The following is a 57,671-nucleotide window of genomic DNA, read 5'->3' on the forward strand; positions in this document are numbered from 1 at the left end:
GGGCAAGGGCCGTCGCGGATCTTGAGCTGGACTCTGCCGAGCACCTGCCAGGCAGCTTCGTGCGCGAACTGGACGACCTGGCCAACGGTTTCAATTCCATGGTCAGCGGCCTGACCGCTTTCAGCCGGTACGTCCCCAAAACACTGGTCAGGAAACTCCTGCGTGAAGGCCGGGCGTATGCGCCGCCGGAAGAACGAGAAGTCGCGGTTATGTTCACCGACATTGCCGGCTTCACCTCTGCTTCCGAAGGCATGACGGCAACCGAAACCGCTGCCTTCGTCAATCATCACCTGTCCCTGCTCGGCGCCGAGATCACAAAGGAAGGCGGCACCATCGACAAATACATCGGCGACAGTGTCATGGCATTCTGGGGCGCACCGGAGCGGCTGGAAAATCCGGCAGAACCTGCCGCCCGTGCGGCAATCGGCATGGCCCGTGCCATCCGGGAGGACAACATTGCACGCGTCGCCCGCGGTGAAGCGCCTGTTCGTATTCGCATCGGCCTTCACATGGGACCGCTTGTCGTCGGCGATATCGGCGCACCGGAGCGGGTCAACTACACGGTCATCGGCGACACGGTGAACGCCGCTTCCCGGCTGGAGAGCCTCGGCAAGGAGATCGACGGCAGCTCCGATGTGGTGATCCTCGTCTCCAGCGAGATCGCCAAGCGACTTGGCAACACCGTTGAGTACCGGTCCATCGGCCAGCATCAGGTAAAAGGCAGAGTTGAGCCCCTGGAGGTGGTGCGGCTGATCGATTGACGCTCGCCACTGGAGGAAGCGGCCAGCGCTACCCAGCACTGGCTGTTCGGTTCAGAGGATCCGGTAGAGTGTCCGGTCACGCCTCAGAACGTGGTGGAACAGTACCGCACCAATGTGAAGGGCAAACAGTGCCAGCAAAGCCCATGCGCTCCAGGAATGAATGGCCGACAGTGTCCCCGCAATGTCTGGTGACTTGCCGATCGGGCTCCAGACCGGAACCAGGCCGAACCAGCTCAGCGGAAATCCGTGGGCGTTTGTTGCCAGAAACCCGCTGACCGGCATGACGATCAGGAACAGATAGAGAAGCCCGTGAACGACGTTGGCCGCCAGTCGTTCCAGAGCCGGGCCCTCTTCCGCCGGCTTACGAGCAACAAGCTTGTTGCCGACACGAACCAGCATCAGCCAGAGCACCAGAAAGCCGAAACTTTCGTGCAGCAGGTAGAAATCCAGGGACACATCGCTTTTCACGAACTTGATCACGTAACCCAGTGGCCATGTCGCCAGAACCAAAGCGGCAATCATCCAGTGCAGGATCCTGGTGGTTCCGGCATGACGGCTTTCCGGTCCAAGGGGATGCGTATCGGTTCGCGAAGTCGTTTCCATGGAATTCAGCACTGTCATTGTCCTTTTTATGCCTCAACAGCCCGGGTTCGTTTTGCGCCCGGTTCTTTCACGGTCGGCTGCCCGTCAGGTTCGGGTAGATGGCAACCGTTGTCACCAGCGTTTGAACCTGACACGAGCCCTGTCACCGTCTCTTGTTAGCTCATCCCCTTCCCGGCCTCCTGTGACCAGCGACACTGCCCGAACAGCAGGCGCAAACGGTCTTGACATGAACCGGGGGAAACAAGGCAAGGCAGCCAGGGTCCGGCAAGATCAGCGACAACGGATCCAGTATAAATCTGTCAGGCATTCCGGATGGCAAGAGCTTCGCAGGTCAGCGAAGTCGGAAGAAGCAGAACCGCTCGACCAGCCGCAAAAGGTCTTTCTGCGAGCGGCAGTTGGCCTTGGCCATTGTATTCTTCAGGTGTTTTCTTGCGGTGTCGAGTGAGATGCCGCGCTCAACGCAATGTTGCGACAGATCCTGCCCGGACGCGATCGCGCCAACCACAAGCTCCTCGGAAGGTGTCAGGCGGAACAATCCGGCAAATTGCCTGATCTCCGATGGGTCCGGCCCATGCTGCATGTGGAGCGGAATACACAGGACAGCCAGCATCGAACCGCCACCACCGATCCCTCCGGGAACGGGCAGGAAGCGGACCCCGATCTGATGATCCGTTGTATCGGTGAGCGTAACGGTCTCGCTCGAAGGAACGCTCGAACGGAAGTGAAGGGCATCCAGGGCAAGCGCAAAACGCCGGTTCAAGGCCCTGTCCCGGAAGACAAGACCCCGGCTGCTCATTTTCAGAACCTGTTCTTGCTGCAAGGCTTCGGCCTGATCGTTCGCGAAGACGATCCTGCCCCCTGCGGTCACCAGAATTATCCCTTGCCCGCGTGCCGTCAGGAGATTGCCGAGCGTTTCCGTATTCGCTTTTGCTTCTGCCAGTGTCAGATGGATCCGCAAGGCCTGCCGTGTATGGCCGAGGATCAGCTGCTGAGCCTCGAGCTGATCTTTTTCCCAAGGCTCCTCTTCATAGAGAGAAAAGCCAAGCCAGCTCAAGCGATCGGGCATGGCGAGTTGGGCGCCAGTTACCTCGTAGAGTTCGAAAGGCAGCAAGTTCTCGTGATAGACGGGACTGGCCATCCGCTCTTCGTCGGTCCACAGGAGATCTCCGTGCAGAACTCTTCCGACCGGAGCATCCAGGATGCGCGGATACCTGACATCAAGCTCTGCGTAAGTGCCCATGTAATCCTTGTGAAAATCAGGATCCATGCGAACCGTGACGAAGAGGTCGTCCCCCGCATCTGTCAGGTTGTTGGAGAAGAAGTGACAACTCTTTGCCTGGAGGGCGTCAGTCACCTCTTCCATGGCCGGCTTCCAGAGCTCCGCCGTAACCGCGGCCTCATAAAGGCCCCGGATGGCAGCGTTCAGTCTTGCCTGATCGACTTTCAACTTGCCCTCGCCGAATGGTTGCACCCTATGACGTATATTCTGCCAAGATCTATTTCAAGAATGTTATGTAGATCACAAAGTTTTCGCGTTCGGCGACTTTCCGAATTTCAACAAACAACAAAAAAGCCGCCGGAGTTATCCAGCGGCTATTTTCACCAAAGGTTGCCCTTTTTCGCTATCGCACCAGAATGTTACGGAACTGCCAGGGATCCTTGGTGTCGATATCTTCCTTGTAGAAGCCAGGTCGCCCTTCCAGAGGTGTCCAGTCCGTATAATAGCCTTTGACCGGGCCAAGATACGGCAGCTGGATTTCGAGGCAGCGCTTGTAGTCCATCTCATCCGTCTCGACGATGCCCGCTTCCGGGTTCTCCAACGCCCAGACCATTCCGGCCAGAACGGCCGAAGTCACCTGCAGACCGGTCGCGTTCTGATACGGCGCAAGGTCCCGGGCCTCCTCGACAGACAGCTGGGAGCCATACCAATAGGCATTTTTCTTGTGACCGTAGAGCAAAACGCCGAGTTCATCGATGCCGTCCTGCAGTTCACTTTCGTCGAGAACGTGCAGCGTCTCCTGAACCTTTCCTGCGGAGCCGAACAGTTCATGCAGCGAGAGCACGGCCACGTTCGCCGGATGATAGGCATAGTGGCATGTCGGGCGGTAGCTGACCTTCTTGCCATCGCTCACGGAGAAGTAGTCGGCGATGGAGATCGCTTCATTGTGCGTGACGAGAAAGCCATATTGCGCGCCTGGCGTCGGGCACCAGGTCCGCACACGGGTGTTGGCGCCCGGCTGTTCCAGATAGATCGCCGCCTTGCAGCCTTTCTTGTGCTTCTTGGCGTTCGCAGGCTTCCAGGTTTCATGCGTACCCCAGCCGAGTTCCGCGGGCTGGAAACCTTCGGAAAGGAAACCTTCCACCGACCAGGTGTTCCAGAACTCGCCGAATGGTTTCGGTTCCTTGGCTCGCTGGGTGTCACGCTCGGCAATATGGATGCCCTTGACACCCACCTTTTTCATCAGCTTGGCCCAGCCCTTCTGGCTGGACGGTTCCTTGAACTTGACGCCGGAATCGGTGGCGATATCCACCAGCGCCTTCTTCACGAACCACGAGACCATGCCTGGATTGGCGCCGCAGCAGGAAACTGCCGTAGTGCCGCCAGGATGTTTCTTCTTTTCGCGTCGTACGGCCTCACGCAGTGCATAATTGGTCCGGTCGGCTGCCGTTGCGGTGTCATCGAAGTAGAACCCCGGCCAGGGTTCGACCACAGTGTCGATATAGAGCACGCCAAGCTTGCGGCAGAATTTCATCAGGTCCAGCGATGAAGTGTCGACAGACAGATTAACGACAAACCCCTGCCCCTCGCCCTCCGTGAGCAAGGGCGTCAGTATGTCCTTGTAGTTTTCAGGCGTCAGGGCGACTTTTTCGAACCGGTATCCCCGGTCGGTCACCAGCTTGGCATCACCATCAACCGGGTCGATGACGGTAAACCGGCTCTTGTCGAATTTGAAATGACGCTCGATCAGCGGCAGCGTTCCCTTGCCGATGGAACCGAGACCGATCATCACAAGAGGACCGGTGATCGTTCCGTGAACAGCGCCTGATGATGCAGTGGAACCTGCTTTCGGTTCAGCGGCCTTCGAAGCTGCTGCCTTCGGTGCAGAAGCTTTAGGAGCGGCTGTCTTCGCCTTGGAAGCATTCACTGCTTCCGGTTTCACCGGAGCCGCTTTTTTGGCAGCCGGCTTGGCCGCAGTCTTGGCCTCAGTCTTGGTCTGCGTTTTTGCAGCAGCAGGTTTCGGTGTCCTGCTTGTCGAAGGTTTTGTGGCCGCCACAGACTTTGCGGGCGCTTTCGCGTCAGCTGCCTTGGTGGCGGAGGCGGACGGCTTGTTGGTTGCGGGTTTCGCAGCAGCAGGCATTGCAGAGGCTGTTTTGGCCGGAGATTTTGCAGCAGCCGGTTTCGCACTCGCCGATTTCGCGACCGCCGGTTTCGCGGCAGCAGGTTTGGCGGGCGCAGCCTTGGCTGCAGCCGGCGTCGCAGACGGTGATTTGGCAGGTGTCGATTTGGAGCTTGCCGGCTTTGCCGATGCGGCTCTGGAAGCGGGCGTACGCGATGTGGTCTTCCGCCGTGTTGTTGGCTTTGCGGCAGCTTTTACCGCCGGCTTCTTCGGCGCACCGTCGTTGGTGTCGTCGGTCATATGCGTAACTCCAATCCTATCCGATATGCCGCCCACATCGCTTCCAGAGGGTCCGGCCCGTTGGGAAATCCTTCAAACAGCAAAGCGCACTTATTGCGCCTTTGTTAGGTGTGGCTGGTTTCTGCAGGAATTTCAAGTCTTCTCGGTGAAAGCCCGTTCAAGGAAAGACAAATGACCGTCTCAAACCCTGTAATTTTTAAACAAACAAGCCTGTGCTTAAAAAACAAGAGACGGCGGCGAAAAACTTCGCCGCCGTCTCCAAGTCTAAAGCTTCAAATTGCTTGCGAAACCGAGAAGACGTCTTCCCGGGCAGCCGGCACTGCCATCGGATCCATTACACCGGATGCCGAAAGCACACCCTCCAGGCCGTCAATGTGCCCTGGAGTGAACTCCAGTGCGAGGAAACGGTGATAGTCCACCGGTCCCGGCATCCCGACCTTGTCGAGAAGGCCCGCAGCAAAACCGAAGCGGGTATAATACGGCTGATCGCCGACCAGGATCACGGATCCATGGCCAAGCACGGCAGCCTGGTTGAGGGCGTGCCGCATCAGACGGTCTCCGACCTTCAACCCCCGGCAAGCCGGATCGACGGCAAGGGGTCCGAGCAACAGGCTTTGCGAGCCGTTGCGGTCCGCCACAGACCAGAGCCTTACCGTGCCAACGAGCTTGCCAGATTCGTCGATAGCAGAAAATGCGAAGACCGGAAGCCGGCCTTCACGCAGACGCTCGGAGGTTTTCCTGAAGCGGTCCTCGCCGAAACAAAGGTCAAGCAGACCCTCGCGGGCGCCGGTGTGATCCGGCGCCTCGTCCACAATATCAATCATGGCACTTGCCTCAGATGACGAAGGACGCCAGCGGCGCGAAGCCGTTGAATCCGACCGTGGAATAGGTCGTGGTGTAGGCACCACAGGCCTCGATCAGCACCTTGTCGCCAATGGACAGGCTCACCGGCAGTTCGTACGGCGTCTTTTCGTAAAGAACGTCGACGCTGTCGCAGGTCGGGCCGGCCAGCACGCAAGGTGCAGTGGTGTCGCCGTCGCGCGGGGTGCGGATCGGATAACGGATCGCCTCGTCCATGGTTTCGGCCAGGCCGTGGAACTTGCCGATATCGAGATAGACCCAGCGCACTTCGTCGTTTGCGGATTTGCGGGAAATCAGAACGACTTCAGCTTCGATCATGCCGGCATTGCCGACCATGCCGCGGCCCGGCTCGATGATGGTGGACGGCAGACGGTTGCCGAAGTGCTTGCACAGCGCCTGGAAGATCGCTTCGCCGTACGTCGAAACGCCCGGGACGTCCTTCAGGTAACGGGTCGGGAAGCCCCCACCCATGTTGACCATTTTCAGTTCGATGCCGCGGAGCGCCATTTCCTGGAAAACGCCTGCTGCCATGGCGAGAGCGAGATCCCACGCCGTGAGGTTGGCTTGCTGGGAGCCGACATGGAAGGAAACGCCATGGGCGACAAGGCCGAGCCGGTGCCCGTGTTCGAGGACGTCGGGCGCCATTTCGGGGTCGCAGCCGAATTTGCGGGAGAGCGGCCACTCGGCGCCGACACCGTCGCACAGGACGCGGCAGAAGATTTTGGAGCCAGGGGCAACGCGGGCGATTTTTTCAACTTCTTCGACGCAGTCGACGGCGAAGAGGCGGACGCCATACTGATAGGCACGCGCAATATCCTTCTCCTTCTTGATCGTGTTGCCGTAGGAAATGCGGTCGGCGGATGCGCCGGTTGCCAGCACCATTTCGATTTCGCCGACGGAGGCGCAATCGAAGGAGGAGCCGAGGCTTTCCAGGAGCGACAGGATTTCAGGTGCCGGGTTGGCTTTCACTGCGTAGTAGACGGAGGTGTCCGGCAGGGACTTGGCAAAAGCTTCAAAGTTGTCGCGCACGATGTCGAGATCGACAACAACGCACGGGCCATCTTCGTCACGTCGGCGGAGGAAATCGCGGATACGGTCGCTCATTGGGGGGCTCCCCTCTTTCTCAATCTCAGCCGCAGGCGCGCTAATCCTTGGCGTGCGCGCTGCGTTCACGTCGCAGGGTGCTGCAATGCGCACCGGGCCTCCCCCGGGATGGAACCGGAGGCCGGGTTGACTGCAGCGACGGTTGGGCTATGCGACTGCCAAGCAGCACAAAGCTTTCCCGCGTCGGGAAATGCCGTTGATTGGATCGGGAGAACCGAACCGCACGTCGGGCAATGATGTAACAAGTGCCTCTTCAGTGACGCCGGAGGTTGGAAACCCCGGCAGAGACCAAAAAAGCCCTCTTACGTCGTTGCTTTAAGCCGTCCGGATCTCAACTGCCCCGCCCCTTGGCGGATTGTCTGGCAGCGGCCCCTTAAGAGATGTCTTGTTGAACATCCCATGGACGACCACGGGCACGTGCGAATTTGGGCAAGGCGTATATGCGCCCGTTCGCCCCCCGATGCAATAGGAAATTTTCAGTTGCAGAAGGTTTTTTTCACGCTGAACCGGACGAGTGGTCTTCAGAGCCGAAAGCCTTGCCTGGCCTTAACTATTTGCTAAAAATTGTGACAGTCCCGGCAGGTGTTTCGCGGTGCCTTGCCCGGTTCCCTGGATGCCGACCGGCATTGACTTGCCAGCCCTCGAGGGTCAGACAGCAAATCACCACTTACCGGACCAAACGGACCGCTCTGGAAAGGCCAGCGCATGAAGATCGGAAAGCTAGACCACGTCAATCTTCGCACCACGCGGCTCGACGAACTGATCGCCTGGTATGGCGACATTCTCGGGATGGAACCCGGACCGCGTCCCGATTTTCCCTTTTCAGGTGCCTGGCTCTACGCGGGTAACGATGCAGCCATTCATCTGGTCGGTGTTGAGGGGCCGGAAGCGACCGGATCCGAAGCTAAGCTGAAACTGGAACATTTCGCTTTTACCGCTTCCGGTCTGGAGGCTTTCGAAGCAAGACTGAACGAACGCGGCGAACGTTATCGCCGCTCCGTTCAGCCCGGCACGGGGACAGTTGCCATCAACGTCTGGGACCCGGACGGCAACCATATCCATGTCGACTTCACCCCGGAAGATTAACGACCGGACTGATACGCCCGGATCGCCCTCAGAAGGCTTCGAAGTGGATCCGCTCCTGCGAAACACCGAGCTGTTCCAGCCCGGACTTCAGATCAGCCAGGAAGGCAGACGGACCGCACAGGAAGTATTGCGTCTGCAGTTTGGGTGACAAGTCCAGCAGCTCTTGTGCCGTTATCCGGCCGACCGAATTATAATCCTGACCTGAAACGTCCGAAGGCTGTGGGCGGCTATAACGGATCTCGTGCCGAATGTTCGGCCTCCCCGCCGTCAGGCTTTCGACTTCCTGCCGGAAGGGATGATGATCGCCATCCCTGACACTCTGGACAAACCACACGGGACGGCTCCCGTCCTCACCAGCCAGATGATGCAGCATGCTCAGGAGCGGCGTGATACCGATGCCCGCACTTGCCAGCACCACCGGGTCTTTCGTCTCCGGCAGCGCAAAATCACCAGCCGGCCTTCCAGCGTCTATGTATCCGCCAACCTGAAGCACGTCATGCAGGAGACGCGAGACAAGTCCGTTCGGCTCGCGCTTCACGGATATTCGATAGCGGCCTTCGGACGGATCGCCGGAAAGCGAATAGCTTCGCTGGATCTTGCCATGGCCGGCAGGAAGGCTGAGTTCGATCGGCAAATGCTGACCGGCATTGAACGAAGGCAAAGCTCCCTCGTCGCGAGCCTCGAACACAAAAGACGTCACATCGGAACTTTCCCGGATTTTCTCTGCAAGCCGCAACGACCGGATTGCCGATGCTTCTTTCTGCCAACGCAAATGCAAGACCGACGTCAGTTCAACGATTTCGTCGACCTCGAAGGACACGAGTTGACGTGCACCAGGCACTTTCGCCACTTCTTCCGCATCCCAAACGATCGTTGCCCGGCCGGTAACCTGCAACAGGCTGCCGCTTGAAAAATCCTGGAACAACAGCCCTGTTCGCGCATCCGCCAGAATGTTGCCGAGCGTGTTGTAGAACCTGTTGCCCGCATAGTCGGGGAAGATCAGCCGGCGATCATCCAGAACATGCACGAAGCCGCGTTCACCACCCCGGTGAGACACGTCCATGCCGTAGGCCTCGTCATCTCCCTCTCCCCGGTAGCCGGTTGCGATGAAGAACGTATCGGCAGACCTGATCCACGCTGCTTGCGTCGCACTCAGACGCGATCCACGAACTGCTTCTCCCGAGACAGCTTCCGTACTCCAGCGCACATCCCGTGCCCGGATATATTGCGGGCAATTTCCGAACGACTGCCCGACAGCAAACCGGAACCCGTCAGCCCCTGCGGAGGCGACTGTCCCGTTGACGCGGTTGCGCCGCCGGGTCGCGAGTTCGATCCCGATGAACCCGACATCCGCGCCTTCGACAAATGCCTCTTCCAGGGCGTCTCCTGCGACAGGACGCGCTGAAATCGTCAACGACCCGGGATCGGGTGAGCGTACAAATCCGGGCCAGCCCTCCAGCACTGTCGCCCAGGGGCGACCGGCAGCATCGCGCGCCGAGGCGATCATGAATGGCTGGTCCTCAAAGAAGGCCCGATGTTGATCAGGCATGAAGCCGCGGATGGCACCACGCGCCCAGCGCTCCACATCCCTGTCGCCAAGTCGTTCTTGCACCTGGCGTTCGCCGGCATGAAACGGAGAAGGGATGACCGTCCGGTTTGCAGTCTCATCGATCTCAGCCATCGTCAAATCCTTTCGGTACCTTCAGGAACGCCAGACGCAGGCCCTTGCTCGCAAGGACCTGCAGTTCCGGGAAACGTTACGCGGCAAGGCCTGCCTTGGTAGCCGGCATGGCCACAAAGCCCGGCAAATCCTCGATGCGCTTCAAAAGACCGCGGATGCGCGGATAGGGCTCCAGCGAAACGTTGCCTTCCGGCGCATGCGCCGTGTAGCTGTAGATAGCGATGTCGGCGATCGTCGGCCGATCGCCAACGAGCCACTCGCGGCCGTCCAGATGGGCTTCCAGGTTATCGAAAGCCACCTTGGCGACAGACTTTGCACGCTCCGGATCAAGCGGCCGTCCGAAGACCGTGATCAACCGCGCCGCACCCGGTCCGCTGGCAAGTTCACCGGCGGCAAAGGCCAGGAAGCGATGAACTTCCGCTTCCAGATACGGATCTGTCGGCAGCCAGTCCGGCGCATATTTGCGGGCCAGGTAGACGAGGATCGCGTTGGAGTCAGAGAGCACGGTCGAACCATCTTCGATGACCGGAACCAGGCCCACCGGATTGAGTTTCAGAAACGGATCGCGTTTGTGCTCGCCATTGGCCAGGTCGACCTCGACCAGCTCGTGATTGATGCCGGTGAGGCTGGAAAAGAGTTCCACCCGGTGGCAGTGACCGGAGAGCGGAAAACGGTGGATCTTGATTGCGTTGGACATCGCCAGCTTCCTCTTGCCTTGAAGGATCTTCCTGCGGCCGAAGCGTCTTGGTCCGGTCCGCTGCCTGCAATATGCCTCCTGACTTGATTGGAAATAATCTTCGAATTCATTCAATGATTATGTACAAATAAGGGATAAAGAGCTGACAAGAGCAGGATCCGCCGAGGACAATAGTGATGGACAAGATCGAAACCATGCGAGCCTTCATCGCCGTCGCGCAGGAAGGATCCTTCACAAGCGCGGGGCGACGGCTGGGCCTGTCGACCAAACTTGTCAGCAAATATGTCCAGCATCTGGAAGGCCAGTTGAAGACCCAGCTTTTCAACCGGACCACGCGCAGTGTGTCCCTGACCGACGTCGGCGCTGCCTATCTGGAACATTGCCGGCCGATCCTGGAGCAGATCGATGATCTGGATTCGCTTGTGCGTGAACGTCAGGGCGCCCTGGCCGGCCAGATCAGGCTGACGGCACCGACAGGCTTCGGCAGCACGAGGCTGAGCGAGGCGCTTGTCCCTTTCCTGCGCAAGCATCCGGATGTCGAGGTGGATATGCGCCTGACCGATCACCGGCTTGCCCTGGTGGAGGAAGGTCTCGACCTGGCGATCCGCATCGGAGCCTTGCGGGATTCCACCCTGATCGCTCGCAAGCTTGCCGGCATGCCGCTGGTTCTTTGTGCCTCACCGGATTATCTGAAGCGGCACGGCAGACCGCAGGACCCAAGAGCCCTTTCAACCCATGTCTGCCTTGTCGACAGCAATCAGACCGAACTCAACACTTGGCGGTTTCATTCCGGGGATGAAGAGCAGGTCATCCGGCTGCATGGTGCCGTCCGCTCCAACTCTCCCGGAGCCCTGGCACGTATGGCAATGGGAGGTCTCGGCCTCACCATCGCGCCGCTCTATGCCATCGAGGACGCCCTGGCGGACGGACGGCTTGAGCGCGTGCTGCCGGAATACAAGACCGACACGTTCGGCCTCTATGCACTCTACCCGCCCAACCGGCACCTGACCCGCCGTGTGCGTGCACTGCTCGATCACCTGGCCGCAGTGTTCAGCTCCCGCTGGCCGGACTAATGGCAGGCGGCCTCACCGGAAAGGAGAGTTCGAAAGTAGCACCGTCGGCACCCGGCAGCAGTCGGATCGCTGCACCATGGGCCTTCAAGAGCGCCTGGACGATGCCAAGCCCCATGCCGGTGCCCCCGCTTTGCCGCCGGGTGGTGAAGAAGAGTTCGAAGACCTGGTCCTGATTGCCTTCGGAAATGCCCTCGCCATCGTCTTGCACCTGAACCGTCAGGCCTTTCTCGTCGGGCACAGCAACAATCGATACCCTGGACGCGGCGTGGCGGCGGGAGTTGTCGATCAGGTTTTCAAAAACGATCCGGGCGTTTTCCGCCGACATCGGCAGATCCGCCTCGCCGGACAGGTCGATTTCCAGCCCTTCGAAGCGTCTCCTGAGCGCGGTGGCAACTTCGCTCAGCCGACAACTCCCGCCGATCTCGACGCTGTCGGCCCGGGCGAGATCTCGAAGTCGGTTCAAGAGCTTCGAGGCACGTTCGGTATCGTGCAGGATATTGCCCAGGAACTTCTCCCTGTCCGCTTCGCTCAGCTCTGCCCCTTCGTCCTTCAACAGCTCCGCCGCACCCTGGATAGAGGTCAGCGGCGTCTTCAACTCGTGAGTCACGTGGTTGGCGAAGGTGGAGATATAGTCGTTCCGATCGAACAACTTGCGCGACATGTCCAGCATGCTTTCTGAAAGCGCATGGATCTCGCGGTTGCCGTGAATGGCAAGCGGCACCAATGCCTCCCGCTCGCCATTACCGATCGCCAGAGAACGCCGTGTCAGTGCCTTGATTGGTCCGGTGATGGCGCGCGCGAAAATGAAACCGACGACAAAAGTCGCAGCCAGCACAAAGACCACGACCCAGAAGACGGCCTCGCGCTTAACGAACATTTCCTTGAGAATGTTGCTGGGTGTTCGCGAGGCATAGACAACGCCTGCGACCCGGTCGCTCACGATAATCGGCATCGCGACAAAAACGCGAACGCTGGTTCCCCGGCTGATGGAATAGATCGGCTGCGGATTGTCGACGATGCGCTCGCGCAGCGCACTGGCATAATGTCCCGAAAGCGCTCTTTTGATCTCCTCCACATGGGCAAGCGACAGGCCGATATCCTCACGTCCGGCGATGATTACACCATTGAAATCCAGCACCCGGAATCCGGCCAGGGTCTTCTTCTGAGTTTCCTGCAGGATGCGGTCCACGGCTTGTCCGGCACTCAGGTATTCGAGAAGCGGTGGTTCGGCAGCCGGCCGTGGCGCCCCTCTCCCGGGCAAGACATTTGTGCGCGTCAGATCGAGTTCCGGAAGTTGCGGCGCCCAGCTTCCGCCCGGGTTCCGCAGATAGATGCTGCGACTGCCGGGCACCTCCGTAGCCTTCGCAACCTCCGGCCCCAAAGGCAGGTCGGCGCCACCGATCTCCTCAAGGCGCTGCGCCATTGCCGCGGCAATTGCCGCCGACTGCCCGATCAGCTCCGCTTCTGTCGTCTCGATGAGCTGGTTTTCATAGACGCGAAAGAAGGCGACACCTGCGAGAGGCACCAGCAGCATGATGCCAAGAACACCTGCCACCACGAGCGACAGCGGCGGACGCCATTTGTCTCGGAAGGTGCGCGACAGGATCATCCGCCGTTTCCATTCTCGACCCGGCAGGGCCCAAGCCGGAATCCGACGCCGTGCACGGTCTCGATGGCATCGCCACATCCAGCAGTTCCAAGCTTGGCGCGGATGTTGCGGACGTGGCTGTCGATGGTGCGATCGGAGACGTGAATATTGTCCCGGTAGGCATTCTGGAGGATCTGCTCGCGGGTAAAGACGATCTTCGGCCGGGCCAGCAGGGTAGCCAGGATATCGAACTCGATGGCCGTGAGCGTGACAGGCGTTCCATCGACTGTCACATGGCGCTGCGACCGGTCAAGTTCGACCGCACCGAAACGCAGCGCAGGCAAGTCTTCAACCGTTTCGGCAGCCGAGGGGGCGCCATAGCGCTTAAGTATCGCACCGACGCGGGCGATCAGTTCGCGCGGACTGAAAGGTTTGGTCACATAGTCATCGGCGCCCAGTTCCAGACCGACGATCCTGTCGATCTCGTCATCGCGTGCCGACAGAAACAGGATCGGCACCTCCGACGTGCGGCGCAGATGCCGGCAGACATCCAGCCCGTCCATTTCCGGCAGGCCGATGTCCAGAACGATCAGGGACGGATTGCATAAAAGCGCCTTGTCGAGCGCTTCCTTCCCGTCAGCGGCAACTTCGAACACATAGGACGCTTTTTGAAGCGCGAAACAGATGACGTCCCGGATATGCGGGTCGTCATCGACAACAAGAATGGTTTGACCTGGCAAATGTCTCTTCCCGAAAAATGGCCCCCGCAGTTGCCTGCGGGAGCGTTACCAATAGCGAAGCACGGATCAGGTTTCCAGCCACCAACCATCCCGGCGCAACGTACGGGGCAAGGCAAGATCCGGCTCGCCAGACGCAGCTTCCTCATCGCGTGACCGGAACCCACGAACCCTTTCCCGCAACTTGCGGAAGCTATTTGCCAGTTTAAGCCGGAACCGGGCAACCACAGCCAGGAGGACCAGCATCACTCCCAATATGCCTTCCGGCTCCGGCGCGGAACTGCCGGAAAGGTTCAAGGACGGATAGGCGTTGGTCGAAACGCCTGCAACTTGCGGCAAGGGCACGTTTCGGTGAGAGGCGGTCGCCGGTGCACCGTTCACCACCTTTTCAGAGACGGCGACAAAGGACGTGAACCGGGTCTGAAGCGAATAGGTCAGGCCCAGATCGACGATTTCCTGCTTCAGTTGCGTGTCGATGCTGCCGCCGATCGTATAGGCGCGCTCCTTGTCGAATATCTGCTCGCGCGCCCAGATCAGCGGCAGGGCCCGGCTGGAAACCGCACTGCCGTCGACAGAAGACTTCAGGTCGATTTCAAGCGGCAGTCTGGCAGCATGTCCGTTGACCAGACCGTTGATGAAAATCGTGTGCTTGCCGCCGGCTGCGTATCGCCCCATCACGCGCACCGAGCCGCCTTCGAACAGATCGGGTATCCTGGCCGGGCTCTGTCCCTCGACCTTGAGACCGTTCCAGTCGATGGTGATGTCTGTCAGGAGCGGTGTCTTCAGGTTTGCGGCAAGGCTTTTCGCAGCTTCGCCCGCGTCTTCTCCCAAAGCCACATAGCGGGCATAGCCCCTGCCCTCCGTGGCCATCGCATCCAGCAGAAACCGGTTGACCGAGTTGCCGACCCCGAAGGCATAGATACGCGCCTTGCCGATACGGCTCGCGACACTCGAGATCACGGTCGCCTCGTCGCCGATATAACCGTCGGTCAGAAAGACAACGATGCGTGTGGTGTTTTCCGGTTGTGCCTGATCAAAGGCGGTGTTTACGGCCTGGTTGATTTCCGTCCCGCCACCGGTCGAAAGGCCAGCCACGAACTTCAAGGCCTGCCGCTTGTTTCGCTCCGTTGCCAGAACGGCATTTCCGGCAAATTGGGAAGTGTTATTGGAAAAGCGGAGGATGCGGAAATAGTCATCAGGGCGCAGAGACCTGATCGCTGCCGTCATGAAGGTCTTGCTCGCTTCGATCGGCTGCCCGCTCATGGACCCGGATGTATCCAGCACGAAGACAAGCTCGCGCTGGCCAATCATGTCTTCAGCCGGCAGTTTCGGCGGCTCGATCAGCAGTGAAAAATAGCCCCCGCCATCGGCTTCGTACCGGGACGAGACACCGGCAGCAACATCGCTCTGTGCCGCAAGCTCGTAACGCAAAACGAAATCCCGATTGTCGATGGCCCTGCCGGACTTGAAGCGGACTGTCCGCATTTCGCCCTGGCTGGAAACCTCCAGTGCATGGGTATCGCTCGACAGCCGCGAGACAGGCATCGGTGCCTTGAGAGCAAGTTCCAGCGACACCCGCCTCGGATCGATTTCCTTCGGAGCATTCTGCCCGATGACCTCCGGATAGGCCGGAAGCTTGTCGATCTGCCAGCCGGAGACTGTTTCACTGTGCTTGAAGGCAGCAGGTTTCGCTGAGACGAGCACATCGCTCGCATATTCGGTATCGCCGTATCCGTGACTATCGTCCTCCGGCACACTCTTGTCCGCGATGTATTGCGAATGCTTCAGGGCGGCTTGCGCGCCCAGCCCCTCGTAACGAGGCCCCACCACCATCGGCATTACCAGCTCATAGGCGCCGTCGATCTTGGGGACGGTCTGGGCGTATTCCAGTGTCACCTTCACAGGGCGACCGGGCATGAGATGCGCAATATCCTGGGTGAACATGTTGGGCCGGTGCTGCGTCAGAAGGGCAGCGGCCTTGCCTTCCCGCTTCGCCTTCTCGAAGGTTGCCTTGGCATCTTCCTTTTTCTTCATCCGCGCCACGATGGTCTCGCCGTCGAGATCCATCCGCATGGCGTGAATGGCCGCCTTCTGGTTCAGCGGAAACAGATAGGTCGCATTGAGCGGCAGCTTGGTCGGGTTCAGGAAGGTCTGCGTCAGTTCCACATGGGCAACATCGCCGTCAACCTCGACCCTGTAGTCGGCCTTCAGAAGCGGCAGATGGATCTCCTTGCCACCGGCAGTGGCAACCACGGTGCCGGACAGATCGTCGAGGTCTGGCTCGGCTGAAACCGGCAGCGCTGAAAGCGCGCCAAAGACGATGGCCAGTGAGGCTGCCAAAGTGGCTTTCAGAGTTGGTTTTAGAGAACTGGCAGACGCCAATGGGGACATGAACGTCATATGCGTTTCTCCTTTTGGGCAGGGAAAATACCGGAAGTGCGGGTGTTGAGATCGAGCGCAGCCCCTGCGGCGGCCTCAAAGGCGGCGCGTTGCGGCTCGTCTAGTGTCCACGGGGTAATTCGCTGAATGCTGGTCCAGGTGGTGCCGGGCCGTTTCAGCCACAGCCAGATCGCCTCGGCGATGTTGTGGGTCGTCTCGCCGGTGCTGGAGGTAAAGGTGACGGCAACGCGCCAGTCACCTCCGGTTTTCGACCGGGCCCGGTAGAGCGCTGTCGGAACCGGTTCGAAACGGCTGCCGAGAAAGGTCACGTCGAAGCCGAGTCCGCGCAGGCAATCGTCCGGGGCGTGCAGATGGCGCAGCGGTGAAGAGGTGTGCACCAGCGTCACTGCCATCGGCCCGTAGCGCCGCTTCTGAGCGTGGCCACCATATTGCCGGAAGTACTGCTCCTCGATCGGCAACAGCGCCTCGTCGACACCGACCTCACCCGCCAGTGTCAAAGGCAATGGCTGCGGCCTGGTCGAAGAAGAAACATCAAGCGCGTGCCGCGGCAGGCTGACGATGAACAAGGCAAGGCTCAGGAACACCAGCGCAGACATCTTCTGCAAGGGCCGCGACATCACCGGCAAGCTGAAGACAGCCCGGGCAGCTCGCCACTCAGCGGGACGTGGCTTGTAAAACGCCAGCACCGGTGCCATCGACAAAAGAAGCGTCAGATAACCGATAATGTCGTGAAGCGGCTGCGCCATGACATCGGCCTCAAGGACACTTTCCGGATAGGCAATGCCGACGGCAAGCAAAGCGATGCGCAGAGAATTGCCGATCAGAGCCAGCCCGAGCGTGATGCCAATCCAGAGCACGGCAGTCAGCAGGTTCGGCCGGTAAAGCGCAGTCAGGATGACCAGGAAGGCCATGGCGAGCATCAGCCCGGATGTGCCCGAGCAAGGCAGGTCCACCAGAACGTCCTTGCCGGCAAGACCGATCCGGATGCCTGAGCACGAGAGGTCCGAAAAGAACAGGCCGAGACCGCTGCAGGAAAGCTTGGCCGACAGTTCCTGCAGCGGATAGCCGAGCAGCCGTTGCAGAATGCGTTCGACCGGCAGAGTGAACAGAAACAGGATGGACAGCCAGAAGGGGGAAACGGCTCTCTGCCTCTCCCCTGTCCGCAAAAGGGTCGCCAGCGCGAAGACATCAATTGCCAGCGCCAACCCGCCGATCACGTTGATCGCCAGAACCTGGCTTGCCAGCCGGATCAACGCCGCCCCCAACAGGAGTAGCACTGCCATTTGCCGGTGCCCGATCGAATTCTGCCGAACCGGGCTCGTCATCGACCAGAGCACCAGGGCTGCCACCGCGATCAGATAGAGCGCGCCGGTCGATGGGTAGGACGGGTCAGTCCATGTGCCGATCAGCCAACGCAGCGGCTCGTAGGCAAGGATCAGCGAGGCCAGGAGGAAGGCCAGTGAGGTCGGGGAAGAGGTTGCCAGGCGGGTCATGGCACCTGTTGTGCCAAGCCCGCTTGCAGGCCTTTGTCAGCCTATGTGCAGATTTTGCGCATTTTGTCGGACGACAGGCCGGAAACGCCCGCCCCGGTGGCCTTGCCCCAGGAAACGATGACTGGTCGTTCCAACCCGTCCAGGGGCATAATCCTGCAGGCGATGCCAAATACGGAAGAGACGGTCGCTTCCGTCAGCACTTCCGTTGTCGGCCCATTGGCGGCGATCCGTCCCTTTTCGAACAGCACAACGTGATCGGCGTAGCGCATGGCCATGTTGAGATCATGCAGGACAATGACGAAGCTTCGGTCCTCGGAGCGGCTCAGGTGCTTGACGAGGTCCAGCAACTCAAACGCATGGGCAATATCCAGATGGTTGGTCGGCTCGTCCAGGAAGATCCTGGGCGCATCCTGCGCCAGTGTCATGGCAACCCAGGCACGTTGCAGCTGCCCGCCGGAAAGCTGGGCGAGAGCCCGGGATTTCAGCTCGGCCATTTCGGTGATTTCAAGCGCACGGTCGCAGGCAGCCCTGTCCGCTGCCGATGGCCCGCCGAACCGGCTTCGATGCGCAAACCGCCCCATCAGCACCAGATCCTCAACCGAAAGATCCGACGGTGCATCGGGCGACTGGGACAACATGGCGACCTGGCGCGCAAGATCCTTCTGGGACCAGTCGCCAAGCGCCCTGCCTGCGATTTCCACATTGCCGGCATCCGGCCGGTGCAGACCGCGCATCACTTTCAGGGCAGTCGATTTGCCGCTGCCGTTCGGTCCGCAAAAGGCAATGATCCTGCCGTCGGGCAGGTCGAGACAGACCTCGTTCAGCGCAAGGGCGCCGTCATATGCGGCACTGACACGATCGAGACTGGCCAGAGTGTCAGGCATGGGATTGCCGTCCTTTTACAAGCAGATAGAGAAACAGCGGCGCACCGACGAGCGCAGTCAACGCGCCTGCGGGCAATTCCAGCGGCGGCGCGATGATCCGGGCCAGCGTGTCGGCTGCCAGCACCAGGAAGCTCCCGGTCAGAGCCACGGAAACCAGATATCCGGACCGGAACTGACCGTGGAAGATCCGCGCGACGTGCGGCGCGACCAGACCGACAAAACCGATGGCACCGACATGGGCCGTTGCGATGGCCGTCAGGAAAACGGCAACTGCCAGCAGGCAGAACTGGGCCTTGTCCAGCGACAGACCGGTCACGGCAGCGCTTTGAGGATCAAGTACGAGTTGCCGCAGTGTGAGCCGTTGCCACAACAACACCGGGATGATTGCGACAAGGCCGAGACCGACCGCCAGAACGTCCTGCCAGTGGGCTGCACCAACCGAGCCCGTCAGCCAGGTCAGTGCCTGACTTGCCCTGTAGACAGGCCCGAGAATAATCAACAGCGTGACCGCGGCCTTTGCGAGTGCCGCCAAGGCAATACCGTACAAGATGATCTTCAGCGGCTTGCTGCCTGCCCGATCGAGCGATGCCAATGCGATCACCAGGGCACCGAAGACGGCCGCCCCGGCGATGGCGGCCAGAGGCTGCCAGTGAATGGAGACAGTCAGATTGTTCGCCTGATCGGAAAACAGCCACAAGAACAGCACGACGCCAACCGCCGCGCCGTCGGTAATGCCCAGAACCGAGGGCGACGCCATGGGATTGCGCACGACCCGCTGCAGCAAGGCACCCGCAAGGGCAAGCGCCGCTCCGGCCAGTATGGCAAGGGCAACACGGGGCAAGCGGAGGGTCCAGACGATTACTTCATCCATGCGGCTGCCTTGCCCGGCCAGAGCCGCGACAACACGTTCCGGCGGCATGAAGCTGGACCCGATGCCCGTTGCTGCCAGCGTCAAAGCAAACACGAGCAGCATGACCGGCAGCAGCCTGACAAGAGGAAATGCGCCTGCCATCACGCTGCCAGCCCTTTCCGCCTGTGAAGCAGATGTACCAGCATCGGCACGCCGACAAGCGCAAGAACGGCACTCATCGGCGCTTCACCGGGCGCAACGACAATACGCGCAAGAATATCGGCAAGGACTGCGATCAGGGCACCGGTCAGAAGGGAAAGCACGATCAACTGCCGTGTCGACGGCAGGGCGCCGTCGGTCAGGCGCCGGGCAAGATGCGGCGCAACCAGCCCCAGAAACAGCACCGGCCCAGCCATCGCCACCGCGCCCGCCGCAAGCAGGGCCGCAAGCCCGAGCGCCGTCAATCGGACTGCGCCAACATTGACACCCACTGACCGGGCACTGGCATCGTCGAGGCGCAGCACATCCAGCGGTGTTGCCAGAAGAAGGCTGCCTGCGACCCCGATAGCAAGCAACGGCAACCCGAGTTGCAACAACCCTATCGGCCTGTCGGAAAAACTGCCTGACAGCCAGAACAGCAGTGTCTCAAGAGCGCTTTCGTCGATCAGCAGCAAGGTCTGCGTGAAGGACGCCAGCAGGGCGGCGACGGTAAATCCGGCCAGCAACGTGGTTGCCGGATTGCCTGCACCGCCAGTGGACGCTGAAATCGAAAAAACCAGGGCCGTTGCCGCCAATGCGCCCATCACTGCTGCCATGCCGATACCGGCAAGGCTTGCCACGCCGAAGACCGTCACACCGAAGGTCACGAACAGCGCACCGCCTGCATTGACCCCGAGCAGTCCCGGTTCAGCCAGCGGATTGCGCGTAACCGATTGCATCAACAGGCCGGAAAGGCCGAGGGAGGCCCCGCAAACCACGCCGATCGCGGTTCTTGGAAGACGCAACGTCGTCACGATCAGCGCATCTGCGCCCTCGCCCCCCAAGAGCGCGGAAAGGACCGTATGAGGCGTATAGAAGGTCAATCCGGCATGCAGGCTGAAAATGACAGCCGCGCACAGCGCCAGACACAATGCAATCGCCGGCCGCCTCATGCGCCCTCTCCCCTCCGATTGACAAATCAACGGCCCGTCCATACACGGGTTTAATACTGGAGGCAAATATTCAACTTTTTGGAGTCGTTCTAATGAAGATCTGGTCACGCCTGCTGTGCGCCCTGCCGCTGTTTGCAATGCTGGCATCAGCCCCTGCGATTGCTCGCGATGTCACCGACAGCATGGGAACCGTCACGGTTCCGGACGCCCCGAAACGGATTGTCGTCCTTACCAATGAAGGCACGGAAGCGCTGCTGGCACTGGGAGCGACGCCGGTGGGCGCGGCCAATTCCTGGAATGGCGATCCCTGGTGGGACCATATTTCCGATGCCATGGACGGAGCAGAACCTGTCGGCAAGGAAAGCGCGGTGAACCTGGAACTGATCGCGGCTCTGGAGCCCGATCTGATCCTGGCAAACAAGCAGCGGCACGAGGAAATCTATCCGCAGCTGACCGCAATCGCCCCGACCGTCATGTCCAAGGAGCTTCGTGGTGACTGGAAAATCAACTTCCGCCTCTATGCCGAAGCACTCGGCAAGGAGCAGGAAGCGGATGCAGCCATCTCCGATTACGATGCTTCAGTCGCAGACCTTCGCGAGAAACTTGGTGACCACCTCAACGAGGAAGTTTCCGTGATCCGTTTCGTGCCCGGCCAGATCCGCATCTATCAGCTCGACAGTTTCTCCGGTGTACTTTTGAAAGACATCGGCTTTCACCGGCCGGCGAACCAGAATGTGGAAGAATTTGCCATCCGCACCGGCAAGGAGAGCATTCCGGATATGGACGGCGACCGGATCTTCTATTTCACATATGACTCTGGCGATGGCAAAGGCACGTCTCTGGAAGAAGAAGTGCTTGCCGATCCATTGTGGCAGTCCCTGTCCGCCGTCAAGGCGGGCAAGGTGCACCAGGTCAGCGATGCGATCTGGAACACCGCCGGTGGCATTCTGGCTGCAAAGCTGATGCTTCACGACATTGCCGGCATTTACGGCCTCGACTAGAAAACCGTTCGGCTTCCGCTTGAACGGAAGCCGTTCCCCCACAGGCACCGCCCTGAGATTGCGGATAAGCGGGTTCTCACCGGCACCGACCGGTTGCCTTGCTGTCCGTCATTGAAAACAGAAGGGTAAGCCATGACCACCGACACTTCCTCGCAGCTGCGGCTCGGCCGCATCGCCGCAACACTGGGCGTCAGCGATATTGAACGTTCCCGTACACTCTACCGGGAAATCTTCTGCCTGGAAAAAGTGTTCGAAAACGGCAGTCCGGTTGGCTTTCTGATCCTGAAGAAGGACGATGCCGAATTGCACCTGACACTCCAGAAAGGTTACCGGGCTCCGCCATTCAATCAGGCCCACATCATAGTGTCCGACGCGGACGCCGCCTGCCGGGCCTGCGAGCACCATGGTTTGCGCATCGTCAAGCGCCTCCAGAACAAGGACTACGGCCTCAGAGCCTTCGTCTTCGCCGATCCGGACGGCAACCGGATCGACGTTGCCGAGGAAATCTGACCTGGCCGACCTGCTATCTGGTTGCCAGCTGGTGGGCGGCGAATTCGCCCATCAGCTTCATGAAGTCTTCCGGCGGCGGAAAGCCTTCATAACGGTGCCTGGCAGGCGTTTCCGCCCAAGGCAACTTGCTGGCAGTCATTGTTTCCATGAAAGGTTCTGTCCAGTGGAGGTCGTCGAGCAGGACCGAGCGGACATTGACGATTTCGTCGTACCCGGGAATACGCGTGAACATCCAGGTCTTGCAGTCCGGGCAGAAGTAATGATCCGCCTCAGGTCCCTGCAATCCCCCTTTGACCGGCGTACCTCCGGTCACCTTGAACGCGGGCGCCGGCATGATCGCAGTCAGGGAATAGGCGCTGGAACTCATTTGCTGGCACCCTCTGCAATGGCAGGCACAGGTGATCAGCGGCGGCGCGGAAACCTCGAAGCTCGTGTGGCCACAACGGCATGTCCCCTTGAGTGAAAAAGTCTCTTGCGTCATGTCCGGCTCCATCTGGTTCGGCTGGCCGTTTGGCCATTGGCGACGGCAACTTGCAGAGGTTCGCGTCTCCTTTCAAGTGTCTTCTGGCCTGTGGCAATTGCTGACGAGCCTGGCCAGAACATTCACCACAAGGCTGTAATCAGCCTCGGAGATTCCCTGCATCGCCTTTCTCCGCAAGGCGGTTTGGCGTTCCATCGCGCTTCTGTGGACGTCCCTGCCCTTGTCCGTAAGCCGCCAGAAATCTTCCTCGGACCGAAGAAGCCGCCGGTCTGCAAGACTGATCAGAACCTTGTGCAGGTCCCTTACCTCCAGCATGGGATCAAAGGTCTGTCTTAGCCGGCCAAACGGCATTCCTGCTGCACTTTCGGCAAGCGTATTGAGCACCTGCCAGTCGGCTCGCTCAAGCCCCAGGTCAGACTGGATGGCCTCGATCGCCTTGGTAAGACATTTATCGGCAGAGCGGATCCAGTACCCGATCGGGCGCGTGGAACCCTGCGTTTCAAATGGGATCGTCATGACATGCTCCCTCGACTTCGCAAACGCGAAGGGACGGCATCTCCGCCGCCACAGTCGGGGGTTCTTGCCGGACGGCGTTTATGCCGCCTGGCCGAACAAAGCCTTCACGTGTGAAGGGACCGGGGCTTACCCGGGCGAAAGGCCCAACCGGTCACGCCTTTTTCGACAACCTTCAGGTAACCGGACCGCGGCATCCTTGCAATATTGACGACGTGCCAAGAAGCCGGGATGGAACAAAAAAACGTTGGCCGGCCTGGTACCCGGTCAAACTTTCTCCAGCAACGGCCGGAGCAAGGGATGAATGTTCGGGCTTTCTTCCCGGATGAACCGCAGCAGGGCCTTCTCGTTTTCATGCAGGATACCGTCGCGGCCAATGCGCTCCACCAGCCAGGTGGCTTCGTCTTCCGTCACCACCTCATTGGCGGCAATCTCCGCAAGCATCTCGTTTCCGCGGGCGGTGAACGGGTCAGGCGTGTCGCCATAGGCGTCACGAATGCCGCCGACACCACCGCTGAACATCTTCTTGAAAAAACCGCCGAGCCCACCTTCAAATCCGCCGGGCTGTTCCAGCCAGTTTTCACGCTCGAGGGCAATCTTGCGGGAGGGTGGCGTGAAACCGGACATCGCCATCATGTAATTGGCGACCGCCTTGGCAAAGAGCTCCGACCAGCCGGGAGCATTTTCCGCCTCTATTGTCGCGTCGTTGAGATCGAACAGTACCTCGGCTTCAGCCTTCGAAATGGCAACGCCGCGACTGCCGGCACCGGCATAGAGCACCCGGCGCAGCAGCTCCACTTCAGCCTCGGCAATGACGCCAGGCTTGAGGTCCAGGCCCGAGCGCGTCGGACCTTTCCCCGAAATCACGCTGTCCGCCACAGCCCGCAGTGCAAACTGTTCGAGACTTTCCGGTGCTTCGCGGGCTTTTTCCAGCACATGCAGCACGGCGTCCAGCTCGGTTTTACCGCAGATATGACCATCCGCCATGATCTGGGTGACCAGCCAGGCAGCCTTGTCCTCGGATACATAACCCTCGGGTTTTGCCTGGTGCACCAGGATATCGAGGATGGCTTCGGGAAAGAGTTCGTACCAGGTGTCGTGATAGGTGATGTCGGCATTGTTCAGCCGAAAAAGAGCCTCGCCTTCTTCAACGGACACAGCCATGTCGCCGTAAACGTAGCGGCGTACGTTGATGACATCATCCTCACTGAGATGTCCCGCTGCTATTCTGGCAGTCACGAATTCATTCAACGTCGGTTTGGCCATGCTGTCCCCCTTGAAAACCGGAACGACTATTGCCGAAATTTCTTGAAGTTACCCTAAAACCGAACCGACAAAAAAAGGGAGCCGCGAGGGACGGCTCCCTTATCCGTTTCCCGTGCGCGGGGTGGGGCCGCCGGGGGTGGGAAACGGCTCCGGCCGGTGTGATCGGCCGGAGTTTTTCAGGTGTTCTGCGCCAGATCAGCCGCGGTGGTGTTTACCCCATCCCTGACCTTGACCCTGACCACGACCTTCGCCATCACCATGGCCGTGACCTTTCTTCCAGCCGTGGCCCTTGTCCGGACCATGGCCACCTTTCCGGCCACCCTTGAAGTCCGCCTTGGTGATCACGCCGTCGTTGTTGCGGTCGGCGCGCTCCAGCATGCGGTCCTGGTGTTTGCCCTGTTCTTCCGCGGTAATCCCGAGGCTGCCGTCGGCATCGGCACGCTGGAACATGTCGACCACCCGGTTCTCGTTGATCGAAAGCCACAGCGGACCGAAATCCTGAAGCGTGAACGAGCCGTTGCCGTCGGTGTCGGCCAGAGCAAACAATTCACCGCGCCTTGCATCGAATTCCTCGCGGCTCACCTTGCCGTCCGCATCGGTGTCGAACATGCCCAGGAACATGCCTCCCGGGCCGCCGTGACCACCACGACCCATGTGGTGTCCGCCCTGTCTCATTTGCGGTCCACCGCGCCAGCCGTGCTCACCACGGCCGCCGCGCTCGGCGCGCTCTCCGCGCTCTCCACGCTCTGCTCTTTCGCCACGCGGGCCACGATCATCGTCGTCATCGTCGGCCATAGGGCCACGCGGACCGCGAACACGTTCAACGGTTCCGTTGCCGTCACGATCCAGCATGTTGAACATGCGGTTGGCGAGAAAATCCGCTTCTTCCTGGGTTACAGTGCCATCGCCGTCACGGTCGAGGAACTGAAATGCCCTGACCATGCGGTCATTGGAGCGGGTGAGAAATTCGGCCTTGAATTCCTCCAGACTGATCTCGCCGTTGCCATCTGCATCGGCCGATGTGAACTCCTGCGTCCGGACTTCCTCGATTTCAGCCTTGGTGATGACACCGTCTTCATTGACATCGAAACGTTCGAACAGCCGCTCGGCGCGTTCCTTGCCACCGCGCATGCCATGACCCCGGCCGAAGCCGTATCCCGGACCACCGCGCCCATCCATAAGCGCGACACGCTGTCCGTCGGTCTGCTGAATTTGTTGCCCCCCGTCCTGGTTTGCAGTCGCGTTCTGGGCGGAAGCGGACAGGCCGGCCGTCAGCGCGGTACCCGCGACGCTCGCAGCCAGGGCGGCAATTGCAATCTTCTTGAACGGTTTCATTCCAACAACTCCTTGGTTCGTTGATGAGCTGAAGGTAGGCAGCAATTGTCGCAGGAATACCGTCCGAATGGGCCCGAAGTGTCGCCATCTGTCCCGGATGGGCACTGCGACACACTTTGTTACAAGTTCCGGTCGCGCAAGCGCGTTCCGGAGACTATTTTTACCTTAGAAACAGTAGGATCACAGCGCCCGGCCGGTTTGAGACCATTCCCGGCAGGCCAGATTGGAGAGACACTTGAGCGATCCGAGCCCGCATATCCTGGTGGTGGACGATCACCGCGACATCCGCGAAACCCTTGCGCGCTACCTCGTCAAGAACGGACTGCGCGCAACCGTGGCGGAAAATGCCGCACAGGCGCGCAAGACCCTAAAGGCAGCGTCCATCGATCTTGTCGTGCTGGATATCATGATGCCGGGCGAGGACGGACTGTCCCTGTGCCGTCATCTGGTGGAAACCGGCTCCATGCCCGTGATCCTGCTGACCGCGATGGCAGACGACACAGACCGGGTGATCGGTCTGGAAATCGGTGCCGACGATTATGTTACTAAGCCCTTCAACCCCCGCGAACTGCTCGCGCGCATTCGCGCGGTTCTGCGCCGTACATCGCTTGTGCCGAAGGAACGCGATCCGATCGAGCACGACAGGCTTCATTTCGACGGCTGGTCGCTGAATGTCTCGCGTCGAGAGCTTCTGGACCCGGAAGGGACTTCGGTGGCCCTTTCCAGCGGTGAATTCCAGTTGCTGTGTGCCTTCCTGAAACGTCCGAAAATGGTGCTGAACCGCGACCAGCTGATGGACCTGACAACCGGCCGGACGCCCGCTGTCTTCGACAGGTCCATCGACAACCAGGTCTCCCGTCTGCGCCGCAAGATCGAGATCGATCCGAAAGACCCCAAACTCATCAAGACCGTCTGGGGCGGCGGCTACATGTTCACCGCGGAAGTGAGAGACACGGCCGAATGACGACACGTCCGACGCCCCCCCCGATCCTGTCCCGTCTCTGGCCGAGCACCCTCGCCTCGCAGCTGATCATTCTGCTGCTCGCAGCCATCGTCGCGGCACAGGCCTTCAGCATCTGGATCTTCCAGGACGAGCGGCGCATCGCGCTCGTGGCGGCGGCCCGTGACAACCTTCTGTCGCGCGCTGTTTCCCTGGCGGAGCTGATGGAAGATACACCTGCAAACCTGCAGGACAGGATCCTTGTGGCCAGCAGCAGCCGGTTCGCAGTGTTCTGGCTTGGCGACAAGCCGCTGGCACCGGCGCCCGGCAACTCGCGTTTCGAAAAACGCCTGCAGGGCTACATGGCCGAAAGGCTGGAACACGGCCAGACTGTGCATCTCAACATTCTTGCCGACGAAAAACGTGGACCGCGTGGCCGCGAGGCAGACGACGACGATCATCCGAAGTGGCGCGACGAGCCGCGGCACGAACGCCCTTCGAAACTGCGCAAGATCATGAACAAGCCGGAAGACCTGTCGCTGTCTATCCAGATGAGTGACGGGCGCTGGCTGAATGTCGCCACCAGCTATCGCCCGCCAGCCGGCGATTTTCTGCCTCTGGTCGTGCAGCTGTCGATTACCGCCTTGCTGATGGTGCTCATTATCGGTTTTGCCGTCCGCCGCGTGACCCGGCCCTTGAAGGAACTGTCCGTGGCTGCCGAGAAGTTCGGCCGCGGTGAACAACAGAAGCCACTGACACCCAGCGGGCCGAGCGAAGTCCGCTCGCTGACGAACGCCTTCAACGACATGCAGGACCGCCTGACACGGTTTGTCAGGGACCGCACACGGATGCTGGCCGCCATCAGTCACGATCTCAGAACCCCGATCACTTCATTGCGCCTGCGGGCCGAGTTCATCGAGGACGAGGAAAACCGCGACAAGATGATCGAAACTCTGGAAGAAATGGCCGCAATGACGGAAGCCGCGCTGCGTTTCGCCAGGGACGACGCCCAGGCGGAAACAGCGGAAAACGCCGATCTTGGTGCGATCCTGGAGGCACTTGCAGGCGACCAGCAGGACCTTGGCCACAAATGCACCGTTGAAACGGAAGAACGCATCGTGCTTCCTTGCCGTCCAGTGGCCTTGAAACGGGCCTTGAGGAACCTGATAGAGAACGGGATCCGCTACGGAGACGGCGTCTCGGTCCACGCGGCCAGATCCGCCGGCGAAGCCATCATCCGCATCACCGACAAGGGTCCCGGCATTCCCGAGGAAAAGTTGAAGGACGTCTTCGAACCCTTTGTCAGGCTTGAAGAATCCCGCAGCGAAGAAACGGGCGGCATCGGTCTGGGATTGGCGATCACCCGTTCGATCATCCATGCACATGGCGGCCGGATCGAGTTGAAGAACCGTCCGGAAGGCGGTCTTCAGGCCGACGTCAGATTGCCGCTCGGGGCGGGCAAATAGACTGGATCAAATACCGCGTGGCACAAGCGTTCCAGAGATCAGATGCGACAGCACCGATGGAACGGGCGGGATCCGGCTGACAGGAAACAGCACATTGTCGCGCAAAAAGGGCAGCAACCTGCTGTCACTTTGATAGGCCGGCGTGAACATCGCGCTGAACGCCTGATAGACACCCACATGCCAACGTCTGGCCTTGCCGTAGGCAGGTAGAGCCTGGTCAAGCGGCAGGGTCTCCACAGATTTTGCCAGGGCGGCAGCGTCCAGCAGAGCCATGTTCGCGCCCTGCCCGAGCTGCGGGCTCGCCCGATGGGCGGCATCACCGACAAAGGCAATCCTGTCACCCCAGGGCTGGCGCAAGGTGCCATGGCTGTAGCGCGCCATGGTCATTTGCTCCGGATCCGTGATCTGCTCCAGAAAGGGTCCGGCATCGGGCCAGATCGACAGCGCCGTGTCTTTCCAGGCTGCCAGCCCGCCCCTGAGCCAGTCTTCATAAGCGTCCTGGCGAAGTGACCAGAAGAACGCAGCCTTCCGCCGGTCCTGTCCCGGCATTAGGCCGACAGGCAACACACCAATCATGTGGTCTGCACCGCGATAGCGCTGGGACAGATGATCCTCGGGCAGACCGCCGGAAACCCAGTCGACAGTTCCCCAGATCGCACCGAACGACAGTGCGCGTGCTTTCAGCGGCGACAGAACCGAATTTGCGCCCGACGCATCGATGATCAGGTCGAAGGCCTCGGAAAAGCTGCCATCGGCGAAACGCAGTTTCCCGTCCTGGTGACCGGTGATCCGGCAATCCGTGTGCCAGTAAAGCGCACGGGTCAGCACCTTTTCATAAAGCGCGGAAAACAGCGCGGCCCGGTGGATACCAAGCCCCGGGACTGCGCCATAGTCCACGTCAAGAACCCGCCTCCCGGTTTGCGATGACCTGCCAAGCACACGCTTGATCGGTGTTGCGTGCTTCTGCACCACATCCGCGACACCAGCCAGCTCCAGGACTTCAAGCCCGACAGGCTGGATCATCAAGCCCGAACCGATGGGAACCGGTTTGCGGAATTGTTCAAACAGGGAAATCCGGTGGCCCAGACGCTCCAGGAGAATGGCTGTGGCCAGTCCTCCGATCCCGGCCCCGACAATGGCTATGTTCATCGGGCAATCACTTCATGAATGGATGGGTCCTTTTGACCAGAGTCTGCCGGCAAGCACAATATGCTCCGGCACCCCGTGCCGCGGATGAACGCAAGGCATTCGCCAAGAGGAGACGAGGCAACTTCGGCACCGGACGCTCAACGCCGCGCCTGAAGGCCACCGGCGTAAGTGGCCTCGTCGACCGGTTCGAGCCACTCCGCCGTCGCACCGTCCTGTTCTTCCTGTATGGCCAGATGGACAAGTGAGGTGTTCGGTCCGGCGCCATGCCAATGTTTGACGCCAGGTGGGATCCAGATGACATCACCTGGTAGTATCGACAGTTTCTCCTGCCCCCACAGATGCACAAAACCTGCCCCTTCCAGTATCTGAAGGGTCTGCCCAAGCGGATGGGTATGCCAGTGAGTACGTGCTCCCGGTTCGAACGTCACCCGCAATGCACGCACGCGCGCTGGCGCGGGCGCCTCGATCACCGGGTCCTGCCAGACCGTTCCAGTGAAATAATCCGGATTTGCACGTCGCGATGGCCTGGAACCGGCCTCGAATACGGTCAGGACACTCATGGACACCTCCTCGCAAGTCTCTGCCACCATGCGCACGGATTGGGCCGCCCAGTTTCCTGCCGGCCGAATGCCCTCTTACTTGGCGGCAGTTACTGGAGCCGAAACGTCTTGACGCTTCACCGCACGTGGCCAGTTGATCAGAACAACACCGAAAATGGCAAGGCAAATTCCGGCAAAGGTCTCCAGATCCAGCGTCTCCGACAGGAACACGACACCGAGAAAGACACCTACGCCTGAGCGCAGATAAGCCTGACTGGCCGTCCCCATTGCCCCAAGGGTCGACAGCAGACGGAAATAGATCAGAAATGCCAGCGCGGTGCACGCGAGCGAGAGCGTCAGCGCGGCAACGATGCCGGTCGTATCCGGCGTCAACTGCCAGGGCCGGTCGACGATGAGGCTGGCAGGGACCAGCACAACCGATGCGCAGATGAGCGTTCCCGCAGCCGGCACAATGGGCGGCAGGCCTGCAAAGACACGGCCGCGCAGGGCCGCGATGCCATAGAGCGCAGCCCCGAACAGGACGACAAGCTGCGGCACAAGATTCCTGCCGATATCCTCAAGCGCACCGACACCGACGATCAGCACGATACCGGCAAAGCCGAACAAGGCGCCGGTGAGTTGCCGTGCACCTGGCCTTTCGCCATGGTTCAGCAGCAGGAACGAAAAGGCGAAGACCCAGAGCGGCGAGGTTGAATTCAGAACGCTGGAGACGGCCGTACCGGCATATTGCTGGCCCCAGGCCAGCATCAGCCAGGGTCCTGTGCTGTTGACCAGGGACTGGATGAAGAACTGCTTCCAGTTTTGCCTGTCCAGCGGCATGCGAATGCCCCTTGCAGCCATGATGGCCAGCAGCGCCAGCGCAGCAAGAGACACACGGATGGCAATCAGCGTCGCAGGAGGAAAGGAAGGCAGCGCCAGGCTGATCCACATGTAGGACGAGCCCCAGAGCAGGGCGAGCACGCCCAAAAGCGCCAGTTCGATGGATCTGTTTTGCATGGCTGCCGGCTTAACCGTTCACGTCGCGGCTGTCGGCGGGAGCCTCGTCGCGCTCGTCCATGCCATAGTCGCGCAGCACCTGCGCCACCCGCAACCGGTAATCCTTGAAATAGCTGTTCCGTCCAGCACGCTGCGCCTTGCGATGCTGCGTGAGCTGCCGCCATTCATTCAGCGCGGCTTCGTCGCGAAAGAAGGAGACCGACAGCAATTTCTCCGGATTGGTGAGGCTCTGGAATCGCTCGACGGACAGGAAGCCGTCGATCTGTTCGACCAGAGGCTTCATCTCGGCAGCCATGTCGAGATAGGCCTGTTTCTTGTCCGCATGCGGGATCACTTCGAAGATGACGGCAATCATTTGAGTTTCTCTCCCATGCCATGCGGTGCGGACGCCAGTTTCAGAAACGTGCGGTCTTCCCGCAAGATGAATTTTTCCTTCATGGCAAAAGCATAGTTCTCCTGCCCCAACGGGTCCGCGGCAAGCCGCGCCCGGTAGGCTTCATATGCCGCAAGGTTCTCAATGGAATAAACACCGTACGCCAGCGTCGTCGAGCCTTCGTGGGGTGCAAAATAGCCGATGAGATCCGCACCGCAACGCGGGATCGCCTGCCCCCAGTTTCGCGCGTATTGCTCAAAGGCGGCTTTCTTCGTCGGGTCGATGTGATAGCGGATGAAACAGGTAATCACCAAGGTCTCCTTCAAGGCTGTGTCGATTGCACTTGTGTGCCACGGTCCATGTCTGCAATGCTTCGACACAGATCGAACCATGGAGGAGATCCCATGAAGGATGGACCGGACATTGCCCGCATCGGCGCCTTGATGGGTGACCCGGCCCGCGCCAACATTCTGAGCGCGCTGTTAAGCGGCAAGGCCCTGACGGCGACGGAACTGGCAACCGAAGCCGGCATCACCGGCCAGACCGCCAGTTCGCACCTGAAGAAACTGATGGAAGGCGGCTTGCTGACCCAGGCCAAGCAGGGCCGGCATCGCTATTTCACGCTCGCGGGCCCGGAAGTCGGAGCCGTGCTGGAAGCCGTGATGGGCCTTGCCGCCCGCAAGGGTCACCTGCGCACACGCACCGGCCCCAGAGACCCGCAGATGCGGGCCGCCCGTGTGTGTTATGACCATTTGGCCGGCGATATGGCGGTGCGTATTTTCGACAGCCTGCAGAAGCGCGGGTTCCTTGCCGTCTCGACGGACAAGGGCGGCCTCGCCCTGACCGCAGATGGTGAAGGTTTCGTCTCAGGCATCGGCATTGACCTGGGTGCCCTCACAGCAAGCCGTCGCCCGATGTGCCGTGCCTGCCTGGACTGGAGCGAAAGGCGCAATCATCTGGCGGGAGGTCTGGGGGCCGCTCTTCTGACGCGTTTCACCGAAAGCGGCTGGCTGCGCCGCGAACCGGCGGGACGCATCGTTCATATTTCGCCGAAAGGTGAAGCGGAACTGAAGAAACTGTTTCCGGTACCCTGAGCAACACCCCTGCTCCTTTCTGCTCATCCACAGATAACAAAAAACCCGGCCGAAGCCGGGCTTTGTAAGGAAGTGGGCAGACGCCAGGGGCAAACGAGGCGCCCAGTGATCTTGTTCTTGTTTCTTGGGGCCAATTTCGGGGTGGGCCCAGCTCAAAGAGACCGGATGGTCTCCTGAACCTTCGGAAGGGCTTCACGCCAGGAGCGATAAAGCCGCGCCGGCAACCACGCAAGGCGGTCCCGGTTGTAATCCTGGCGATGCTGAACCAGCAAAATTCTAGCGATTTGCACAGTCATGTTTTTTTCTCCTTTGGTGTGCGCAGAACCTTTATCGGCACTCACCTGATAGAGCATATGTTAGCGCACTGCGTGCACATTACAAGAGTGCACACTGTGCATATTCTCAAAAATTTGTGTTATTTTCCTTACGTCATTTAATTCATTGGAGAAAATAAATGGCCTCCCGCGTGCAACACGCGGGAGGCCATCTGTTTCCAGTCGGTTTTGGTGGTGCTGCCGCTACTCGGCAGCGACCATCCGGGCCGGATCGTAGTTGAGAATCGGAGCCAGCCAGCGTTCCGCGTAGGCCAGATCCCAACCTTTGCGTGCGGCGTAGTCCTCCACCTGGTCCTTCTCGATCTTGCCGACACCGAAATAATGGCTGTCGGCATGACCGAAATAGAGCCCGGAAACGGACGACCCCGGCAACATGGCCCTGCTCTCTGTCAGCTGGATGCCTGTCAGGCGTTCCGCATCGAGCAGCCGGAACAGGGTATCCTTTTCCGTATGGTCCGGCTGGGCCGGGTAGCCCGGTGCCGGACGAATGCCCTGATATTTTTCCGAGATGATATCGTCGATGGACAGGTCTTCGGCGGCGGCGTAGCCCCAAATGTCCTTGCGTACGATCTGGTGCAGCTTCTCGGCAAAGGCTTCCGCCAGCCGGTCTGCCAGGGCCTGGGAGAGGATCTTGTTGTAGTCGTCCGACTCCCTGGCGTAACGCGCCGCCAGCTCGTCCTCGCCATGACCCGAGGTAACGGCAAATCCGCCAATCCAGTCGGCAATGCCGCTGGCCTCGGGCGCAACGAAATCGCTGAGGGCGATATTGGCGCGGCCACCTGCAGTCCGGCTCATCTGCTGGCGCAGCGTGTGGAAGGTCGCCAGCGTTTCGCTCCGGCTTTCATCGGTGAAGACACGCACATCGTCACCAACCGCATTGGCCGGCCACAGGCTTGCAACACCACGTGCCGTCAGCAGCTTCTTTTCAACGATTTCATCGAGCATCCGCCGCGCATCGTCGAAAAGCGCCTTGGCCGCCGGGCCGTAGCGATTGTCGGTCAGTACCGCCGGATAACGGCCCTTGATCTCCCAGGTGGAGAAGAACGGCGTCCAGTCGATGAACGGAACCAGTTCCTCCAGCGGGAAATCGTCATAGACAGTCGTGCCTGGCTTCTTCGGCGCAACCGGCTGTTTGCCCTTAAAGTCGGCCTTGAAGGCATTGTCCCGCGCGGCTTTCAGCGACGTGCGCTGCTGAGAGCCCCTGCCGGCTGCATGCTTTTCGGCAATATCGGCATATTCGGCACGCACATCGGCATAGTAAGGCGCGCGGCCACCTTCGCTCATCAGCTTGGAGGCAACACCGACAGCCCGGCCCGCATCGGTGACATAGATTGCCTGGCCGCGGGCATAGTTCGGGTGGATCTTCACCGCTGTATGGATCTTGGACGTGGTCGCCCCGCCGATCAGCAGCGGCACATCAAGCCCTTCACGTTCCAGCTCGGCGGCAACGTGGCACATTTCGTCCAGCGACGGTGTGATCAGGCCGGACAGCCCGATCATGTCGACCTTTTCCTGACGCGCGGTATCGAGGATCTTCGCTGCCGGCACCATGACGCCGAGATCGATCACCTCGAAGTTGTTGCACTGGAGCACGACGCCGACAATGTTCTTGCCGATGTCATGCACATCGCCCTTGACCGTCGCCATCAGGATCTTGCCGGCGGAAGAATGACCCGTCTGGCCAAGCTCTTCCTTTTCCTTCTCCATGAACGGCATCAGATAGGCGACCGCCTTCTTCATGACGCGGGCAGACTTGACCACCTGCGGCAGGAACATCTGCCCGGATCCGAAGAGATCGCCGACGACGTTCATACCGTCCATCAGCGGGCCTTCGATCACGTGCAGCGGCCGGTCGAAGGCCTGGCGGGCTTCTTCGGTGTCTTCTTCCACGTAATCGGCAATGCCGTGAACGAGCGCGTGTTCCAGGCGCTTGGCAACACCCCAGGTACGCCAGGTGAGATCGGCTTCCTTTTTCTTGCCGCCCTCGCCTTTCCAGCGCTCGGCCGCTTCCAGCAACCGGTCGGTGCTGTCCTGCCGCCGATTGAGGACAACGTCCTCGCAAAGCTCGCGCAGCTCGCGATCAAGATCATTATAGACCGCAAGCTGACCGGCATTCACGATGCCCATATCCATGCCGCGCTTGATGGCATGATAGAGGAACACCGAATGCATCGCCTCGCGCACGGCTTCGTTGCCGCGGAACGAGAACGACAGATTCGATACGCCGCCTGACACATGGGCGTGCGGCAGGTTCTCGCGGATCCAGCCGGTCGCCTCGATGAAGTCGACGCCATAGTTGTTGTGTTCCTCGATGCCTGTGGCGACGGCAAAGATGTTCGGGTCGAAAATGATGTCTTCCGGCGGGAAGCCGACCTTTTCGGTCAGGATCTTGTAGGAGCGCGCGCAGATCTCTGTCTTGCGCTCGAAGGTGTCGGCCTGTCCGCTTTCATCAAACGCCATCACCACAACGGCAGCACCGTAGCGGCGCACCAGCGTCGCGTGCTTGATGAACTCCTCTTCGCCTTCCTTCATCGAGATGGAGTTCACGACGCCCTTGCCCTGGATGCATTTGAGGCCCGCTTCGATGACCGTCCACTTGGAACTGTCGATCATGACCGGAACCTTGGCGATGTCCGGCTCGGCGGCCACCAGGTTCAGGAAGGTGACCATGGCTTCCTCGGAATCGAGCAGGCCTTCGTCCATGTTGATGTCGATGATCTGCGCGCCGTTTTCGACCTGCTGACGGGCAACTTCGAGCGCGGTTGGGTAGTCCCCTTCCTTGATCAGCTTGCGGAACCTGGCCGAGCCGGTCACGTTGGTCCGTTCGCCCACGTTGACGAAGTTGGTCTCCTTCGTCACCACGAACGGCTCCAGGCCCGACAGACGCATGTGAATGTCGATGTCCGGGATCTCGCGCGGTTTCTTGTCCGCAACGGCGTCCGCAATCGCCTTGATATGCGCAGGCGTTGTACCACAGCAGCCGCCGACAACGTTGACGAGACCCGCCGAGGCGAATTCCTCGATCAGGCCGGCCATATGTTCCGGGCTCTCGTCATATTCACCGAATTCGTTCGGCAGGCCGGCGTTCGGATAGGCGCACACAAGCGTGTCGGCGACGCGGCCGAGCTCGTCCACATGTGCACGCATTTCCTTGGCGCCAAGTGCGCAGTTGAGACCGATGGTCAGCGGGCTGGTGTGACGGACGGAGTTCCAGAAGGCTTCCGGTGTCTGTCCGGAAAGTGTCCGGCCCGAAAGATCGGTGATCGTACCGGAAATCATCACCGGCAGGATCTTGCCGGTTTCTTCGAAGACCTCGTCAATGGCAAACAGCGCCGCCTTGGCGTTCAGCGTGTCGAAGATGGTCTCCACCAGGATGATATCGGCACCACCCGCTATGAGACCTCGGGTAGCTTCGGCATAGGCAATGCGCAGATCATCAAAGGAAACAGCACGGTAGCCCGGATTGTTCACATCCGGCGAGATCGACGCTGTCCGGTTGGTCGGGCCAAGCGCCCCGGCGACGAAACGCGGCCTGGACGGATCCTGTGCCATGACCTTGTCGCAGGCTTCACGCGCGAGTTTCGCGCTTTCGAAGTTCAGCTCATAGGCCAGCTCTTCCATGCCGTAGTCGGCCTGGGCGATCGTCGTGGAGGAAAAGGTGTTGGTCTCGACGATGTCGGCACCGGCTTCCAGGTAATCGACATGGATCTTCCGGATCGCGTCCGGCTGGGTCAGGCTCAGCAGATCGTTGTTGCCCTTGATGTCGCTCGGCCAGTCCTTGAAGCGGTCACCGCGGTAGGCCGCTTCATCCAGTTTCAGAAGCTGGATTTCCGTGCCCATGGCACCGTCAAGGACGAGAATACGGGTCTTGGCGAGGTCACGGAGGCGCTCGAAGGCGTCTGACTTGATCACGGGGTTTCCTTCCGGAAATTTCTGTTGGTTTGGCCGGCGGAAGCCGGCGTGATTTAACTGTGCAACCGGACAGCGTGTCAGCTGTCCCGGTCGGTATCGTTGTAGGAGGCGTCCCAGAACTTGGTGCGGCTGTGAACGTCGTCTTCGGTCGGGTGCCAGTCTTCGCCGCGCGCCTCATAAACGGCCAGAAGCCCGAGAATTTCGAGGGCCGAATGCCCGCGGAACTCGTGGTCCTTGTCGGTGGCGACGATCAGACGATTGTTGTCCGCGCCCATGTCGACGACATGAAGCTCGAAGCCCTTCTCGCGCAACACCGCATAGGCGGTCGATTCAATGGCATCGGCAGTGCTTAACTTGATCATCTCGCTCCGCTTCCCGCTTGGTTTCCGGCCGTTCCTGTCCTGAAAGACAGCAGCGTGTCCCGGCTGCGCCGATACCCCCAACCCTGCCCCACCCAGGTAAGGGTAAGGGGCCAAGAGGGGGCATCCGCTCTAAATCCAAAACAACTGGCTCGTTTCTGCGCCCGGCCCGGCCGCCTCGCCTCCCTCAGGCCGCCAGGGTTTCCTTGGTTTCCGGCTGCCCCATGCCAAGCATGTGGCAGATGGCAAAGGTCAGGTCGGCCCGGTTCATGGTGTAGAAATGGAAGTCGTTGATGCCGCGGTCGACCAGGTCCATCACCTGTTCGCAGGCAACCGAAACGCCAACCAGCTTCCGGGTTTCCGGATCGTTGGTCAGGCCGGCAAAACGCCGAGCCAGCCACTGCGGAATGGAGGTGCCGCACTTGGCGGAGAACACCATCGTCTGTTCGAAATTGTGGATCGGCAGAATGCCCGGGATCACCGGAATATTGATGCCGGCGGCCGCAATCCGGTCCAGGTAATCATCGAACAGGTCATTGTCGAAGAAGTACTGGGTAATGATCCGGTCCGCACCGGCGTCGACCTTGCGCTTCAGATTGTCGATCTCTTTCTGCCAATTGCCGCTTTCCGGATGCCTTTCCGGATAGCCGGAGACGGAAATATCGAAATTGGCGATCTTCTTGACGCCTTCAACCAGGTCGGTCGCATAGGCATAGCCCTCCGGATGCGGCACGTAACGCGAGCCGATGCCGTCGAGCGGGTCACCGCGCAGCGCCACCAGATGACGCACGCCCAGATCCCAGTAGTCCTTGACGATCGCATCGATTTCGCTGCGTGCCGCACCGACACAGGTCAGGTGTGCCGCCGGTGCAAGGTCGGTTTCCTTCAGGATCCGCTCGACAGTGCGATGCGTACGCTCGCGGGTGGAACCGCCGGCACCATAGGTCACGGAAACAAAGGACGGGCTGAGCGGCGCCAGTCGCTGAACCGTCTGCCACAGCGTCTCCGCCATCTTGTCGGACTTCGGCGGGAAAAATTCGAACGAAGCCGTGATTGGCGAAGGTGCGGCCTGGTGAGACCGGCGGTTGGAACAGGTTGTCATGTTAGGCGACCTCTCGGGACGTGTCTCGGGCAGGCAGGTCGGTGACAATTCGGCGGTCACGCGCAAGCCAAAGGGTTACGGTAAGGTTGGTGTCGTTGCCGTCTCCCGGAACAAGATCGGTGACCTGTTCCAGGTCCAGTTCGAGCGCTTCAAGCCAGCGCTCCATCTGGTCATGGGCAAAGCCCAGGCGACGATGCGCGTGTTTTTCGCGCAGGAACTCCAGCTGATGCGGAGCAAAATCGATGATCAACAGGCGGCCGCCGGGACGCAGCGCACGGGCAGCCTCGTTGAGCGCCCTTGCCGGTTCCTCCAGAAAGTGCAGCACCTGGTGGATCGCCACGACATCGAAGGACCGCGGCGGCACATTCAGTGCGTAAACATCGCCGTGGCGTACCTGGGCGTTAGAAAGCCCGGCCTTGGCGAGGTTCGCGCGGGCAACGGCAAGCATGTCATGCGAGGCATCGACACCAAGTGCCGTCGCATACTGGTCTGCAAACACTTCCAGCAACCGGCCGGTGCCGGTGCCAAGGTCGAGGAACGACTGGAACGGCTTGTCGCCCAGTGCCTTGCGCATTGCCTTCTCGACATCGTCTTCGGAAACATGCAGCGAACGCTCCCGGTCCCAGGTGAGCGCGCGGGCTGCAAAATATGCAGCCGCCTCGTCCGCCTTGGCCTTGCGGATCGCCCGGAACCGTTCCTGGTCCGCCGCGAGCACCGGGTCTTCCAAGGAAATGCGGGCAACAAGATCGCGTGCAAGCTGGCCTTCAGGACCATCCGCCAACCGGTAGTAGACCCAGGCCCCTTCCGGGAACCGCTGAATGAGATCCGCTTCGGCAAGCAGCTTCAGATGACGGGAGATGCGCGGCTGGCTCTGTCCGAGGATCGCCGTGGCATCCTTCACCGTCAACTCGCTTTCCGCCAGAAGCGCAATCAGCCTCAGGCGCGTCGCCTCGCCGACAGCCCTCAGGGCGGCCAGGGTATCGTCAACGGACAGGGTCTGTTCTTCGGTCATGCGCTTCGCCATCAATGTCGATATAAAGATATCTTTATATGAAATCGAAGCGCCATGCAAGAGATCAAAACAAATACGACACTGATTGGTCCGTATTCGTCGAAATTACGCCCGCAGGAGAAAAACGAGAGCCGACCTGCGCACCACCTCGCATCCGCTGAGCGGGGCCGTCAGCACATTTGGAACGAGCCACCTCAGGTCAGGTGAGCTGCCTTACGCGGTCTTGAGCCCGGGCAAGGGCAATAGCCCAGCCCTCGCGTGACACGCCGAATTGCACCACCTCCCGCATCTGAGCAATGCGGGTGCGCTGACCTAGAGCGTCTGTGCGGCGTTGATGGAGGAAACAAACCGGCGGGTGCGCTCGCGCTCGGGATGACGGAAGATCGCGTCCGCGTCTCCGGTTTCCACCACCTGCCCGGCCTCCAGAAAGACGACATGATTTGCGATCTGCGATGCCAGTCGCAGGTCGTGCGTCGCCATCACCATGGTGGTCCCTTCCCGGGCAAGCTGACCGAGTACGTCGACCACCTCACCGGCCAGTTCCGGATCAAGCGCGGAAGTCGGCTCGTCGCACAGAAGCACCTTGGGCGAAGGTGCAAGAGCACGGGCAATCGCAACACGCTGCTGCTGACCGCCGGAAAGATTGGCCGGCCAGGCGTCGGTCTTGTGCGACATGCCGACCTTGTCGAGCAGATCCAATGCCCGCTGCCGGGCCTTTTCACGGGGCCATTTCTGAACCACCAGCAGGCCTTCCATCACATTCTCGATCACTGTCCTGTGCGGAAAGAGCTGAAAGTTCTGGAACACCATGCCCGTCTCGCAGCGGATCTTCTGAACCGATGCCTGCGGCACTGAAACGCCCGGCTTGAACGTGATCGTGTGTTCACCGACCTGAACGCTGCCGGAGGTCGGTATCTCCAGCAGATTGATACAGCGCAGCAAAGTGCTCTTGCCGCCGCCCGACGGGCCGACAAGCGCCGTTACGCTGCCTTCGGGAAAACGCAGCGAGATATCGTCGAGGATAAGCGCCTCACCGAACTTTTTCTTGATATTGGAAAGCTCGATCATCTTGAGGTCTCCAGCATGCCGCCATATCGCGCAAACCGGACTTCCAGCCGCTCCTGCAGCCAGGCAAGCACGGAACTCATGGCAAGATAGATCAGGGCAGCCTCTATGTAGAGGATCAGCGGTTCATATGTGGTGGCAACGATGCGCTGCGCCGACTGGAACAACTCCGGCACCGTGATGGCAGCGGCCAGAGACGTATCCTTGACCAGCGAAATGAAAGTGTTCGACAGCGGCGGCACCGCCACGCGCCCGGCTTGCGGAAGGATCGTGCGCATCATCGCCTGGCGCCATGTCATCCCGGTGGAAAACGCGGCTTCCCACTGTCCCTTCGGCACGGAGGAAATGGCAGCCCGGATGATCTCCGACGAATAGGCACCGACATTGAGCGTAAAGCCGATCAGGGCCGCAGGAAACGCATCCAGCAAGATACCGATACTGGGCAGGCCGTAAAAGATCACGAAGAGCTGTACCAGCAGCGGCGTTCCCCGGAAGACCCAGACATAAAAGCGCGCGACCAGCACCAGCGGCAGCGGCGCGAACAGGCGTGTGACAGCCGTGGTCAGACCAAGACTGAGCCCCAGTGCGAAGGACAACAGCGTGAGTGGAATGGTAAACTTGACCCCCGCCCACAGAAGCGTCGGCAGGGAATCGATCATCAACTGAAGCCAGTGAGGCACGATAAAGCTCCAAAAAAACGCGCCCGGCGCGAACGCCCGGCGCTTTTCGTTTAGGTGAGAAGGGCCGGTCTAGATCTGCATGGACCGGCCTTCATCATGTCAGTTGGACACGTCCTGACCAAAGTACTTGTCGGAAATTGCCTGGTAGGTACCATCCGCCTTGATGTCGGCCAGCGCCGAATTCAGGGCGGCAACCAGTTCCGGATCACCCTTGCGCACCAGAATGCCGGAATAGTCGGCATTTGCTTTCTCGGCGACAACCTTCACCGGCGCATCCGGTTTCTGCTTCTTGAAGTCCAGATAGGACAGGCTGTCGTTGATGGTCGCATCGGCGCGGCGTGTCAGCACCAGCTGGATGGACTGGTCGAACCCGTCGGTGCCGACCAGTTCCGCTCCGGCTTCTTCCGCCAGCTTGCCGAAATTGCTGGTCAAGGACTGAGCCGCCTTTTTGCCGACGAGGTCTTCGAAGCCGTTAATGTCGTCATTGCTGTCGCGAACGATCAGCACTGCCTTGGAGGCGATGTAGGGGTCGGAGAAATCGTATTTCTGCTTGCGGGCGTCGGTGATGCCGACCTGATTGATGACCACGTCGTAGCGCTTGACGTCCAGGCCGGCGATCAGTCCGTCCCATTTGCCTTCGATGAACTCGGCCTTGACGCCAAGTTTTTCGGCAACGGCCTCGCCGATTTCGACATCGAAACCGACCAGCTTGCCTTCCCCGTCGTGGAAGGTGAAAGGCGCGTAGGTGCCTTCGGTGCCGATCTTCAGGACACCTGCCGATTTGATCGCATCGAGGTTGTCACCCGCCTGCGAGGAAGAAAGGGTAAGTACCTGCAGCACTGCGGCCGCGGCAATCGCTTTGAACCAGCTCATATCAATTCCTTTCCGGCATGATGAGTGAGTGGCCTTAGTGCCGGAATGTGGAAGCGATTGCAGGAGAAGAAAGAGCAAAAATGCAGAAAGAGGGAGAATATTTTGCTCTCATATCGCGGATCGGCAGCACACGACACAACACCGGCCGCAGCCTCGACCGCACTCTCTGGAAGTATCCTCGCGGCAACTGTCCGCCGCTGAAACTGTTCCCGTGACCGCTCCTATCGGTGCCGTCAGTCGCTAAAGCGGCGGAAGGTTCATGGATACCTTCTCCAGGTCAGGCTCCAAATCGGCTACATGTGAATATTGCCCAGAAGAAGACGACGCCGTCTCCTTGGGCGAGGAAGCATCCAGCCCGCATCGTGTAGAAGCTCGATCGGAATAGTCACATGGCTGCGATCATCGAGCGTGCCCTCCCGAACGGATCAGGTTTCCGATTACCAATGACCGAATTCGGCGGAACTCGTCAGCTTTCCGCAGGCACAGCACCTTGATCCAGCATGTGATCGAAGCGCCCCTCGCGCACACAGCCCGGCAGACCTTCGCGCGGGATGATCTCGGTGCCGACAAGCTCTTTCGCGTAGAGCCTTTCGATATCGCTGGTATCGACCGTCTGGCCATGGACGACAGATGCCAGTTTGGTCCGGAAGGCTTCCACGCCGCCCATGGAGGAAAAATGCCAGCCTGCATCGGGCAGGATTTTCACCGGGCGGCTGATGCCCGACAGGTTGTTGTTTCGGATCCTGAGAAGCGGCTGGGTGACAAAACCCGGCACGTAGGGCTTTTTCGTCATCCGGGCCTTTGTTCGGCGCAGTTGCTGCGGCGTGGTCAGGTATTTCTTTTCAATCATCCGCGACCCCAGCAGCCAGGTCTTGCCGGGAACGATCCGGTCCAGATGGTGTTTATGCAGGCTCTGTTCGAACACCAGCAGCCGCCCCTTGTAGAGTTTCTCGTCCAGCACCTTCTTCAGAACTTCCGCCCGCACGATCTCGTCGACATCCGACAGAAGGATGACGTCGTCCGGCGTACAGGCTTCCAGTCCCCGTGCAATGCAATTGCGCTGATAGTTCTCGCGTTCCCAGTCCGCCTTCCGGCGGTTCTTGTAGACGCCGAGCGCCGGAGGCAATTCATCGGGAAACTCGACCTGAAGATCGATGATCTTGTCGGCCCAGGGCGCAAACCGTTCGCGATTTTCCGCAAAGTAGAACGGCTTGGGACCACCGCGTTGCGTCTGGTTCGCTTCCACCAGGACAAACTTGTCGACATGGTTCCCCATCTCCCGAAGACGGATTTCCAGAAGGTCGAATTCGTTATGGAAGACAAAACAGTCGTAGAGCTTCATGCCTGGGCCCGGTTTCCTCGATCAGCGAAGGGTGGCGCATCCCGGCTGCCGGATGGCAGCTCAAGTCATGGCAAGCCTCTTCCTGGTGCCTGCCGGGACCGATATCGGATTTCAGTCAAGAGGTCCACGGACCTGGCGCACAAAAGCGAATAGACCGCCTCTAACCCCGTTGCCGATGCGCCTACTTGATCGAAAAGGGCATCCGGACTTTCGCGGAATTGCCGCTGAATTCATCGTTGACGGTGAGTTCCAGTACATAGTCGCCCGCCGGAGCCCCGCTGACATTCAGAGTCAGGTTGGCCATGTATTCGGTATTGGGCACATGGCTCTTGAAGTCGAACCGGCCGAAGCCCTTTTGCCCTGCCAGCACCTTGCCATCGGGCGACGCGAGGTCGAAGTCGACGGTCAGAAGGGATGTGAACAGGCCATCCTGCTGTTTCCAGTCGAAGCCAACCGGCTCCAGATAGATGCGCAGCGGCTCGTCCGCTCCGAAAGCTGCATCTTCCCTGGGTTTATAGATGCCGAAGCCGTCGGCAGGGGCCATCACGAACAAGGCGGTTGGAATGGAAATGGTGGCTTTCGACCAAACGTCGAAAAGGGCCTCGCGCATCAAAGAGATGGCTTCCCCGCCCTTGCCGGCATCAAGCGCCGCCTCCGCTTCAGCCGCCTTGTCCTGCAAAGGTCCCGCAATGGCCTGGCATGACAGGGCAACCGCAAACGCAGCTCCCAGAAACATTGGTTTCAGCATAGTTTCCCCCTTCACATTTGCGATCCGAGAAGTGAAGCACACCATTATGGCGGTCTCGCCGCAAGTCCAGGATCCGGCGCTGCGACACAGCGAGTGCTAGAGCTGGTCCTCGGCGCTGCCGCCGGTCTCGTCACCAATGCCCTCACCCAGCATTCCAGCCGCGGCAGCACCAGCCGCAGCAGCTTGCCTGGCGCCGGGTGTCACGACCTCCTCATCGCCGTCAGACCCGGCAACACGCACGGTCACCTGGCGATGTGCGAACCTGATGCCGTTCTTTTCGAAGAGGTCGCGAAGCCCCGCATAAACGACCTTGCGAAGCTCGAACTGCTTGCCAGGCTTGGTAGTGAACTTGACGCGCGCGATCATGGCACTGTCTTCCATCGACATGATTCCCTGAGACTTCAGCGGCGCCAGGAACATGGGCCCGAAATACTCGTCCTCCAGCAGTTCCTTGCCGAAGTTCTTGATGATCTTGCGCATCTTTTCCACGTCGGTGTCGTAGGTAACGCGGAACGCAAGTTTCATCACCGCCCAGTCTCGTGAGAAATTCTCCACCTTCTGAATTTCGCCAAAGGGAACCGTCGTAAGCGCGCCGCGGTGGTGCCGCAGTTGCATCGACCGGATCGAGATCTTTTCGACAACGCCCTTGGCGCTGCCGATATCGATGTATTCCCCTTTCCGGAAGGCATCGTCGATCAGATAGAAAGCTCCGGAGAAGATATCCCGGATAAGGGTTTGAGCCCCGAATCCAACTGCCAGACCGACGACACCGGCACCGGCGAACAATGGCGCGATATTTACGCCCAGCTGCGACAGGATCACCATCGTGGCGATCACCACGATCGTGATGAGCAGGAAATTGCGGAAGATCGGCAGCAAAGTGGAAATCCGGCTCTCACCGGTTCCGCCGACTTCCGCCTCTTCGTCTTTCTCGGCAGGCGCTTCCTTGGCAATTTCCCGGTCAATGACGATTTTCACGGCTTCATAGGCCATGTAGCCAAGGAACATGACCAGAAGCACCTCGACGAAGGAACCGATCAGCGAGCCGCTACCGGCAAGCGGCAGTCCCCATTTGGAAGCCAGCATGTCCAGTGAGGTGAACACGACCAGAATAGTGGCGCCCCGGTCGAACAGGTCCCGGAAGGGTGAGCGCCGCGCTTCCCGCTCGGCAGCTTCCGCGCGCGCCTGGGCCAATGTGCTGGCAACATCCTCTTCGCCGCCCTCGCCTGCTTCGGCACGTTTGATGTCCTCGGCAATCTTCTCCTGTGCGGCGGCCGTGTCCAGCCGCGGCAACAGAACCCGGTCGATGAGCAGGATCAGCAGCCCATAGGCAACCGCAGCCATCAGCAGCACTTCCAGCGGCGCACCGACCAGACCGATCGCGTCCGGCAGGTCGAGCAGGATACGCACTGCCGAAATCCCCCAGGCCAGGAAGAAATAGGCAACGGCAACAAAGTGCCAGCCGCTGGCCAGAACCCTGCGCCAGATCGGCGCTTCAGCCCCCTTCTTTCCCCGGATCAGCCGCGCAATCACCCTGCGATAGACAATCGCGATGCCGGACAGGATGACCATCGACAGCGCGGAGGCTGCAATCAATGCCAGCTTGTGAATGTCAGGCGACAGACCCAGTCGCTCCATCCAGAGGCAGAAGGCAACCGCCGCAAGGGAAATGGCGGAGCCGACCAGCAGCGTCCTGTAGAGCCCGGTCGCTTCCTGATTGGAAAGCGCCAGCAACCGGTGGCTCTCAGCGTCGGGTGCCAGCACATTCAGCCAGACAACACGGAGCGCCAGAAAAACCGCCATGGTTCCGACAACCACAAGTGCGGTCTTGTTGGATGCATCAATGCCCGTTCCGACCAGAAGAAATACCCCGGCCGCTACGGCAAAGAAGAGCCCGACACCGACGAACATGAGGATCGCCCGGGCATAAAGATAGATAATCTTGTCAGCCCGTGTCGTCGCGTCCGGCTGGTACCAGGACGCGAATTGCCGCCGGCCCCACCGGTTCACCAGGGAAGAGGCCACAAGGCCGAGAACAACGGCTATCAGAATGTCCACCAGCGTCGACGACATCCAGTTGAGACCCCGTTCGCCACCCTGGGCGCGCAGGGTCTCCACCATCACATCCTGGATCTCGGGAATTTTCTGAACGATGGATTTGAGGACATCCCGGGCCTCGACGGCATCTTCGGTGAACTCGTCCACGGTCTGAAGAAGGTTTGCGCCTTCGCCAGCGCCGTCGGCCGGCGCCACTGCAGAGCCAGCCGTTTCCGTCTGCGCATTTCCATCTGCCGTTGTTTCAGCGGCCGGAGCCCCGGCACCGGTCTCGGTCTTGGTAGAGCCCTTTCCGGAAAACAGTCCGGGTATTCCCTGTGCCTGCGCCCCTGAGGGCAAACCACCCAGACACAGAAAGAGTGCAAGCAGACCTGACAGAAGAAGGAACGCCTTGCCTGGCCTCTTGCGGCCGCCATCGGCAAGACAGGATCGGCGATTGGTTGGATGTGAAAAGCGCATGTCAGCCCCAGGACGAGTCGCGAAAAGGATCCCCGTCTTTCTTGGCACGGATCTGTGCCATTTGAAAGAAAGCCGGCTTTTCGCAAGGCGCTGAAAAAGAAGAGGCCCGATCCTTTCGAACCGGGCCTTACATGCAGGCAGGAGGCGCCTTGCTTAATTGTGTCAGTGCAGAACGGTGTTGTTCCAATGAGCCATCTTGCGTTTGGCTTCGGCGATCGTCATGCGCTCGAACATGGCCATGGCATCGCTGCGCACATCCGGTGTCAGGCGGTGACGCCAGGGGCCGATGGCCAGCAGGGAACCCACGGTGATGGAGGAGAACCCGGAAGCCTTGGCAAGGATGACGAACGGCTCCGGATCGGGGCGTACCATCCAGTGGCTGACTTCCTCGACACCGCATCTCACCAGCCAGGCAAAGGTGGCAACCGCTTCCGCGAACCGGTCTTCCGAGGCGAACCGGCGCAGGGCCGCCTCATTGACCATCCCGCGTTTGGCCAGCAGCAGTACCCGGCTGCGCGCTGTTTCGAAGTCGTAACGGCCTAGCCAATACTGGTTGGACATGCGCTGTGCTGCGATATCGGCAGCTTCCTCTACCCGCTCGGCTTCGTGACCACGGCCAGTTGCATGCAGCTTCCGCCGGACTTCCTCGCTGGCAACCGAGATCAGGCTGGCGATATGCGCTTCGGCAAGATCCGCACGCTCGCTCAAGGAAAGCTGCAGCGTCGCATCGGAGGCAGCATCGCTGATAAGGGCCATGATCGATGCATCCGACAGGCAAGCGCCGTCGTTGCTGGCCACCTTGCGCTTGACCTTCAGATCACCGCGACGCACCAGCACATCGGTCAGCTCTTCAGACAGAACTTCGCGCTGTGCGATGGCGAACCGGTGCGCATTGCCGCGTTTTTCGGCGATCTTGATCAGATCGGCCTCCCGCAGCACGGTGGAGCGCAGCAGGATCGGCTCGGCCACCTCGATCTCGTCATCGGCCAGACGGCGGATGGTTTCTTCCGGACCGCGTCTCAGGCTGGACATCTGGTCAGCGACATAACGGCGAACTTCGTCTTCCACCATGTCGACAAGCCGCAAGAGGACGGAGTCATAAATATCGACCTGCTCGTCGGAGCACCGATCGGAGGTCAGGGCAAACAGGGTTGCGACATGCCGGGCCAGTTCGGCCCTCCGGGCGCTGCCAGCTTCACCGGTCAGCTCCGAGAAGTTCACCAGTTCTGTTTTCAACGCTTCAGTCATGTTCCATTACCAATTTTCACAAGTGTGCCGGTTTGGCGTTGGTACAGAAAATGACGATGAGTTTTAAAGAAGGTCGAAACGCGCTTTTCCAGAATGTAATTGTCTTTTTTTAAAACTTGAGAACAATTCTAACTATATCGCATGTATTCATTACATGTCATTGAAATGTAACAATTTTGACCGCTTCGCTCCCCGCTCGAAGTCACTTTTTTATCCCGTTGAAATCCGTATATTTTTTCCGAAAAAAAATTTTCAAGGGCCGTTTCAATAGCCTCCGAAGGTCAGAAATTGCGACTGGTTTAAATACATTCGCTGCGCCGCAAGGCCTCTGGACAGGGGCGTGCCCATCGGCAGCGCACGAGATAAAGAAATATTTCCCTTTTCTTATTGACCCTTTACCAGGTGCAATCTAAATAAAGAAAGCAATATATTTCTTTATTGGAGCCAGCCATGTCCTCCGTGGTCCGTTTTCCCCGTGTCGCCGCCATACCGCCCTCCCGCACCCGCGGTCTCTATCAACTGGCGGCCCTCCTGCGACGGAAACTTGGCAAGGCCCTTTTCCGCCGATCCAGCCATCAATCCATTCCGGACGATCTTCTTTTCGATGTCCTCAGCGACAACGATTTGAGAGCCCGCGAAGAAAACCGGCGGCGGCCGATCATTAGCGGCCCGTGGCGCTAGCTCGTCCATGGACTTGCCGTCTGTTTCAGGATTGCAGCGCCTTCACCCGGAACAAAAAGACATAAAAAAACCGGCACCCTGCGGCGCCGGTTTTTTGCTGTTCCTGCTCAGCCTTTATTCGGCTGCCGCCAGAAACTCCTTGGTGCCGGTCTTGTTGTCCGAACCGCCGTCGTTGCTTCTGTCGAGCTGCTCCAGAAGCACACGGCGCTTTTCAGTCGCCTTTTCGATGTTGTCATCCTTGATCGGACCAAACCCGCGGATAAGATCCGGAACCCGGGCGAGCTCGACCAACAGGCCGTAGTGTCCTTCCGGCAGCCGCTTCAGGATCTCGGCAATATCGCCCTCATACTGGCTGATGAGCGCGCGCTCTGTCTTGCGTTCCGCCGTACGGCCGAACGGGTCGTACCATTTGCCGCGCATGCCCTTGAACTTCGCCAGGAAGCTGAACGCGGAGAAGATCCAGGGTCCGAAGGCAATCTTCTGCGGACGGCCGGTCTTCGGATCCTTGCGATGCGCGAGGAATGGCGGTGCCAGATGAACCTTCAGCTTCTTCGGGTCTTCAAAGCGCTGCGCGATCTTCTCCTTGAAGGCAGGATCGCTATAAAGCCGCGCGACTTCATATTCGTCCTTGTAGGCCATCAACTTGAAGAGCATGTCGGACACAGTCTGCGTCAGGCGGAACGTGCCCGGACCATGCGCTTCGTCAGCCTCTTTGACCTTGCCGACCAGATCCAGATAACGCTGTGCGTAGGCCGCATCCTGATAGGCAGTCAGCTCCTGGGCGTTGAAGGCAATCTTCTCATCGACGGTAAAGACACGCTGCTTGGCTTCCGACGGCAGGGCCTTGAGCAGTTTTTCCGGATCTGCAGCCAGCACGCGGCCTGCACGGAACGCCTTGATGTTGTTCTTCACCGACGCGCCGTTGAGCTCCAGCGCGGTTTCAATGGCATAGTCCGAGACCGGCAATGCGCCACTCTGGAAAGCCATGCCGACCAGCAGCATGTTGGCATAGATGGCATCACCCAGAAGCTTCTCGGCAATGTCTGCAGCATTGACAGGCAGATATGTGCCGGAGGCTTTGCGCAGGGCGCTGTCCATCTGCTTTTCATCGAAGGAAAGCGTCTGCTTCAGCACGAATTCCGCAGTCGGGGCCACCTTGGTGTTGGCAACGGTCATCGTGTGACCACGATGAGCGAGCGCGAGCTGATCTGCATTCGCGGCCACCACCATGTCACTCGCGATCAGAACGTCGAGGCTGGCTGCCGGAACCCGCGGACCTTCAATCGACCTGTTGCCCGCCGCAAAACGCACGTGAGACGTCACCGGGCCACCCTTCTGGGCAAGGCCGGTCATGTCCAGCGTGGAAGCCTGTTTGCCGTCCACATGGGCCGCCATAGCCAGGATCGCGCTGATCGTGGTCACACCCATGCCACCGATACCGGCCACCAGCGTGTTCCAGGTGCGGTCAAGCGAAGCAAGTGTCGGCAGCGGCAGGGTTTCCACCAGGGTGTCGATATCGACATCCGCCTTCTTCGGCTTCTTCAGTGCAGCACCGTTGATCTCGACAAAGGACGGGCAGAACCCCTTGATACAGGAGAAGTCCTTGTTGCAGCTCGACTGGTTGATGACGCGCTTTTCACCAAATGGCGTTGCCAGTGGCTCCACCGACAGGCAGTTGGACTGCACGGAACAGTCTCCGCAGCCTTCACACACCCGGTCATTGATAAAGAGGCGCATGTCCGGATCGGGAAACTGCCCGCGCTTGCGCCGGCGGCGCTTTTCCGCGGCGCAGGTCTGGTCGTAAACGATCACCGACACGCCCTTGAAGGTCTGGAACTCTTCCTGAACCTCCATCAGTTCGTCGCGATGGTGAATCTTGGTTCCCGGGGCAAGCGGCGTCCAGGAGCCGTAGCTGTCCGGGTTCTCCGAAACCACCGCGATCCGCTCGACGCCTTCGGCTTCCAGCTGACGGGTGATCTGCGGAACGGTCAGCTGGCCGTCCACCTTCTGGCCACCGGTCATGGCAACCGCGTCGTTGTAGAGGATCTTGTAGGTGATCGGCACGTTGGAGGCGAGCGCCTGCCGGATCGCCAGGATGCCGGAATGGAAGTAGGTGCCGTCGCCGACGTTGGCAAAGACGTGGCTGTCGCCGGAGAAGGGCTGCTGCCCGACCCACAGGACACCCTCGCCGCCCATCGCAATCTGGCCTTCCGTTGTCCGCCCGGCCATTTCCGTCATCGCGTGGCAGCCGATGCCCGGCAGCGAGCGGGAGCCTTCCGGTGTCTTGGTCGACGTGGAATGCGGGCAGCCTGAGCAGAAGTAGGGAATACGGGCAGCGCGTTCCGCATGGCCCTGGGCCCACATGGCCTGTTTGGTCATCCGGTTGGCAACGGCGCGCATTTCTTCCGAAACCACATCGCCCGGCAGCCAGGTCATGAGGCCTTCGATCAGCTCGGCAACGGACAGTTCCAGAACATCGGACAGGAATGGCGTCCCGTCCGGACGGCGTTTGCCCCAGATTTCCGGACGGCTCATTTCCGGCCAGTGATAGGAGATGTCCTTGATCTGGGATTCCATGAACGCGCGCTTGTGCTCCACCACCAGCAAACGTTCTGTGCCACGGGCGAAATCACGCAGGCCGAGCGGCTCCAGAGGCCAGCTCATTGCCACCTTGTAAACCCCGAGGCCCAGCGCCTTGGCAAAGTCCTCTGTAATGCCCATCAGGTCGAGCGCCTGCAGCAGATCCCGGTAGGCCTTGCCGGAAGCAACGATGCCGTATTTGGGATTGGTCCTCGTTCCGAAGGTGACCCGGTCCAGACCGTTTGTCCGCACATAGGCCTGAGCCGCAGGAATACGAAGATCGCGCACCAGACGCTCTGTCTCCAGGCGGTTGCCCAGAAGAAGATCGCGGTTCTGGTGATAGTCCTTGCGCGGATCGCCTTCCAGCGGACGCACCATGCGCAGCCTGTTCGGAGAGATATTGATCGTTGCCGATGCATCCATCGTGTCGGCAACGCAGATCAGGGCCGTCCAGAGGCTGGTGAAGCGGGACATTTCCAGGCCGTGCAGGCCGTAGTCGAGAACATCCTGGATATCGGCCGGGTTCAGGACCGGAATTTCCGCATGCTCGAAATAGAACTCGCTCTGCGCCGGCAGGATGGAGGATTTTGCAAGGTGGTCATCACCGGCCAAGGCAAGCACCCCGCCGTTGCGGTCGGTGCCCGAAGCGTTGGCCTGACGCAGCACATCGCCGGCACGGTCGACGCCCGGCGCCTTGCCGTACCAGATGCCGAAGACGCCGTCGTAAGAGGTCGCCCGTCCAACACCGCCCTCGCCGCGCAGCTTCTGGCTGCCCCACACTGCGGTCGCGCCCAGCTCTTCGTTGACGCCCGGCTTGAAGACGACGTCATACCCCTTGAGGTGGCGATGAGCCCGCATCAGCTCTGTGTCGTAACCGGCAAGCGGCGATCCCCGGTAGCCGGAAATGAAGCCGCCCGTTTTCAGGCCGGCCAACTGGTCCATGCGCGCCCGATCGAGCGCCAGCCGGACAAGCGCCTGTATGCCTGTCAGATAGACCCGTCCTTCCGTGGCGACGTATTTGTCCTCCAGGGTAACGGTTGGCATGTGCACGTTCATCCGAATTCCTCCTCAACCGACATCTGGGGCAATGTCCCCCGGCGGCAACCTCACATAATAGGTAATATCATCCTTTTCTCAGGCAATTTCTGTGCTATCGTCACGGCCAATCACCCAGAGGCAGAATAAAAATTCCTAAAATATCCAATGACAGATAAATATCTTCTCGACCCGTCGGACATACGTGTTCTGCGTGTACTGCAACGGGATGCGTCGCTCTCCATTGCCGAAGTGGCAAAGGAAGCGGGCATGAGCCAGACGCCTTGCTGGCGCCGGATCAAGCGCCTCAAGGAACAGGGAATCATCCGCCAGATCACTGCCATCATCGACCGCGAATCCGTGGGTCTTGGCTTCGTGGCCTACTCGTTCGTCAAGCTTGCGGTTCCCAGCCGCGAGAACATGGAAACATTCGACAAGCTGGTCCACCATTGGCCCGAGGTCGTGACGTGCGAGCGCATCACCGGTGCCGTCGACTATCTTATCAAGGTTGTGACGGATGATATCAAAACCTACGACAATTTTCTGCGTTTGAAGCTGCTGGACAATACGCTCGTGTCCGATGTGCAGTCTCGCATCGTCGTCAATACGGTGAAGGACACCGTCGCCCTGCCCTTGCGCGAGAGCTGACATCCGACCTTGATCGACCACCAGGTTAGACGCTCAGGTGGCGAACCGCAACGCAGACAGCCCCGCCGGGTCCAGGAAAGGCTGCTTGCCCGCAATCATGCTGGCGAGCAGCCGTCCCGTCACCGGCCCCAGCGTGAAACCGTCATGGGCATGGCCGAAGTTGAGCCACAGGCCCGGGATCTTTGCAGACGGACCAACCACGGGCAGCGAATCCGGCAGGCACGGCCTGCTTCCCATCCACGGCTGTTCCTGTAACGCCCGTCCAAGCGGAAAAATTTCCTCGGCCCGTCGTTTCGCCAGCTTGACGATCGCCGGATTGGGCGGGGCATCGCGCTCGGCCAGTTCGACACCAGTGGTCAGGCGAATGCCATTATCCGTCGGTGTCAGGGCGAAGCCGTTTTCGACATCCACAACCGGTCGTGACAGGGACGCCCCGGACAACGGACGATAATGCATGTGGTAGCCACGCTTGACTGCAAGCGGATAGGTTTCTCCAAGACGTGCCAGCAGATCCGCGGACCAGGCGCCGAGGGCAACCACTGCCTGGCGGGAAAACAATGTGCCGCGTTCCCCCTCGATTTGCCAGCCGCCACGCTCCTGCTTCAGCTTCATCGCATCGGCGCGGAAATACCCGCCCCCGTCATGCACGAATCCCCGCCAGAAAGCATCGACCACGGCACCGGGATTGGACACCGAACAACTTTCCGGCCAATGAACGCCTCTCAGCCCCTGCGCCGTCAGGCCAGGCTCCAGCGTTCCGATCTCGCCAGCCGACATTTCCCGATAGGAAACGCCAAACACCCGTGCGTATTGGCGTTCGGTCTCGCTTGCCTGGAAGGCAGTCTCCGAGCGGTAAAGATGCAGCCAGCCCCCCTGGCGGTAAAAGCGGTTGGCATTGGTCGCATGCGCCAGGTCGAGATGCTCCTCGACGGCGAAGGCTCTCAACGGAGCAATCGCCCGCGAATAGGCCTCGACCCCGCGGGCATTGCCTGCTGCGTGGAACTGGCGCAGCCACGGTAACATCCGCAGTACGGTGGCCATGTCCAGCGAAACGGCACTTGAGCGGCCGAAAAGGATCCCCAGAAGCGTGAGCGGATGCGTCGGCACCGCATGCGGTACGAAGCCGTTGCGCTGGACAATCCCGGCATTGCCGAAGGAAGCTTCCTCGCCCGGGTGCTTGCGGTCGATCAGCGCAACGGACAGGCCCAGCCGCTGCAGATGCAGTGCCGTCGACACGCCAACGATACCGGCGCCGAGCACCATCACGTCGAAGGATTGCGTTTGCCTGGTTTTTGCTGTCATGCCTGTTCCGGACAGTGCCCTAATACTGGCGTCCGAGGTCCGGATCCTTTAAGAGGCGCGGAAGTGCCTGCCACAACTCGCGGTTCAAAGGACAACTTAAGATGATTCGATGGTGTGGTGCAGGCTTGGCATGGATCGGGCGCAACGGAACGGCCGCCCTTGCTGTGAGTATCTTCATCGGCATGGCCTTGCCGGCGCTGTCCGCCTATCTGCGGCCCTACCTGACCGTTGCCGTCTTCAGCCTGTTGACCCTGGCTTTTCTGCGGGTCGACACCTTCGCGATCCGCATGCGCCTGCGTCGCCCCACGCTTCTGATTGCCGCCCTCCTGTGGATGATGCTCGGCGCACCCCTGCTGACGTGGCTGCTGATCGATCTCTCCGGCCTGAAGGCTCTTGGCCCCGATGTGATGCTGGCCCTCTTCATCGCAACCGCTGCTCCCCCGGTGATGGCGGCTCCTGCCTTCATCTATTTGCTCGGTCTTGATGGCACCCTCAGTCTCGCGCTTTCTGTTGCCGCTCTGATCATCACCCCGCTGACGGCCCCCTTCATCGGCGAGTTGATGCTCGGGCCTGCCCTGCCTCTCAGCGTCGGTGGGCTAGCCATCCAGCTTTCCCTGCTGCTTGCAGGCGCCTTTGCGGTCTCGATCGCCTTTCGCAAGCTGGCCGGTGAAGAGCGCCTGGCTCGCTCCTCCCACCACATCAGTGGTCTCAATGTGCTGCTGCTGCTGGTCTTTGCCATAGCAGCCATGGACGGTGTCGCCGCAAGCTTTGCAGCAAAACCACTGTTCACGCTGGGCCTTACCGCCATCACCTTCTGCCTCGCACTGGTACAGATTGCGCTCAGCCTGTTGCTGTTCTCACCGGCGACCCGAGAAGACGCCTATGCAATCGCCCATACCTGTGGCACCAGAAACATGGGACTGATGGTCGCCGCTTTCGGTGGCACCCTGCCGGAATTCACCTGGCTCTGGTTCGCTGTCGGCCAGTTTCCGATCTACATCCTGCCCCTGTTCCTGAAACCGTTTGTGCGGGTGTTCTGCCGTCTGAACGTGAAAACTGTGACGTAGCACACCTGACAGGCGAACGTGCTAGGCTTACCACTTGCCAGGTCAAACACTTCGCGTGAGGAAAGTGCCGTGTCCGTTCTGCCATCCACCGTCAAATCCCTGTGCTCATCGGCGGGCCGCAGTTTTCTGTGTGCCGCAACGCTCCTGCTTGCCGGCGCGAGCCTCGTCCCGGCCGCAATGGCTGGAGACACTGCAGAGCTTCAGCTTCTCGGCTTTTCCAGGAACGGCGATTTCTTCGCCTTTGAGCAGTTCGGCGTCCAGGACGGATCCGGCTTCCCCTATTCTGAGATCTTCGTTGTCGACGTGATCGGCGATACCTGGGTGCCGCCATCCCCCTTTCGCCTGCGCAAGGATGTCGACCCGGGTCCGGGCGATGCAGCCGACAACGCCCTGTCGGAGACCAGGGCGGAGAACCGTCTTGCCGCCCAGCCGCTGCTCCAGGACAAGGCCATTGCCGGTAAAGGCCAGACCGTCGGCTTCAATCCTCGCACGGAATTGACATCCGATCCCCACAAGATGCTGGTTGCCCCGCGCGTCACTTTCCTGTCCGGTGACGATCCAATCGACCTCACCCTGTCGGAATACCCCCTGCCGAATGCCCAGTGCCAGAGCTACGGCGCCGAGACCAAGGGCTTCCGCCTGACCATGGTCCACAATGGCGTCACCCGCATCCTCAACGAGGACAACACCGTGCCTGAAAGCCGCCGCTGCCCGCTGGCTTACCGGATCGAGCGCATCGTCACCCATTTCCCCGATGAAGCCCCGCCCGTCTTTGCCGTGCTGATCCAGATGGACAGCCTCGGCTTCGAAGGACCGGACCGCAGATATCTGGCGATAACGGGACGTCTTTGAGCTTCTAAACCGATTGAGGCCGGCTCGGGTATCTTGCCCAGTCGCATCAGAAGTGCTAGCGCGGCGGCAACATCAGAAAACGGGACGATAACGGCCCGTCTGGCCTGTCCGGGAGTTTGCCATGCCGCGCGACATCAAGATTGCCCCCTCCATCCTCGCCTCCGATTTTTCCAAACTCGGCCAGGAAGTCCGCGACGTGGTGGAAGCGGGAGCCGACTGGATCCATCTCGACGTCATGGACGGCCACTTCGTGCCGAACATCACCTTCGGCCCGGATGTCATCGCCAAGCTGCGCCCGCACACGGACAAGATCTTCGACACCCACCTGATGATCGCTCCCTGCGATCCCTACCTGGAAGCCTTTGCAAAGGCAGGATCCGACATCATTACGGTTCATGCCGAAGCCGGCCCGCATCTCGACCGGTCTCTGCAGGCAATCCGCAATCTGGGCAAGAAGGCCGGTGTCTCGCTGAACCCGTCGACCCCGGAAAGCGTTATTGAATATGTTCTCGACCGGCTGGACCTCATTCTGGTGATGACGGTCAACCCGGGTTTCGGCGGTCAGAAATTCATCCAGTCGCAGGTCGAAAAGACCCGCCGCATCCGCCAGATGATCGGTGACCGTCCGATCGACCTCCAAATCGACGGTGGCGTCACCCCCGAAACCGCCCCCCTCGTTGCAGCGGCTGGTGCCAACGTGCTGGTGGCAGGGTCCGCAGTCTTCAAGGGCGGCACGGTGGAAAGCTATGCCGGCAATATCTCCGCGATCCGCAAGGCCGCGGAAGAGGCTTGAAGGCGGCGCTAGCTCTTATCGAGTGCCCGGGTCATACGTCGTGGACTAGGTCCCCCTAAGGCAACCGTTTTTATAGAGGAAACGCTGCCACAGGCTGAGCAAGCGGCCCATCCTTCGAGACAGGCCTTTGGCCTTCCTCAGGATGAGGTGGAGGGGGACAGGGAAGCAACCACCGCTTCAGCCCGTCTACACTAACGACCTCATCCTGAGGAGGACCTTTAGGTCCGTCTCGAAGGATGGGCCACGCCCTCAACCGGCCCGTCCATTATTTGTCCAAGCCATGATATCCAGCATCGATGAAGGTTACTTTCTATATCCTCAGATGTTCGAACGGCAGCTATTACACAGGCGTCACGCGAAAGGATCTAGCGAGCCGAGTTAGTCAACATCAGCAAGGAACGTACGACGGTTACACAGCGCGCTACCGACCGGTTGAACTGGTGTTCAATTGCGAATTCGAGCAGCTCACCGACGCAATTGCCTGCGAACGCCAGGTAAAAGGATGGCGGCGAGACAAGAAAGAAGCCTTGATCAAAGGTGAGTTCGACCTACTTCCCGCGCTGTCGAAACGGGGGGAAACCGCATCAAAAAATTGAACAAGTGGCCCATCCTTCGAGACAGCGCTTCGCGCTTCCTCAGCATGAGGTGGTGGATCGGTTTGACGCTCTAATGCTCTGATTTTTTGAGGCCCAGAGACAACTTTCACTTCAGACCTTCAACAAGCACTTCCTCATCTTGAGGAGGACCGTCAGGTCCGTCTCGAAAGATGGGCTACAGGTACCCGTTTCACCCACGACTTCCGGTCGCGAAGCAATTACTTCCGCAACGCGTCTTTCCGTCGAGACATTCCCTCGGTTAAGCTCCCCCCGTTAAAGACTGGGGGAATCGTCTTGGCGCATATGCAACGCAGTATCGGTCTGCTGAGCCTCACCTTTGTGGCAATCAGCGGAATTCTCGGATCTGGCTGGCTGTTCGCGCCCTTGATGGCTGCGCAAGCTGCCGGGCCGTCATCACTCATCGCCTGGATGATTGGCGGCTTCGCGATGCTGCTTCTTGCCGCGACCTTCGCCGAGATCGCGGCGATCCTGCCGGTTGCAGGCGGCATCGGCCGTGTGCCGCATTTCTCCCACGGGTCGGTCGTCTCCATGACAATGGGCTGGACGGCCTGGGTTGGCTACAACACCACCGCCACCATCGAGGTGGAGGCAGTACTGCGCTACTCGAAGAGCCTT

General features: G+C 60.1%; 53 protein-coding genes (2 of these 53 only partly in view). 16 read left to right on the top strand and 37 right to left on the bottom strand.

Annotation, left to right across the window (positions count from 1 at the left end):
- Positions 1-761, top strand: the end of a protein-coding gene (locus HCG46_RS00830) for an adenylate/guanylate cyclase domain-containing protein (RefSeq protein ID WP_209009258.1). The gene continues 1,066 nt to the left of window position 1, outside the view; 761 of the gene's 1,827 nt are visible here — the last part of the coding sequence; its start codon lies beyond the left edge, outside the window; it ends in the stop codon at positions 759-761.
- A gap of 51 nt (positions 762-812) precedes the next feature.
- Here the strand turns inward: HCG46_RS00830 and HCG46_RS00835 are convergent, their stop codons facing one another.
- From HCG46_RS00835 to HCG46_RS00845, 3 genes are all read right to left on the bottom strand, one after another.
- Positions 813-1,382 (bottom strand): cytochrome b, encoded by a 570-nt coding sequence (locus HCG46_RS00835; protein ID WP_286185192.1) that lies wholly within the window; start codon positions 1,380-1,382, stop codon positions 813-815.
- 313 nt (positions 1,383-1,695) lie between these two features.
- A complete protein-coding gene (locus HCG46_RS00840; protein ID WP_168684101.1) occupies positions 1,696-2,811 on the bottom strand; it encodes a hypothetical protein in 1,116 nt (371 codons plus the stop codon).
- A 175-nt stretch (positions 2,812-2,986) separates the two neighbouring features.
- Positions 2,987-4,372, bottom strand: a complete 1,386-nt coding sequence (locus HCG46_RS00845) for a homospermidine synthase (protein WP_168685525.1) — start codon at positions 4,370-4,372, stop codon at positions 2,987-2,989.
- A gap of 124 nt (positions 4,373-4,496) precedes the next feature.
- Here HCG46_RS00845 and HCG46_RS00850 point away from each other — a divergent pair, with 124 nt between their 5' ends.
- Positions 4,497-5,177 carry a hypothetical protein gene (locus HCG46_RS00850; protein WP_168684103.1) on the top strand — a complete coding sequence of 227 codons (681 nt, stop codon included), beginning with the start codon at positions 4,497-4,499 and terminating at the stop codon, positions 5,175-5,177.
- A 97-nt stretch (positions 5,178-5,274) separates the two neighbouring features.
- Here HCG46_RS00850 and HCG46_RS00855 read toward each other — a convergent pair whose 3' ends face one another.
- Both HCG46_RS00855 and HCG46_RS00860 read right to left on the bottom strand, forming a co-directional pair.
- On the bottom strand, positions 5,275-5,826 hold the full coding sequence (locus HCG46_RS00855) for an N-acetyltransferase (RefSeq protein ID WP_168684105.1): 552 nt from the start codon (positions 5,824-5,826) through the stop codon (positions 5,275-5,277).
- 10 nt (positions 5,827-5,836) lie between these two features.
- Entirely contained in the window at positions 5,837-6,967 is a 1,131-nt protein-coding gene (locus HCG46_RS00860; RefSeq protein ID WP_023000938.1) for a type III PLP-dependent enzyme, read from the bottom strand.
- A gap of 705 nt (positions 6,968-7,672) precedes the next feature.
- Here HCG46_RS00860 and HCG46_RS00865 point away from each other — a divergent pair.
- Complete coding sequence (locus tag HCG46_RS00865) at positions 7,673-8,053, top strand: VOC family protein (RefSeq protein WP_168684107.1); 381 nt, start codon at positions 7,673-7,675, stop codon at positions 8,051-8,053.
- A gap of 28 nt (positions 8,054-8,081) precedes the next feature.
- Here HCG46_RS00865 and HCG46_RS00870 read toward each other — a convergent pair whose 3' ends face one another.
- On the bottom strand, positions 8,082-9,734 hold the full coding sequence (locus tag HCG46_RS00870) for a pyridoxamine 5'-phosphate oxidase family protein (RefSeq protein WP_168684109.1): 1,653 nt from the start codon (positions 9,732-9,734) through the stop codon (positions 8,082-8,084).
- 76 nt (positions 9,735-9,810) lie between these two features.
- Complete coding sequence (locus tag HCG46_RS00875) at positions 9,811-10,431, bottom strand: glutathione S-transferase (RefSeq protein ID WP_168684110.1); 621 nt, start codon at positions 10,429-10,431, stop codon at positions 9,811-9,813.
- A gap of 176 nt (positions 10,432-10,607) precedes the next feature.
- Here HCG46_RS00875 and HCG46_RS00880 point away from each other — a divergent pair, with 176 nt between their 5' ends.
- Positions 10,608-11,504 carry a LysR family transcriptional regulator gene (locus HCG46_RS00880; protein ID WP_062488416.1) on the top strand — a complete coding sequence of 299 codons (897 nt, stop codon included), beginning with the start codon at positions 10,608-10,610 and terminating at the stop codon, positions 11,502-11,504.
- On the opposite strand, the gene HCG46_RS00885 is transcribed toward HCG46_RS00880, so the two are convergent.
- The 7 genes from HCG46_RS00885 to HCG46_RS00915 form a co-directional block, all read right to left on the bottom strand.
- Positions 11,482-13,113: an ATP-binding protein gene (locus tag HCG46_RS00885; RefSeq protein ID WP_168684112.1), complete on the bottom strand. Its 1,632-nt coding sequence runs from the start codon at positions 13,111-13,113 to the stop codon at positions 11,482-11,484. The two genes, HCG46_RS00880 and HCG46_RS00885, sit on opposite strands and share 23 nt — an antisense overlap.
- Positions 13,110-13,832 carry a response regulator transcription factor gene (locus tag HCG46_RS00890; RefSeq protein ID WP_168684114.1) on the bottom strand — a complete coding sequence of 241 codons (723 nt, stop codon included), beginning with the start codon at positions 13,830-13,832 and terminating at the stop codon, positions 13,110-13,112. Before HCG46_RS00890 ends, HCG46_RS00885 begins: the two co-directional genes overlap by 4 nt.
- Positions 13,833-13,898: 66 nt before the next feature.
- A complete protein-coding gene (locus HCG46_RS00895; protein WP_168684116.1) occupies positions 13,899-16,229 on the bottom strand; it encodes a VIT and VWA domain-containing protein in 2,331 nt (776 codons plus the stop codon).
- Positions 16,226-17,722, bottom strand: a complete 1,497-nt coding sequence (xrtT, locus tag HCG46_RS00900; RefSeq protein ID WP_168684118.1) for an exosortase T — start codon at positions 17,720-17,722, stop codon at positions 16,226-16,228. Before xrtT ends, HCG46_RS00895 begins: the two co-directional genes overlap by 4 nt.
- A 41-nt stretch (positions 17,723-17,763) precedes the next feature.
- Positions 17,764-18,606: an ABC transporter ATP-binding protein gene (locus tag HCG46_RS00905; protein WP_168684120.1), complete on the bottom strand. Its 843-nt coding sequence runs from the start codon at positions 18,604-18,606 to the stop codon at positions 17,764-17,766.
- The gene (locus HCG46_RS00910; protein WP_062488410.1) at positions 18,599-19,618 is read right to left on the bottom strand and encodes an iron ABC transporter permease; all 1,020 of its coding nucleotides are present in this window, start codon (positions 19,616-19,618) and stop codon (positions 18,599-18,601) included. Before HCG46_RS00910 ends, HCG46_RS00905 begins: the two co-directional genes overlap by 8 nt.
- Positions 19,618-20,607 (bottom strand): iron ABC transporter permease, encoded by a 990-nt coding sequence (locus HCG46_RS00915; RefSeq protein ID WP_168684122.1) that lies wholly within the window; start codon positions 20,605-20,607, stop codon positions 19,618-19,620. The genes HCG46_RS00910 and HCG46_RS00915 overlap by 1 nt, the downstream gene beginning before the upstream one ends.
- Before the next feature lie 92 nt (positions 20,608-20,699).
- Between HCG46_RS00915 and HCG46_RS00920 the strand changes: the two genes are divergently transcribed.
- Entirely contained in the window at positions 20,700-21,608 is a 909-nt protein-coding gene (locus HCG46_RS00920) for an iron-siderophore ABC transporter substrate-binding protein (protein WP_168684125.1), read from the top strand.
- 132 nt (positions 21,609-21,740) lie between these two features.
- Entirely contained in the window at positions 21,741-22,118 is a 378-nt protein-coding gene (locus HCG46_RS00925; RefSeq protein ID WP_168684127.1) for a VOC family protein, read from the top strand.
- Between the two features lie 13 nt (positions 22,119-22,131).
- Here HCG46_RS00925 and HCG46_RS00930 read toward each other — a convergent pair whose 3' ends face one another.
- The 4 genes from HCG46_RS00930 to HCG46_RS00945 form a co-directional block, all read right to left on the bottom strand.
- On the bottom strand, positions 22,132-22,599 hold the full coding sequence (locus HCG46_RS00930) for a GFA family protein (RefSeq protein ID WP_168684128.1): 468 nt from the start codon (positions 22,597-22,599) through the stop codon (positions 22,132-22,134).
- Between the two features lie 72 nt (positions 22,600-22,671).
- Complete coding sequence (locus HCG46_RS00935; protein WP_168684131.1) at positions 22,672-23,115, bottom strand: MarR family winged helix-turn-helix transcriptional regulator; 444 nt, start codon at positions 23,113-23,115, stop codon at positions 22,672-22,674.
- Positions 23,116-23,379: 264 nt separating this feature from the next.
- Entirely contained in the window at positions 23,380-24,378 is a 999-nt protein-coding gene (locus HCG46_RS00940; RefSeq protein ID WP_168684134.1) for a hypothetical protein, read from the bottom strand.
- 195 nt (positions 24,379-24,573) lie between these two features.
- Positions 24,574-25,713 carry a calcium-binding protein gene (locus HCG46_RS00945; protein WP_168684136.1) on the bottom strand — a complete coding sequence of 380 codons (1,140 nt, stop codon included), beginning with the start codon at positions 25,711-25,713 and terminating at the stop codon, positions 24,574-24,576.
- A 235-nt stretch (positions 25,714-25,948) separates the two neighbouring features.
- Here HCG46_RS00945 and HCG46_RS00950 point away from each other — a divergent pair, with 235 nt between their 5' ends.
- Positions 25,949-26,677: a response regulator gene (locus tag HCG46_RS00950; protein ID WP_023000920.1), complete on the top strand. Its 729-nt coding sequence runs from the start codon at positions 25,949-25,951 to the stop codon at positions 26,675-26,677.
- A complete protein-coding gene (locus HCG46_RS00955) occupies positions 26,674-28,119 on the top strand; it encodes an ATP-binding protein (RefSeq protein ID WP_168684138.1) in 1,446 nt (481 codons plus the stop codon). The genes HCG46_RS00950 and HCG46_RS00955 overlap by 4 nt, the downstream gene beginning before the upstream one ends.
- A gap of 6 nt (positions 28,120-28,125) precedes the next feature.
- Here the strand turns inward: HCG46_RS00955 and HCG46_RS00960 are convergent, their stop codons facing one another.
- The 5 genes from HCG46_RS00960 to HCG46_RS00980 all read right to left on the bottom strand — a co-directional run bounded on the left by HCG46_RS00960 (position 28,126) and on the right by HCG46_RS00980 (position 31,508).
- On the bottom strand, positions 28,126-29,268 hold the full coding sequence (locus tag HCG46_RS00960; protein ID WP_168684140.1) for an NAD(P)/FAD-dependent oxidoreductase: 1,143 nt from the start codon (positions 29,266-29,268) through the stop codon (positions 28,126-28,128).
- A gap of 137 nt (positions 29,269-29,405) precedes the next feature.
- On the bottom strand, positions 29,406-29,828 hold the full coding sequence (locus tag HCG46_RS00965; protein WP_023000917.1) for a cupin domain-containing protein: 423 nt from the start codon (positions 29,826-29,828) through the stop codon (positions 29,406-29,408).
- Positions 29,829-29,903: 75 nt separating this feature from the next.
- Positions 29,904-30,824 (bottom strand): EamA family transporter, encoded by a 921-nt coding sequence (locus HCG46_RS00970; protein ID WP_168684142.1) that lies wholly within the window; start codon positions 30,822-30,824, stop codon positions 29,904-29,906.
- A 10-nt stretch (positions 30,825-30,834) separates the two neighbouring features.
- Positions 30,835-31,179 (bottom strand): antibiotic biosynthesis monooxygenase, encoded by a 345-nt coding sequence (locus HCG46_RS00975; RefSeq protein WP_023000915.1) that lies wholly within the window; start codon positions 31,177-31,179, stop codon positions 30,835-30,837.
- Positions 31,176-31,508, bottom strand: a complete 333-nt coding sequence (locus HCG46_RS00980) for an NIPSNAP family protein (protein ID WP_055656646.1) — start codon at positions 31,506-31,508, stop codon at positions 31,176-31,178. Before HCG46_RS00980 ends, HCG46_RS00975 begins: the two co-directional genes overlap by 4 nt.
- 93 nt (positions 31,509-31,601) lie before the next feature.
- Between HCG46_RS00980 and HCG46_RS00985 the strand changes: the two genes are divergently transcribed.
- A complete protein-coding gene (locus HCG46_RS00985) occupies positions 31,602-32,291 on the top strand; it encodes a winged helix-turn-helix domain-containing protein (protein WP_055655020.1) in 690 nt (229 codons plus the stop codon).
- 152 nt (positions 32,292-32,443) lie between these two features.
- On the opposite strand, the gene HCG46_RS00990 is transcribed toward HCG46_RS00985, so the two are convergent.
- From HCG46_RS00990 to HCG46_RS01045, 12 genes are all read right to left on the bottom strand, one after another.
- Positions 32,444-32,587 carry a hypothetical protein gene (locus tag HCG46_RS00990; RefSeq protein ID WP_156912470.1) on the bottom strand — a complete coding sequence of 48 codons (144 nt, stop codon included), beginning with the start codon at positions 32,585-32,587 and terminating at the stop codon, positions 32,444-32,446.
- 222 nt (positions 32,588-32,809) lie between these two features.
- On the bottom strand, positions 32,810-36,538 hold the full coding sequence (gene metH, locus HCG46_RS00995) for a methionine synthase (protein ID WP_168684150.1): 3,729 nt from the start codon (positions 36,536-36,538) through the stop codon (positions 32,810-32,812).
- Positions 36,539-36,615: 77 nt separating this feature from the next.
- Complete coding sequence (locus HCG46_RS01000; protein ID WP_077292563.1) at positions 36,616-36,900, bottom strand: hypothetical protein; 285 nt, start codon at positions 36,898-36,900, stop codon at positions 36,616-36,618.
- 184 nt (positions 36,901-37,084) lie between these two features.
- Positions 37,085-37,999, bottom strand: a complete 915-nt coding sequence (metF, locus tag HCG46_RS01005; protein WP_023000909.1) for a methylenetetrahydrofolate reductase [NAD(P)H] — start codon at positions 37,997-37,999, stop codon at positions 37,085-37,087.
- Position 38,000: 1 nt separating this feature from the next.
- Positions 38,001-39,011 (bottom strand): metalloregulator ArsR/SmtB family transcription factor, encoded by a 1,011-nt coding sequence (locus HCG46_RS01010; RefSeq protein ID WP_031269253.1) that lies wholly within the window; start codon positions 39,009-39,011, stop codon positions 38,001-38,003.
- A gap of 312 nt (positions 39,012-39,323) precedes the next feature.
- A complete protein-coding gene (locus HCG46_RS01015) occupies positions 39,324-40,079 on the bottom strand; it encodes an amino acid ABC transporter ATP-binding protein (protein WP_168684152.1) in 756 nt (251 codons plus the stop codon).
- Complete coding sequence (locus HCG46_RS01020; protein WP_031269252.1) at positions 40,076-40,756, bottom strand: amino acid ABC transporter permease; 681 nt, start codon at positions 40,754-40,756, stop codon at positions 40,076-40,078. Before HCG46_RS01020 ends, HCG46_RS01015 begins: the two co-directional genes overlap by 4 nt.
- A gap of 99 nt (positions 40,757-40,855) precedes the next feature.
- The gene (locus HCG46_RS01025) at positions 40,856-41,629 is read right to left on the bottom strand and encodes an amino acid ABC transporter substrate-binding protein (protein ID WP_168684154.1); all 774 of its coding nucleotides are present in this window, start codon (positions 41,627-41,629) and stop codon (positions 40,856-40,858) included.
- Positions 41,630-42,095: 466 nt separating this feature from the next.
- The gene (locus HCG46_RS01030; RefSeq protein ID WP_168684156.1) at positions 42,096-42,971 is read right to left on the bottom strand and encodes a hypothetical protein; all 876 of its coding nucleotides are present in this window, start codon (positions 42,969-42,971) and stop codon (positions 42,096-42,098) included.
- 181 nt (positions 42,972-43,152) lie between these two features.
- Positions 43,153-43,719 (bottom strand): hypothetical protein, encoded by a 567-nt coding sequence (locus HCG46_RS01035; RefSeq protein WP_168684158.1) that lies wholly within the window; start codon positions 43,717-43,719, stop codon positions 43,153-43,155.
- Positions 43,720-43,815: 96 nt separating this feature from the next.
- Positions 43,816-46,233 carry a mechanosensitive ion channel domain-containing protein gene (locus tag HCG46_RS01040; protein WP_168684160.1) on the bottom strand — a complete coding sequence of 806 codons (2,418 nt, stop codon included), beginning with the start codon at positions 46,231-46,233 and terminating at the stop codon, positions 43,816-43,818.
- A gap of 162 nt (positions 46,234-46,395) precedes the next feature.
- On the bottom strand, positions 46,396-47,481 hold the full coding sequence (locus HCG46_RS01045; protein ID WP_023000900.1) for a DUF2336 domain-containing protein: 1,086 nt from the start codon (positions 47,479-47,481) through the stop codon (positions 46,396-46,398).
- A gap of 450 nt (positions 47,482-47,931) precedes the next feature.
- Here HCG46_RS01045 and HCG46_RS01050 point away from each other — a divergent pair, with 450 nt between their 5' ends.
- Complete coding sequence (locus HCG46_RS01050; RefSeq protein ID WP_152510397.1) at positions 47,932-48,162, top strand: hypothetical protein; 231 nt, start codon at positions 47,932-47,934, stop codon at positions 48,160-48,162.
- A 114-nt stretch (positions 48,163-48,276) separates the two neighbouring features.
- Here HCG46_RS01050 and HCG46_RS01055 read toward each other — a convergent pair whose 3' ends face one another.
- Positions 48,277-51,798, bottom strand: coding sequence for an indolepyruvate ferredoxin oxidoreductase family protein (locus tag HCG46_RS01055; protein ID WP_168684162.1), 3,522 nt, complete (start codon positions 51,796-51,798; stop codon positions 48,277-48,279).
- A 147-nt stretch (positions 51,799-51,945) separates the two neighbouring features.
- On the opposite strand from HCG46_RS01055, the gene HCG46_RS01060 reads away from it, so the two are divergent.
- Positions 51,946-52,425 carry an Lrp/AsnC family transcriptional regulator gene (locus HCG46_RS01060; protein WP_006939550.1) on the top strand — a complete coding sequence of 160 codons (480 nt, stop codon included), beginning with the start codon at positions 51,946-51,948 and terminating at the stop codon, positions 52,423-52,425.
- A 33-nt stretch (positions 52,426-52,458) separates the two neighbouring features.
- Here HCG46_RS01060 and HCG46_RS01065 read toward each other — a convergent pair whose 3' ends face one another.
- The gene (locus HCG46_RS01065; protein ID WP_168684164.1) at positions 52,459-53,727 is read right to left on the bottom strand and encodes an FAD-binding oxidoreductase; all 1,269 of its coding nucleotides are present in this window, start codon (positions 53,725-53,727) and stop codon (positions 52,459-52,461) included.
- A 101-nt stretch (positions 53,728-53,828) separates the two neighbouring features.
- On the opposite strand from HCG46_RS01065, the gene HCG46_RS01070 reads away from it, so the two are divergent.
- The 5 genes from HCG46_RS01070 to HCG46_RS01090 all read left to right on the top strand — a co-directional run.
- Positions 53,829-54,794 (top strand): sodium:proton symporter, encoded by a 966-nt coding sequence (locus HCG46_RS01070; protein ID WP_031269250.1) that lies wholly within the window; start codon positions 53,829-53,831, stop codon positions 54,792-54,794.
- Between the two features lie 69 nt (positions 54,795-54,863).
- The gene (locus HCG46_RS01075) at positions 54,864-55,646 is read left to right on the top strand and encodes a DUF2259 domain-containing protein (RefSeq protein ID WP_168684166.1); all 783 of its coding nucleotides are present in this window, start codon (positions 54,864-54,866) and stop codon (positions 55,644-55,646) included.
- A gap of 121 nt (positions 55,647-55,767) precedes the next feature.
- On the top strand, positions 55,768-56,439 hold the full coding sequence (gene rpe, locus HCG46_RS01080) for a ribulose-phosphate 3-epimerase (RefSeq protein ID WP_152506214.1): 672 nt from the start codon (positions 55,768-55,770) through the stop codon (positions 56,437-56,439).
- Positions 56,440-56,735: 296 nt separating this feature from the next.
- Positions 56,736-57,035, top strand: a complete 300-nt coding sequence (locus tag HCG46_RS01085) for a GIY-YIG nuclease family protein (RefSeq protein ID WP_168684168.1) — start codon at positions 56,736-56,738, stop codon at positions 57,033-57,035.
- A gap of 303 nt (positions 57,036-57,338) precedes the next feature.
- A protein-coding gene (locus HCG46_RS01090; RefSeq protein WP_023000893.1) for an APC family permease crosses the window boundary here: on the top strand, positions 57,339-57,671 show its 5' portion. The gene runs 1,245 nt beyond the window's last position; only the first 333 of its 1,578 coding nucleotides appear in the window; the start codon lies at positions 57,339-57,341; its stop codon lies beyond the right edge, outside the window.

This window comes from Labrenzia sp. PO1 (assembly GCF_012273635.1).
Taxonomy (GTDB): domain Bacteria; phylum Pseudomonadota; class Alphaproteobacteria; order Rhizobiales; family Stappiaceae; genus Roseibium; species Roseibium algicola.

Coding starts and splice junctions, on each gene's coding strand:
- HCG46_RS00955 (WP_168684138.1), top strand. CDS start 26,674: ATGACGACACGTCCGACGCCCCCCCCGATCCTGTCCCGTCTCTGGCCG.
- HCG46_RS00880 (WP_062488416.1), top strand. CDS start 10,608: ATGGACAAGATCGAAACCATGCGAGCCTTCATCGCCGTCGCGCAGGAA.
- HCG46_RS01000 (WP_077292563.1), bottom strand. CDS start 36,900: ATGATCAAGTTAAGCACTGCCGATGCCATTGAATCGACCGCCTATGCG.
- HCG46_RS00845 (WP_168685525.1), bottom strand. CDS start 4,372: ATGATCGGTCTCGGTTCCATCGGCAAGGGAACGCTGCCGCTGATCGAG.
- HCG46_RS00975 (WP_023000915.1), bottom strand. CDS start 31,179: ATGATTGCCGTCATCTTCGAAGTGATCCCGCATGCGGACAAGAAACAG.
- HCG46_RS00855 (WP_168684105.1), bottom strand. CDS start 5,826: ATGATTGATATTGTGGACGAGGCGCCGGATCACACCGGCGCCCGCGAG.
- HCG46_RS00965 (WP_023000917.1), bottom strand. CDS start 29,828: ATGAGTGTCCTGACCGTATTCGAGGCCGGTTCCAGGCCATCGCGACGT.
- HCG46_RS01050 (WP_152510397.1), top strand. CDS start 47,932: ATGTCCTCCGTGGTCCGTTTTCCCCGTGTCGCCGCCATACCGCCCTCC.
- HCG46_RS01045 (WP_023000900.1), bottom strand. CDS start 47,481: ATGACTGAAGCGTTGAAAACAGAACTGGTGAACTTCTCGGAGCTGACC.
- HCG46_RS00985 (WP_055655020.1), top strand. CDS start 31,602: ATGAAGGATGGACCGGACATTGCCCGCATCGGCGCCTTGATGGGTGAC.
- HCG46_RS00910 (WP_062488410.1), bottom strand. CDS start 19,618: ATGGCAGGCGCATTTCCTCTTGTCAGGCTGCTGCCGGTCATGCTGCTC.
- HCG46_RS00930 (WP_168684128.1), bottom strand. CDS start 22,599: ATGACGCAAGAGACTTTTTCACTCAAGGGGACATGCCGTTGTGGCCAC.
- HCG46_RS00990 (WP_156912470.1), bottom strand. CDS start 32,587: ATGACTGTGCAAATCGCTAGAATTTTGCTGGTTCAGCATCGCCAGGAT.
- HCG46_RS00905 (WP_168684120.1), bottom strand. CDS start 18,606: ATGCCTGACACTCTGGCCAGTCTCGATCGTGTCAGTGCCGCATATGAC.
- HCG46_RS00865 (WP_168684107.1), top strand. CDS start 7,673: ATGAAGATCGGAAAGCTAGACCACGTCAATCTTCGCACCACGCGGCTC.
- HCG46_RS00960 (WP_168684140.1), bottom strand. CDS start 29,268: ATGAACATAGCCATTGTCGGGGCCGGGATCGGAGGACTGGCCACAGCC.
- HCG46_RS01030 (WP_168684156.1), bottom strand. CDS start 42,971: ATGAAGCTCTACGACTGTTTTGTCTTCCATAACGAATTCGACCTTCTG.
- HCG46_RS00895 (WP_168684116.1), bottom strand. CDS start 16,229: ATGACGTTCATGTCCCCATTGGCGTCTGCCAGTTCTCTAAAACCAACT.
- rpe (WP_152506214.1), top strand. CDS start 55,768: ATGCCGCGCGACATCAAGATTGCCCCCTCCATCCTCGCCTCCGATTTT.
- HCG46_RS01065 (WP_168684164.1), bottom strand. CDS start 53,727: ATGACAGCAAAAACCAGGCAAACGCAATCCTTCGACGTGATGGTGCTC.
- HCG46_RS00925 (WP_168684127.1), top strand. CDS start 21,741: ATGACCACCGACACTTCCTCGCAGCTGCGGCTCGGCCGCATCGCCGCA.
- HCG46_RS00885 (WP_168684112.1), bottom strand. CDS start 13,113: ATGATCCTGTCGCGCACCTTCCGAGACAAATGGCGTCCGCCGCTGTCG.
- HCG46_RS00920 (WP_168684125.1), top strand. CDS start 20,700: ATGAAGATCTGGTCACGCCTGCTGTGCGCCCTGCCGCTGTTTGCAATG.
- HCG46_RS00835 (WP_286185192.1), bottom strand. CDS start 1,382: ATGACAGTGCTGAATTCCATGGAAACGACTTCGCGAACCGATACGCAT.
- HCG46_RS01015 (WP_168684152.1), bottom strand. CDS start 40,079: ATGATCGAGCTTTCCAATATCAAGAAAAAGTTCGGTGAGGCGCTTATC.
- HCG46_RS00870 (WP_168684109.1), bottom strand. CDS start 9,734: ATGGCTGAGATCGATGAGACTGCAAACCGGACGGTCATCCCTTCTCCG.
- HCG46_RS01055 (WP_168684162.1), bottom strand. CDS start 51,798: ATGAACGTGCACATGCCAACCGTTACCCTGGAGGACAAATACGTCGCC.
- HCG46_RS01035 (WP_168684158.1), bottom strand. CDS start 43,719: ATGCTGAAACCAATGTTTCTGGGAGCTGCGTTTGCGGTTGCCCTGTCA.
- HCG46_RS01070 (WP_031269250.1), top strand. CDS start 53,829: ATGATTCGATGGTGTGGTGCAGGCTTGGCATGGATCGGGCGCAACGGA.
- HCG46_RS00935 (WP_168684131.1), bottom strand. CDS start 23,115: ATGACGATCCCATTTGAAACGCAGGGTTCCACGCGCCCGATCGGGTAC.
- xrtT (WP_168684118.1), bottom strand. CDS start 17,722: ATGACCCGCCTGGCAACCTCTTCCCCGACCTCACTGGCCTTCCTCCTG.
- HCG46_RS01085 (WP_168684168.1), top strand. CDS start 56,736: ATGAAGGTTACTTTCTATATCCTCAGATGTTCGAACGGCAGCTATTAC.
- HCG46_RS01010 (WP_031269253.1), bottom strand. CDS start 39,011: ATGACCGAAGAACAGACCCTGTCCGTTGACGATACCCTGGCCGCCCTG.
- HCG46_RS00875 (WP_168684110.1), bottom strand. CDS start 10,431: ATGTCCAACGCAATCAAGATCCACCGTTTTCCGCTCTCCGGTCACTGC.
- HCG46_RS00970 (WP_168684142.1), bottom strand. CDS start 30,824: ATGCAAAACAGATCCATCGAACTGGCGCTTTTGGGCGTGCTCGCCCTG.
- metF (WP_023000909.1), bottom strand. CDS start 37,999: ATGACAACCTGTTCCAACCGCCGGTCTCACCAGGCCGCACCTTCGCCA.
- HCG46_RS00940 (WP_168684134.1), bottom strand. CDS start 24,378: ATGGCCAAACCGACGTTGAATGAATTCGTGACTGCCAGAATAGCAGCG.
- HCG46_RS01040 (WP_168684160.1), bottom strand. CDS start 46,233: ATGCGCTTTTCACATCCAACCAATCGCCGATCCTGTCTTGCCGATGGC.
- HCG46_RS01060 (WP_006939550.1), top strand. CDS start 51,946: ATGACAGATAAATATCTTCTCGACCCGTCGGACATACGTGTTCTGCGT.
- HCG46_RS00915 (WP_168684122.1), bottom strand. CDS start 20,607: ATGAGGCGGCCGGCGATTGCATTGTGTCTGGCGCTGTGCGCGGCTGTC.
- HCG46_RS01025 (WP_168684154.1), bottom strand. CDS start 41,629: ATGAGCTGGTTCAAAGCGATTGCCGCGGCCGCAGTGCTGCAGGTACTT.
- HCG46_RS00945 (WP_168684136.1), bottom strand. CDS start 25,713: ATGAAACCGTTCAAGAAGATTGCAATTGCCGCCCTGGCTGCGAGCGTC.
- HCG46_RS00860 (WP_023000938.1), bottom strand. CDS start 6,967: ATGAGCGACCGTATCCGCGATTTCCTCCGCCGACGTGACGAAGATGGC.